The organism is Arthrobacter sp. K4-10C, assembly GCF_059090085.1.
In genome coordinates this window covers 228125-285795 of the sequence record NZ_JBNHFI010000005.1, presented here as the reverse complement: position 1 = coordinate 285795, position 57671 = coordinate 228125, and the positions used below count along the sequence as shown (strand labels likewise).

Sequence of the window (57671 nt, the reverse complement as noted above, 5' to 3'; positions counted from 1 at the left end):
TTGTGTCTACACCTGATGTAAGCAGCGAGGCCGGTTCCTCCGCGAACAGCGTCACCGGCAGCAGCCGCGTGAAGCGGGGCATGGCTGAGATGCTCAAGGGCGGCGTCATCATGGACGTCGTCAACGTCGAACAGGCCCGCATCGCCGAAGATGCCGGTGCCGTTGCTGTGATGGCGCTGGAACGCGTTCCGGCTGACATCCGCGCCCAGGGCGGCGTGTCCCGCATGTCCGATCCCGACATGATCGAGAAGATCATCGACGCCGTGTCCGTCCCGGTCATGGCCAAGGCCCGGATCGGCCACTTCGTCGAAGCCCAGGTCCTGCAGTCCCTGGGCGTGGACTACATCGACGAGTCCGAGGTCCTCACCCCGGCCGACTACACCAACCACATCGACAAGTGGAACTTCACCGTTCCCTTCGTCTGCGGCGCCACCAACCTCGGTGAGGCGCTGCGCCGGATCAACGAGGGCGCGGCGATGATCCGCTCCAAGGGCGAGGCCGGCACCGGCGATGTCTCCAACGCCACCACGCACATGCGCCAGATCCGCGCCGAGCTGCTCAAGCTCGCCGCCCTGCCCGAGGACGAGCTCTACGTCGCGGCCAAGGAACTGCAGGCACCGTACGAACTGGTCAAGGAAGTCGCCTCCACCGGCAAGCTTCCCGTGGTGCTGTTCACCGCCGGCGGCATCGCCACCCCTGCCGACGCTGCCATGATGATGCAGCTGGGCGCGGACGGCGTGTTCGTCGGTTCCGGCATCTTCAAGTCCGGCAACCCGGCCCAGCGCGCGGCCGCCGTCGTGAAGGCCACCACCTTCTTCGACGACCCGGACGTCATCGCCAAGGCCTCCCGCGGCCTGGGCGAGGCCATGGTGGGCATCAACGTCGACGAAATTCCCCAGCCCCACCGCCTTGCCGAGCGCGGCTGGTAACAGCTTCACAAGCAGTCGACGGCGGCGGGTCACCTTCAATGGTGACCCGCCGCCGTCGTTGATAAGAGCCGTCGTTCTTAGAGGGTTTGGAGCGAAGTTACTCGAGGCCGCGGCGCTTTAGCAGGGGTTCGAGCCTGGCGTCCCGGCCGCGCAAGGTGCGGAAGGAGTCGAGGGGGTCGCGGCTGTTGCCGCGCGAGAGGAGTTCTTGGCGGAACCGTTCACCGTTGGCGCGGGTGAGGCCGCCGTTCTCGGTGAACCAGTCCACCGTTTCGGCATCCAGGACCTCACTCCAGATGTAGGAGTAGTAGCCGGCAGCGTAGCCGGCCCCGGCAAAGATGTGCTGGAAGTAGCCCGTCCGGTACCGCGGCGGGATCAGGGGGTGGGCGATTCCGGCAGCGGCGAGGGCCTTCGCCTCGAACTCCAGAGCGTCCTCCGGGACGTCGCCGGGCTCCAGCACATGCCAGGCCAGGTCCAGCAGGGCCGCGCCAAGGTACTCCGTGGTGGCGAAGCCTTCGCCCCACAGCCGGGACTCATTGAGCCGCTCCACGACATCCTGGGGGAGCTGTTCTCCGGTGGCGTGGTGCCGGGCATAGTTGGACAGAACCTCCGGCCACATGATCCACATCTCGTTCACCTGGCTGGGATACTCCACAAAGTCACGGGGCACCGACGTGCCGGAAAACCTTGGATAGGTGACGCTGGAAAGGAGCCCGTGCAGGGCATGGCCGAACTCGTGGAACGCCGTGCGGAGCTCGTCAAGGGTGAGCAGCGTGGGTTCTCCGGCCGGTGGCTTGGATATGTTCAGGTTGTTGATGACCACGGGGCGGGTACCCAGCAGGGCCGCCTGATCCACAAGGGAGTTCATCCAGGCTCCGCCGCGCTTGGTCTCCCGGCTGTAGTAGTCGCCCAGGAACAGGCCCAACCCGCAGCCGTCCTCGTTGCGGACCTCCCAGACCCGGACGTCGGGATGGTAGCCGGCAAGGTCCGGCCGTTCATGGAAAGTGATGCCGTACAACGCGGTGGCGGCATGGAACACGCCGTCAGCCAGCACGGTTTCCAACTCAAAGTACGGCCGGAGTGCCTGCTCGTCGACGTCGTATTTTTCCTTCCGGACCTGGGCGGAATAGTACGCCCAGTCCCAGGGCTCCAGTGGATGGCCGGCGACGTCGGCAAGCGCCTTTGCCTCGGCGTCCGCGTTCCTGACGGCAGCCGGGGCCAGCCGGCCGAGCATGGACTGGATGGACCCGAAGTCCGGCGCGGTCTGCCGGTCCACCACCAGTTCTGCGTAGTTGGCGAAGCCCAGGAGGGACGCTTTTTCGGCCCGCAGTCCGGCCATTCGGCGCGCCAGGTCAAGCACGTCCAGCTCCCCGCCGCTGCTGCCCCGCGCCACCGAGGCCTCGAAAAGGCGGCGCCGGACCTCCCGGTCCTCCAGCGCGGCAAGGGCAGGCTGGTTGCCCGGCTGGATCAGGGTGAGCAGGAATCCGCCGTCATGGCCCGCCGCACGGGCCGCCTCCGCAGCGCTGGCCACGTCGTCCGCCGGCAGGCCTGCAAGTTCCCCGGCGCTGTGCAGGAGCAGGGCCGCCGACTTCATGCCCTCCTTGACCCGTTGGCCGAATTCTGTGCCGAGCCGGGCCAGCTCGGCGTTGATGGCCCTGAGCTTTTCCTGCCCCGGTCCATCCAGTTGGATGCCGGACTGGCGGAACTCCTTCAGGTATTCCTCCAGCAGGCGGGCTGACTCGGCATCACGGCCGGAGGCGTCAACGGACGCAAACCTCTCGAACAGGGCGCGGTTCAGGAAGACCTCATCCTGGTGGGCGGAAAACCGTGGCGAAAATTCGGTTTCAAGCTGACGGATACGTTCTGACGCATCAGCTGACACGAGGGTGAAGAACGGCGCCGCGGCGCGCTCCAGCAGCCGGCCCGACCGTTCCATCGCCACGACGGTGTTCTCGAAGTCGGCTGGCTCAGGGTTATCCACGATCGCCCGGATTTCGGCCAGGTGTTCCGCCAGCCCCGCCTCGATGGCCTCGGCGTAGTGCGAATCATCGATGGATTTGAAGGGTGGAAGTCCGTAGGGAAGGGGACTTGGATCGAGGAGGGGGTTCGTCATGGGGTAAACCTTTCATAGCAGGGCGCGCATCTCAATGTGGCGAAATTCAAGAAACCGGTGCCGACCATCCTTAGAATGACGGGTATGGGGACCGTAGCCGTCAAGGCGGCCGGGCGCTGGCGTGCCCGTGCCTTGGCAATGTCGTTGGCCGGAGCATTGAGCTTGACAGGTGCGCTGGCAGGCTGCGGCCTGCTCGCGGAGCAGGACGGAACTCCGCCGCAGCCCGCCGAGTCCGCCCAATCAGGGCCTGCGCAGGCAACGGGGGCAGGTCCCGGATCTCCTGGCCCCACTCCAACCCCCACGCCAACTCCGACGCCAGGCAAGGGTCCCGCCTGCCCGGTGCTTCGCTGCACATCCGTCCTGGTCACCGGCGACATGCTGGTTCATACCCAGCTGTGGCAGCAGGCACAGGAGGACGCCGCTGCAGCCGGCAATCCGGGCCTGGACTTTGTGCCCCTGCTGGAGGGCCAGCGCCGCTACATCAGCAAGAGCGACCTGGCCATCTGCCACCAGGAAACCCCGGTGGCGGGACCGGAGGGGCCATTCTCGGCTTATCCGTCCTTCAACGTCCCGCCGCAGATCATCTCCGCGTCCAAGGCGGTGGGCTACCAGGCCTGCACGACGGCGAGTAACCACACCATTGACCGCGGCACCGACGGGCTGCTGCGCACGCTCGATGCCCTGGACGCCGCCGGGCTCAAGCACACCGGCTCCTACCGCACCGAAAACGAGTCCCAAGGGATTCTGATCCTGCAGACTCCGGCCGCGAAGGTGGCCGTCATCCAGGCGACCTACGGACTCAACGGATTGATTGCGGAGCACCCGTGGCAGGTGGACATGTTGGACGCACCGGCCATGATCGCCAAGGCGGAAAAGGCCAGGGCGCTGGGTGCCGACATCGTCCTGGGCGCCATGCACGCAGGTGACGAATACTCCAGCGCGCCCAACGCCCAGCAGCAGGAGGTAGCCCACGCCCTCGCTGACAGCGGGCAGTTCAACCTGGTCTACGGGCACCACACGCACTCGGTCCTGCCCATCGAGAACTATAAAGGGACGTGGATCGTCTACGGGCTGGGCAACGGGGTCACGGAAATCTCGCCCTGGTATGTCGTCAACAACGAAGGGTTGCTGGTCCGGGCACAGTTCGGCCAGGACACATCCGGGAAGTGGACAGTCACCGACCTTGCCTGGGCACCCTCGGTCATCGTCCGCGATCCCTACCGCTGGTGCTCGGTGGCCTCGGACGCGCCCCAGGGTCCCTGCGCAGGAGCCGACGCCGACGCCGCCACCCGGCAGCGGACACAATCGGTGGTGGAGTCGATGGGCGCGGCGGCGGCCGGGGCCCACGAACTCCTCATCACCCGGGAGCCGTAAAGGGACTCAGCGGGGGCGGCGGGCGGCGTGTTCCCTTGCCAGTGCCGCGAACCGGTCGTCCGGCTGGCCTGGCTCGAACGTTCCATACCGGCGTTCGGCGGCCGTGCGGATCAGAAAGTCCGCGATTGCGGGGTTTTTCGGCAGCAGCGAACCGTGCAGGTAACTGGCCACGATGTTCCGGTAGCGGGCACCTTCATGGCCGTCATTGCTGTTGTTGCCGGTCCCCTTGGCGGTGGAGCCCAACGGACGCACACCGTCCCCCAGCGTGGTCTGGCCGCTGTGGTTTTCGTAGCCGAGGACTTCGCCGAACTCCGGCGTGGAAACCTTGACGTTTCCAATCAGGCGCTCGTCCGTGCCGTGGGTCTCAACGTTGAGGAGGCCAATGCCGGGGATGACGGCACCGGTACGGGTCTTGAAGAACCGCCCGAAGAGCTGGTAGAGACCGCAGATCACCAGCATGGGCGCGCCGTCCTCCGCAAGCTCCTTCAGCGCCCCCGCCCGGGCCTGGAGGTCGTCCTGGATGACCAGCTGTCCGCTGTCCTGGCCGCCGCCGCCCACAATGATGTCCACGTTTTCGGGAAAGGGATCGCCCACGTTGTACTCGAGCAGCTCAGGGGTGTAGCCGTGCCAGCTGATGCGCCGCTGCAGGACCAGGGCATTGCCCCAGTCACCGTAGATGTTCATGTCCCGGGGGTACAGCTGGACAACCCGGAGGACGCCCTTGCCCGGACCTTCAGCAGGGGTGGCGGCGGGTGTTTCCATGCTCACGAGACAACCTCCACGGTGGTGATCTTGGACAGTTCGCGGCGGATGGCAAGCATGGCGGTGTAGGTGCAGAAGATTCGCTTGGGTTTGCCTGAGGCTTCCCGGATGAAAGCGGCCAGGGCCGGTGCGATCTCGGGTTCCACCGACCCGAAGGGAACCTCGTCATACTGCAGCCGCAGCGCCATGTCGTAGGCACGGGATCCGGTGAGCTGGTCAACGCCCTCCGCGCGGAGGGAATCAAAGTCCACGTCCCAGAGCCAGGACATGTCCCGGCCGTCGGCATAGTTGTCGTTAATAGCGATCATCGTGGCGTATCCGCCCGCCGGGAACGACTTCAGGCCGAGCCGGAAACCGCTGGGGTTCTTGACCAGCACCAGGTCCAGCGGCTGGCCGTCAACGGTCAGGCTTTCACCGCGGCCGAAGGCCGGCGCCACCTGGGACAGCGCTTCCAGCAGGGTCTCGTGGTCGGCGGTGGCCGCACCCCCGCCGCAGATGCTCCGGGCAAGGGTCAGGGCCGCGGCAGCGTTGAAAATATTGTACACGCCCCGAAGCTTCATCGACGTCGCGACGGTGAGGCCGTCGTATTCGAACTCCGCGCTGTCCGCACCCACCTTGCGAAGTACGACGTCGGCTGCCGGCTTCTCCGGAAGGTCCGCCGGGGCAGGGCTTCCGGGAGCGGCACGCATGTCGTCGTCGTTGGGGAAGGTTGCCAGCAGCGACTCATCCAAACCGAAGTACTTGACCTCCTGTCCGGTGAGGGTCCCGGCGATCCTGGCCACCCGCGGGTCCTCGCGGTTGAGGACCACCGTGCCGGTGGTCTTGGCGGCGATGTGCTGGAGTAACTGGGCCGTCTTATCAATTTCCCCGAACCGGTCCAGCTGGTCACGAAGGACATTAAGGAGGAGGCAGTACCGGGGCGGGACGCTGTTGACGAAGTGGACGGCGTGGGCTTCGTCCAGTTCCAGCACCGCAATATCGGCATCCAGCCTGCCGCGCCAGTCCACCTCACCCAGCAGCGCGGCGGCAACGCCGCGCGTGAAGTTGCTGCCGGTCCGGTTTGTGAAAACCTTGAGCCCCTGGCTCTCCAGCAGCTCCACCACCATTTTGGTGGTGGTGGTCTTGCCGTTCGTGCCGCTGACTACAGCAACTCCGTGGGGGAGGGTGCTCAGCGTCCGTTGCATGAAGCCGGGGTCGATCTTTTCGACCACCAGGCCCGGAAGGGCTGAGCCACCGCCCCGGAGCCGGGAGGCCCGGCGGACCAGCTTGCCGAGCGGAACACTGAAGGAAACCATGTTTCGAATATATCCCAGCAACGGCATGCAACCGCCGCGGGACGGCTGATGCCCGGACGGGCGGCCGGGCCGGCCCCGTATGCTGGATGGATGACAAATTCCCTTTCAGCCGCTTCCGCGCGGGTCGGTTCAGGCCTGCGGATTGGCGTGCTGGCCCTTCAGGGCGACTTCCGCGAGCACCTTCGCGCCGCCGGGGACACCGGCGCCGAAGCCGTGGGTGTCCGCCGCCCCAAGGAACTGGACGGCCTGGACGGGCTCATCATTCCAGGCGGCGAATCAACAGCAATCGACAAGCTGGCGCGGGCCTTCGACCTGGCGGAGCCGCTGCGGCAGCGCATCGCCGAAGGACTGCCGGTCTACGGTTCCTGCGCCGGCATGATCCTGCTTGCCACGGAAATCGCCGATCCCGCCACCGACCTCTCCGGCTCCCCGCAGCAGACCTTCGGCGGCCTTGACATGACCGTCCGCCGCAACGCGTTCGGCCGGCAGCGCGACTCGTTCGAAACCGACCTCGACTTCAAAGGTTTGGACTTCAGCGCCACTGATTCCGGCGTCCCGCCTGTGCACGCCGTGTTCATCCGCGGGCCCTGGGTGGAGCGGGTAGGCCCGGACGTTGAGGTGCTGGCCCAGGTGGAACCCGCCGAGCCGGAGCACGCGTCCCATGCGGTCCCGCTGCCCGGGACGGCTAGAATTGTTGCAGTGCGTTCGGGCCGGTTGCTGGCCACCTCCTTCCACCCGGAAGTGACTGGGGAAAAACGCGTACACGAACTCTTTATCCGGATGATCAGAGGAGAAGCGTAAAGCATGTCAGGCCACTCCAAATGGGCGACGACCAAGCACAAGAAGGCGATCATTGACAGCCGCCGCGCAAAGTCGTTCGCCAAGCTGATCAAGAACATCGAAGTTGCCGCCCGTATGGGCGGGCCGGACCTCGCCGGCAACCCGGGCCTGGAGCTGGCGGTCACCAAGGCGAAGAAGACCTCCGTCCCCAACGACAACATCGACCGTGCCATCAAGCGCGGTGCCGGCCTGACCGGTGAAGTGGTGGACTACACCGAGATCATGTATGAAGCCCGCGGCCCGCAGGGTTCCGCGCTGCTGATCGAGTGCCTGACCGACAACAAGAACCGCGCGGCCTCCGAGGTGCGCCTTGCAATTTCGCGCAACGGCGGCACCATTGCCGATCCCGGGTCCGTCAGCTACCTGTTCACCCGCAAGGGCGTGGTGACCCTGGCCAAGAACGGCCTTTCCGAGGACGACGTCCTCATGGCAGTGCTCGAGGCCGGAGCCGAGGAAGTCAAGGACAACGGCGACAGCTTCGAAATCCACTCCGAGCCGGCCGATCTGCCTGCCATCCGGGAGGCGCTGAAGGAAGCCGGCATAGAGTACGACACCGACGAAGTTGAGTTCGTACCCTCCATGCAGGTCGACCTGGACCTGGACGGCGCGCGTAAGTTCCTCAAGCTGTCCGACGCGCTGGAAGAGCTCGACGACGTCCAGAACGTCTACACCAACGCCGACCTCAGCGACGAAGTCCAGGCCGCCCTGGAATCCGAGTGACGTCCGGCCTTGCCAGCTGAACCGGGCCCGCCTGCCCACCCCCTGCACCCGTGACACTGCGCGTGCTGGGGGTAGACCCTGGCCTCACCCGCTGCGGGATCGGCGTGGTTGATGTCGAACGGAACCGGAGGGCCACCATGGTGGCCGTCGGCGTGGTCGGAACCTCCCCCGAGGAAACGCTGGACCAGCGGCTCCTGGTTATCGCCACAGCCATAGATGACTGGCTGGACCGCTACGAGCCACAGGTGCTCGCCGTCGAACGCGTCTTCTCCCAGCTCAACGTCAGCACCGTAATGGGCGTGGCCCAGGCGTCGGGCGTGGTGATCGCCGCAGCCGCCCGGAGGGGGATTCCGGTGGCCCTGCACACGCCGTCGGAAGTTAAGGCGGCGGTGACAGGGAGCGGTTCGTCCAACAAGGACGCGGTGACCAAACTGGTCACCAAGATCCTCCGCCTTGACGCACCGCCCCGCCCCGCCGACGCCGCCGACGCCCTGGCCCTGGCCATCACCCACGCATGGCGTGCGGGCAGTGGTGCAGCGGTCGCCACCTCCGGTCCCGGAAGTTCCGCTCTGACGCCGGCGCAGCGGGCATGGGCTGAGGCTGAGGCCAAGGCGCGGCGTGCCCGCTGAATGTCCTGGCACCTTGCTAGGGTATTCGTAAATATGTTCGGATAGCCGGCCCCGGGTGAAGGGACCGGCCAACACCAGGAGCCCCGGCCTTGATCAGTTTCCTCCGCGGAACCGTAGCGCACGTAGGCCTGTCCACGGCCGTTATCGACCTCAACGGCGCCGGAATGAGCGTCTACGCCACCCCGCAGACGCTCAGCGGACTCCGTATTGGCGAGGAAGGGAAGCTGTTCACGTCCCTGATCGTCCGCGAGGACTCCCTGACCCTCTTCGGTTTCGCTACCGACGATGAACGCGAAGTGTTCGAGGTGCTGCTCAGCGTCAGCGGCGTAGGGCCGCGGCTTGCCCTTGCTGTCCTGGCCGTCCATGACCCCGAGGCCATCCGGATTGCCGCGCACACCGGCGACAGCAAGACCTTCACCAAGGTTCCCGGCATCGGACCCAAGGTGGCAGGCAGGATTGTGCTGGAACTCGCCGGAAAACTCGTTCCGCACGGCACGGCCGGCTCCGCAGCCGCCCCCACTGCCGCCGAAGCAGCATGGAAGCCGCAGGTGGTGGCGGCCATGACCAGCCTCGGCTGGTCCGAAAAGGATGCCTCGGCCAGCATCGACAAGGCGCTGGCAGACGAACCGGAAGTGTCCTTCCGCGGCAACGTGCCAGAAATCCTGCGGACCACGTTGCGCTGGCTCGGCCAGGACGGGGCCCGGGCGGGGAACCGCGTAGGCAGCCGTGGCTGAACCGTCACTGGTAGCCGCGGGGGAGGAGCCGGAAGAGCGGGCCATCGAGGCCGCCCTCCGACCCAAAAACCTTGACGACTTCGTAGGCCAGCATCGCGTGCGCAAACAGCTGTCACTGGTGCTGAAAGCGTCCCGGATGCGTGGCCGCAGCGCAGACCACGTGCTCTTCTCCGGCCCGCCGGGCCTGGGCAAAACCACCCTTGCCATGATCGTCGCGTCAGAAATGAATGCGCCCCTGCGCATCAGCAGCGGACCGGCCATCCAGCACGCGGGCGACCTCGCGGCCATCCTGTCCTCGCTGTCCGAAGGCGAGGTGCTGTTCCTCGACGAAATCCACCGCATGTCCCGTCCGGCCGAAGAGATGCTCTACATGGCCATGGAGGACTTCCGGGTGGACATTGTGGTGGGCAAGGGCGCCGGGGCCACCGCCATCCCGCTGGAACTGCCGCCGTTCACGCTGGTGGGCGCCACCACCCGAGCCGGGCTGCTTCCCGGGCCACTGCGCGACAGGTTCGGCTTTACCGGGCACCTGGAGTTCTACTCTGTCCAGGAGCTGGAGCTGGTACTCCGCCGTTCTGCCGGGCTGCTGGACCTCAAGGTGAATTCGGCCGGGTTCACCGAGATCGCCGGCCGTTCACGCGGCACGCCCCGCATAGCCAACCGCCTGCTGCGGCGGGTCCGGGACTGGGCACTGGTCCACGAAATTGAGCAGATTGATGCCCGGGCCGCCTCCGCCGCCCTGGACATGTACGAGGTGGACAAAAAAGGCCTGGACCGCCTGGACCGTTCAGTCCTTGATGCACTCATCACCAAGTTCGGCGGCGGACCGGTGGGACTTTCCACCTTGGCCATCGCCGTCGGCGAAGAAACGGAGACCGTGGAAACGGTGGCTGAGCCCTTCCTGGTGAGGGAAGGGCTTTTGGGACGCACTCCCAGGGGGCGGATCGCCATGGCGCCGGCGTGGACACACCTTGGCTATGCCATTCCGTCGGGTGTCTTCGCACAGGAGCAGCTGGAACTCTTCGATCCGGATTCCGACGCTGCCTCAGCCGCCGAAGACCGGGGCCCCGAAAGCCAATAACAGGCTTCGTCCAGCTTTTCCCTTTAGACTGGTATGACGCCCGGCACCATGCTGCCGGAAAATCGGCTCGGCACTTTAAGGAACGGAATTCCCCTTGGATCTAATGTCAATTCTCCTGTTCGTCATGCTCGGAGTGTTCATCTTTATGATGTTCCGGCGCAACAAGAAGACGCAGCAGCAGCAGGCGGAGCTCCAGTCGAAGTTCGGCCCCGGCGTCGACGTCATGACCAGCTTCGGTCTCTTCGGCCGCATCGTCGACGTTGACGACGCGGAAAACAAGGTCACCCTTGAACTGTCCCCGGGCAACCTCGCAACCGTCCACCGCCAGGCTGTCACCAAGATTATCGAGCCCGTTGCTGCAGAGCCCGTTGCTGCAGAGCCCGTTGTTGCAGAGCCCGAGACTGCTGCTCCGGCCGTACCGGACGATGCCTCGTCCCTGACTGGCCGCGAGGGCGGCAGCAGCACAGCCCCGCTCGAAACACCCGACGAAACTGTTAAGCGCCTCAACGATGAGGGCAAGAAGGACATCTAGTCCCGCTGACCGTACAACCCTCTACCGCAGCGGACTGCCGCCGGTGCTGGCCACAGCAGGCACCGGCGGTTCTTCCATGATCAAGAGAAAGATCGACAATGGCACGAACTGGCCCTAAGAAACCAGGCCTCAGGGTCCTGGTCTGGCTCGGCGTAATCATCGCCGCGCTGACCGCTGTCCTGGCTGGCGGCGCCCTCAGCGGGCAGGCAAGCTGGGCGCCCAAACTCGCTCTGGACCTTGAGGGCGGAACCCAGATGATCCTGGCGCCGAAGGTCGAGGGCGGTTCGGACATCAATGAGGAACAGCTGAACCAGGCAGTGGCGATCATCCGCCAGCGCGTGGACGGCTCCGGCGTCGCCGAAGCCGAAATCAGCACCCAGTCCGGGCGCAACGTGGTGGTCAGCCTGCCGGGAACCCCCTCCAGCCAGACCCGCGATCTGATCCAGGCGTCCGCCGACATGAACTTCCGCCCGGTGTTGCTGAGCGGCGCCGGCGCACCCGTCCCCGAGGAGTCCCGGGCTCCCGAGGACCAGCTGCCCAAGCCCACTGCGGAGCCCGCCAACAGTAGTGACATCAACTGGATCACCCCGGAAATTTACCGTCAGTTCGAGGCCCTGGACTGTGACAACCCGTCCCAGGACGAACAGGAACGCTCCGACCCCGCGAAACCGCTGGTCACCTGCGAGCCCGCCACGGACACAACCCCGGCCATCAAGTACATCCTCGGTCCGGTAGAGGTCAAAGGCAGCAACATCGTCACATCGTCCTTCCAGCTGCAGCAGGGCGCGCAGGGCGCGGTCACCAACGACTGGGCCGTGAACATCCAGTTCGACGACGAGGGCACCGCCAAGTTCAAAGAGGTCACGGAGCGCCTGAACCAGTTCTATGTTGCGGCCGGCGGCGACTCTGGCACCGACCCGAAAGCCCAGTTCGCCATCGTCCTTGACGACCAGGTGATTTCGGCACCCCGGTCCCTGGCGGTCATCACCGACGGGCGCCCGCAGATCACCGGCGGGTTCACGGAGCAGACGGCCAAGACGCTGTCCGACCAGCTGCGCTTCGGTGCACTGCCCATCAGCTTCGAGATCCAGAGCGAGCAGCAGATCTCCGCCACGCTTGGCGGCGAGCAGCTGCGCATGGGCCTGCTCGCAGGCCTGATCGGTCTCCTGCTGGTGGTGGTCTACTCGCTCTTCCAGTACCGGGCCCTGGGCTTTGTCACCATCGCCTCGCTGGCGGTGGCCGGCGTTTTAACCTACCTGGCCATCGCCATCCTCGGCTGGACCGAAAACTACCGGCTCTCCCTGGCCGGTGTCGCCGGCATCATCGTCGCCATCGGTCAGACGGCAGACTCGTTCATCGTCTACTTCGAGCGCATTCGCGACGAACTCCGTGAGGGCCGTGGCCTGGTGTCCGCTGTCGAGAACGGCTGGAAGCGCGCCAAGCGCACGGTCCTTGCCTCCAAGGCCGTCAACCTGCTCGCAGCGCTGGTCCTCTACTTCGTGGCCGTCGGCAACGTCCGCGGCTTCGCCTTCACCCTGGGCCTGACCGCCATCGCGGACCTCATCGTGGTGTTCATGTTCACGCACCCCACGCTGCAGCTGCTTGCCCGCACCAAATTCTTCGGCGAGGGCCACCGGCTGTCCGGGCTCGATCCCAAGCGGCTGGGCGCCGTTCCGCTGTACCGCGGCGCCGGACGCCTGCGCACTCCGGAGGACAAACAGGCCGTGGTCCGGGCAAAGAACACTCGTGCCGCTGCTGAAGCCGAGCGCAGGATGACCATCGCGGAACGCCGCCTGGCGGAGAAGCAGGAGCAGCTGGCCGGCTCCTCCAAGACGGCAGCGAAGGAGAACAAGTAATGTCAGGCTTCGCCAATTTCGGTAACGAGCTCTACACCGGGAAGCGTTCCTACGACTTTGTGGGTTCCAAGAAAATCTGGTTCATCATCGCCGCGGTGGCCGTGGCCCTGTCCATCGTCATCCCGGCGGTCAAGGGCGGTTTCAACCTTGGCATCGAGTTCCGCGGCGGCTCCGAGTTCACCGTATCCAACGTGCAGACCACGGATGCGGCCCTGGGTGAGAAAGCCGTCACCGACGTGGTTGCAGGCAGTGTTCCGCGCGTCGCCAACGTGGCCGGGACCACCATGCGAATCCAGACGGACAGGCTCACCGATGACGAGACCCTCCGCATCAAGGAGGGCCTGACCACGGCATACGGCGTCACCGACAACGAGGTGACCTCCACGTTCGTGGGACCCACCTGGGGCGCCGACGTCACCAAGCAGGCGCTGATCGGCCTGGTGATCTTTGTGTTGCTGGCAGCTGTCCTGATGGCGCTGTACTTCCGTACATGGAAGATGTCGCTCTCGGCGATCGCGGGCATGGTGGTGACCATGTTCATCACCGCGGGCGTCTACGCGCTCAGTGATTTCGAGGTCACCCCGTCAGCGATCATCGGCTTCCTGACCGTCCTGAGCTACTCGCTCTACGACACGGTGGTGGTCTTCGACAAGATCCGCGAAAACACGGCGGACCTGGATGCCTCCACCCGGCGCACCTTTGCCGAGGAAGTAAACCTGGCCGTCAACCAGACCCTGGTCCGTTCCATCAACACCATGATGGTGGCCATTCTTCCTGTGGGCGCCATCCTGTTCATCGGTGCCGGGCTGCTGGGTGCGGGTACCCTCCGCGATCTGTCGCTGGCCCTGTTCGTCGGCATCCTCATCGGCACGGCCGCCACCATCTTCGTGGCGGCGCCCATGTACGCGTGGCTGCGGCAGAACGAGCCGGACCTGGTCAGGCAGGCCAAGCGCGTGGAGCACCGCCGCGCCGGCGAAGCCGGACGGACTGCATCAGCCGAACCTGCCCAGGCCTGAACCGGCCTACTGTTCCGCCGGGCACGGCCTTGAATGACGGCCCCGGGCCGGACTGCGCAACTTTCGCGCTGTCCGGCCCGGCACATTTAAGGGCCGGTTATAAAACTGCCTGCGGTGAGGAATAGACTGGGGAATTAAAACGGTGGTGAGGGGTGCTTCATTGGAAGAACGTTCGGCGTCGGCGCCAACGGCACAGGGAGACAAGAATCCTGCCGGTGTACAAACCGGGCTCGCGGCATCAGCGCGCCCTGGTTCATTGGTGCCCGTCGACAACGCTGGATCACGCGCCACCTTTCCCGGGCGCCGGGAGCGCACCCGCTCCAGGCTTGCCCGCCTGACCGGACGCGGGACCGCCACGTACTCACCCATCCTTGAACCACTCCTGAGGACGGTACGGGCCAACAACCCCAAAGAGGATTTCGACCTCATCCAGCGCGCCTTTGACGTGGCGGAGCAGAGCCACCGGGGGCAGAAGCGCAAGAGCGGCGATCCCTACATCACCCATCCTGTTGCAGTGGCAACCATCCTGGCCGAGCTCGGCCTGAGCGGGACCACCCTGGCGGCTGCCCTCCTGCACGATACGGTGGAGGACACCCCTTACACCCTCGACGACCTGAAGCGGGACTTTGGCCCCGAAGTGGCGATGCTGGTTGACGGCGTCACAAAGCTGGACAAGGTCAGTTTCGGTGAGGCGGCGCAGTCCGAAACGGTCCGCAAAATGGTCGTGGCCATGGCCAAGGACATCCGCGTGCTGATGATCAAACTGGCTGACCGGCTCCACAATGCACGCACCTGGCGTTTCGTTTCCGCGGAATCCTCGGCCCGCAAAGCACGCGAAACCCTCGAGATCTTCGCCCCGCTGGCGCACCGCCTGGGCATGAACACGATCAAATGGGAGCTGGAGGATCTTTCCTTCGCGGCGCTCTACCCGAAGGTGTACGAGGAAATCGTGCGGATGGTGGGTGACAGGACGCCCGAGCGCGAGAAGAGCCTCAGCGTCATCCGCGACCAGATCACCGAGGACCTGCGCACCGCGCGGATCAAGGCCACCATCACGGGCCGACCCAAGCACTACTACTCGATCTACCAGAAGATGATCGTCCGGGACAAGGACTTTGACGACATCAACGACCTCATGGGCGTCCGCGTCCTGGTGGACTCCGTCAGGGACTGTTACGCAGCCCTTGGCACCTTGCATTCGCGCTGGAACCCCCTGCCGGGCCGGTTCAAGGACTACATCGCGATGCCAAAATTCAACATGTACCAGTCGCTGCACACCACAGTGATCGGCCCGGGCGGCAAGCCAGTGGAAATCCAGATCAGGACCCACGAGATGCACCGCCGTGCAGAATACGGTGTGGCCGCACACTGGAAGTACAAAGACCAGCCCAACCGCACCGCCGTCGGCCCCGGAAGCCCCCGGGACGGCGACCTGGGGTGGCTCCGGTCCCTGGTGGACTGGCAGCAGGAGACCTCGGATCCGGGTGAATTCCTGGACTCGCTCCGCTTCGAAATCAACGCCCGTGAAGTGTTCGTCTTCACCCCCAAGGGCGAGGTCATGGCACTGCCCGCCGGATCCACGCCTGTCGACTTCGCCTATGCCGTACACACCGAGGTGGGGCACCGGACCATCGGTGCCCGCGTCAACGGCAAGCTGGTCCCGCTCAACAGCGAACTGAACCATGGCGACTGGGTGGAGATTTTCACCTCCAAGGCCGAAGGTGCCGGGCCCAGCCAGGACTGGCAGCACTTCGTCAAGAGCGCCAGGGCCCGGAACAAGATCCGCCAGTGGTTCAGCAAGGAGCGGCGCGAGGAAGCGATCGACCGCGGCAAGGAACTGCTGACCCGGGCCATGCGGAAGCAGAATCTTCCGCTGCAGCGCCTGATGACCCACGAAGCCCTGGCGGCGGTGGCCGAAGAGTTCAAGTACGTGGACATCTCGGGCCTCTACGCCGGAGTTGGAGATGGCCACACCTCCGCCCAGGCGGTGATGGAGAAGCTCGTCGAAAGCCTCGGAGGCAACGAGAGTGCCGACGACGACATCACCGAAGTCAGCATTCCCACCCAGGTCACCAAGGCGCGTTTCTCGGATTCGGGTGTGGTGGTCCGCGGTGTGGGCGACGTCTGGGTCAAGCTGGCCCGCTGCTGCACCCCGGTGCCGCCTGATCCCATCCTGGGTTTCGTCACCCGTGGCTCAGGGGTGTCCGTGCACCGGACCGACTGCACCAACATCTCCGACCTGAAGGACCAGCCGGACAGGATTGTCGACGTGGACTGGGCGCCCACCCAGTCCAGCGTGTTCCTTGTGGAGATCCAGGTGGAGGCGCTGGACCGCAAGTCGCTGCTGTCCGACGTGACCCGGGTGCTCTCGGACAACCACGTCAACATCCTGGCCGCCAGCGTCCATACCTCCACTGACCGGGTGGCAATTTCAAGGTTCGCCTTCGAGATGGGCGACCCCAAGTACCTGAGCCACGTGCTGAGTGCCGTCCGCCGGATCGACGGGGTCTTCGATGTCTATCGCACCACCGGAAACAAGCGCAGGAGCTAGGGAAGCGAGCTTTTCCAGCGCAGCCCTTTTGTGCGGCACCCGCGGCGTGGCCTCAATCGCGAGGACCAGCAGCCGCAGCCGTACGTCCTGCTGGGGACGGGCCAGCAGGTTTGCGAGCGTGGGTATGGCACGCTCGGCGTCCACGTGCAGTGCGACATCCAGGGCGGTGCGGAGCGGGCTTGAAACCATGAGCCCGCCCAGGCTGACGACGTCGAACGGTCCCAGCTTGACTTCGTGCAGCGTGCAGCCGCGCGTATTGCGGAGACTTGAGACGCGCCTCTTTGCATCCACCAGCAGCGCCAGCCTGTCCGGCTCGGCCGCGCACCCGTAAATCCACGCTGCTGTCATGCGGCCTGCCACGACGCGCTGCCTGACCGCGGACGGGACCGCGCCGGCAGCCGCACGAGCACGCAGCTGGGGCGAGGCGGGGACTTCCGGCAAGGTGTAGCCATGCTGGTGGAGGCGGGTCAACAGCCCGTCCGCGGCGAGGGACTGCAGTTCCGGCCCGGCAAAGGGCATCCCCGGCGCATACAGTTCAGGAAATCGGGGTGCCTGGCCGGCCATTGGGTGGTCGAGCCCTGAGGCAGCAGAAGGAGCCGGTGGTGTCGCCATTCATCCATCCTGCCCCCTCCCCTTAACGGCCGCAGGCCCGGTTCCGGTTATGTGGATAACCGGAACCGGGCCTGCCAGGGCTGTTGGCGAAGGGCCTGAACGTCAGGAAAGCTCGCTGGCCGAGCGCTGGATCTGGTCAAGCCAGGCCTGGCGGGCCTCGAGGGCTTCCTGGGCTGCCTTGATCTTGCGCTGGTCACCGCTCTTTTCAGCCGCCGCAAGGTCCTCCTGCAGGCCGGCGATAGCCGACTCGAGCTGGGACAGCGCACTGTTGGTGCGTGCCTTCCGCTCGGGGTTGGACCGCTGCCACTGCTCTTCTTCTGCCTGGCGGACAGCGTCCTCAACCTTGCGAAGGCCCGCCTCGATGCGGCCCATATCCGTGCGCGGAACCTTGCCAGCTTCTTCCCAGCGGTCGCGGATGGACTGCAGTGCCTTCTTGGCGGCACCAAGGTCCTTCACCGGAAGGATGGCATTGGCTTCCGCCAGGAGGGCTTCCTTGACCGTGAGGTTGGCCGCGTACTCCTGGTCGATCTCCTCGTTTGCCGCCTGCCGGGAGGTGAAGAACACGTCCTGGGCAGCGCGGAAGCGCGCCCACAGGGCGTCGTCGTCCTTGCGGCTGGCGCGCGGGGACGCCTTCCACTGGTCCATGAGCCGGCGGTATTCACCGGCGGCGAATCCCCAGTCAGTGGACGAGGACAGCGCTTCCGCTTCGGCGATCAGCTTTTCCTTCGCTGCCTTGGCCGCCGAATTGTTGCTGTCCAGCTGCGAGAAGTAGGCGCGGCGGTGGCGGTCGAAGACCGTGCGGGCGGCGCGGAACCTCTTCCAGAGCGCGTCTTCATTGCTGCGGCCCAGCCGGACGCCGCTCTTTTGCGCCGCCTTCCAGCTCTCGAACAGTTCATTCATCCTGGCGCTGGAGGTCTTCCACTGCGTCTGGGCAGGATCCTGGCCGGAAATCTGTTCCGCTTCGGCCACGATGGCCTCACGGGCAGCAAGCTCGGAGGCGCGGATCGCGTCGTGTTCGGCCTTCTCAGCCTTCTCAAGCTCGGCGATCTGCGTCGAGAGGGTGTCCAGCCGTGCCTCGGCAGCACGCAGGTCGCCCACCATGTTTCGTTCGGCGAGCTGCTCGCGAAGGTGCGTCACCGTCTTCTGCATGTCGGTGCTGGGAGCCTTCGAGCTGACGCGCTGTTCGAGGAGCACAATCTGGGCCACCACGTCGTCGTATTTCCGTGCGAAGTAGGCCAGTGCCTCGTCATCGCTCACGCCGGGGTACTGGCCCACGGGGTGCTCGCCGCCGTCAATGGTCAGGAACACATGTCCGTCGCCTTCCACCCGGCCCCACTTGGAAGCCTCGGCGAGGGAGGTGGCGGGCGGAGCCTGGACCGGCACCGCTGCCGGAGCTGCTGCCGCCGGTTTGGGGCGGGACGCGAAAGCCGCGGGGGAGGGCGCCGAGGGGCGGGGCCCCGGTGCAGGTGCAGGTGCTGGTGCAGGTGCAGCGACTGCGGTCGCGGTGTCACCGGACGGTGCGTCCACCGCTGGGACGTCGCTGGCGTCCGCCTCCACAGCGTCCGCGGTGGAATCCTCGCTGGTTTCCGCAGTGTCCGCTGCGGGAGCTTCCGTTTCCGGAGTGCCGGCTGTTTCAGTTCCCGCGCCTTCCGTGGCGGGGGACGCCGCGTCGGTCAGGTCTGCTGCTGTTTCGTCGGATTTCTGACTGTCTGTCACCGCTAAAAGTCTTTCGCTTGGAGGGAAATACTCACGTACTGCAACGCGGCCGCGCTGGCCGGGCTTCCTACTTCAGAGAAAACGAGTCTATCGTGACTGGTTGCACAGGTGCGCCGTCCGTGTCGCTGCTTCCCGGTGTTACCCCGGCGGCGGCAATATTCGTCACTACATCCAGGCCGGACGTCACTTTGCCAACCACGGTGTAGCCGCCGGCGGAGTCCGCAGGAATGGTGGTGTCCTTGTACACGATGAAGAACTGGGTTCCGTTGCCGTAGGCGTTGTTGCCCGTCCGGGCCACCGCGATGGTTCCCGCCGGATAAGTGTTGTCGGCAGGGGTGTTTTCCAAGGGGCCCCAGGTGTAGTTGGGATCGCCCTGGCCGTCGCCGGCGGGGGACCCGCATTGCAGGACGCCGAAGGCATCCGCGGTGGTCAGGCGGTGGCAGGTCTTTCCGCTGTAGAAGCCCTCATCGCTGAGCGACTTGAAGACGGCGGCCGCCTGGGGCGCGCTGGTACCGTCCAGCTCCACACCCAGCGGGCTGCCGTTCAGCACCAGCTCGCCGGTAAAGGTCTTGCCGGCGGCGGTATCCGGGGCTGGAATGTTGGGGCCATTGGTTGCCGGGGCTGACGGGCTGGCGGAAGGGTCGGCCGAAGCTGACGGGCTGGTCAGGCCGGCCTCGGCCGCCGCAAACTCGTCCTCGGTGGGGTTGCCGGCAAATGCGGTGAGTTGGAGTACGACGGCGAGGACAACGGCGGCGGTTCCGGCACCGGCGGCCACCACGTTGTCGCGCTTGCGCCGCTTTTCCTGGTCCCGCCGCAGCTCGCGCTTGGCCTCCATCTGCTGGATACGGCGTTTGGCTTCGCGGGCACTGCGTGAACTGGCCGCCAATGGTCCTCCTCATAGTCGGGCTGGTGTATTACGGCGTAGGGCCGGAAGTGCAATTTGCTGGCGGCCGGGCCCTGCCGCCCTGCGCATTAGAGATGCACACCGATGACGCATAAACTGACTGCCGCACATAGTTTATGCATGACTGGCCGGACTGCCGCCGATCGGCGCCGCAACGGGCGGAAAGCGGCCGGCATCTTGCGCATCAAGAGGAGAACTTTCCATGGCACGCACCGCCTCCCTGTCCGGATTCCCCGAGTGGCTTCCCGAGGAGCGGCTGGTGGAGCTCCATGTCCTGGACACGCTGCGGCGGGTTTTCGAACTGCACGGCTTTGCCTCGATCGAGACCCGTGCCGTTGAGACCGTGGGGCAGCTGCTGCGGAAGGGCGAGATCGACAAGGAAGTGTACGGGCTCAGCCGCCTCCAGGAAGAGGAGGGCGACGGCAAGGGCAAAACCGACCCGCACGCCCTGGCGCTGCATTTCGACCTGACCGTCCCGTTCGCCCGCTATGTCGTGGAAAACGCCGGCTACCTTGCGTTCCCGTTCCGCCGCTACCAGATCCAGAAGGTGTGGCGGGGCGAGCGCCCGCAGGAAGGCCGTGCCCGCGAGTTCACACAGGCTGACATCGATGTGGTGGGCGACGGCGAACTGCCCTTCCGCTACGACGTCGAGATCGCGCTGGTCATCGCGGAAGCGCTCAGCGCACTGCCCATTCCGGACTTCCGGCTGCGGATCAACAACCGCAAGCTGGCGGAAGGCTTCTACCGCGGCATCGGCCTGGACGACACCGCGGGCGTCCTCCGCAGCATCGACAAACTCGAAAAGGTCGGTCCGGACAAGGTGGCCGAACTCCTCAAGTCCGAGCTGGGCGCCACCGATGAGCAGGCGCACAAGGCTTTGCAGCTGGCTGCGATTCGGACGGAGGACACCTCCTTTGTGGCGCAGGTTCGTGCCCTCGGCGTGTCCAACGACCTGCTGGACGAAGGGCTGGACGAACTGGAACAGGTCATCGAGGCTGCTGTCCAGCGCGCTCCGGGCAAGGTGCTTGCGGACCTCAGCATCGCCCGCGGTTTGGACTATTACACCGGCACCGTGGTGGAAACCGTGCTGGTGGGCCACGAGCAGCTCGGCTCCATCTGCTCCGGCGGCCGCTACGATGCACTGGCCTCAAAGGGCAACCGCAAGTTCCCCGGCGTCGGCCTGTCCATCGGCGTGACCCGCCTGGTGTCCCGCATCCTCAGCCAGGACCTGGCCAAGGCTTCGCGCTCCGTCCCTACCGCGGTCCTGGTTGCCCTCACCTCCGACGAGAGCTGGGGCGCCGCGCAGGACGTGGCAGCCCAGTTGCGCAGCCGGGGCATTCCCACCGAGGTGGCGGCAAAGGCCGAGAAGTTCGGCAAGCAGATCAAGTTCGCGGACCGGCGGGGCATCCCCTTTGTGTGGTTCACGGACGACGAAGGCACCCACCAGGTCAAGGACATCCGTTCGGGGGAACAGGTTGTCGCGTTCCCCGAAACCTGGACACCGCCGTCGGAGGATCTCACGGTCCAGGTGGCAAGCACGGCCCCCGCGCCCGCTGCCGTCTAGCCGGATTGCCCGCAGCAGGGACCGCGATGGGGCGGCGGGACGTGTCCAGCGGGTAAACTCGGACAGGATTGTTCCTGCAACAATCCTTATATATCTGCCACTGTTTTCCCTCTGTTCTCTCTAGAAAGGTGTGCTGTGCTGCGCACACATGACCTCGGATCCCTTCGCTCCGAGCACATTGGACAAACCGTAACCCTGGCCGGCTGGGTGGGCCGCCGTCGTGATCACGGTGGTGTGGCATTCGTGGACCTCCGCGATGCTTCCGGCGTTGCTCAGGTTGTGGTCCGCGAGGAAGAGGTCTTCCACGGGCTGCGAAACGAGTACGTCCTGCAGGTCACCGGCACTGTTTCGAAGCGTCCGGAGGGCAACGAAAACCCGGCACTGGCCACCGGCGACATCGAGGTCATGGCGGACAAGGTGGTCATCCTCAACACCGCGGATCCGCTGCCGTTCCAGATTGACGAGCACGTGGAAGTGGGCGAGGAAGCTCGCCTGAAGCACCGCTACCTTGACCTCCGCCGGCCCGGCCCCAGCCGTAACCTGCGGCTGCGCTCCGAGGCAAACAGGGTGGCCCGCGAACTGCTCCACCAGGACGGCTTCGTGGAAATCGAGACTCCCACGCTGACGCGCTCGACGCCGGAAGGCGCCCGCGACTTCCTGGTTCCGGCACGCCTGGCGCCGGGTTCCTGGTACGCGCTCCCGCAGTCCCCGCAGCTTTTCAAGCAGCTCCTGCAGGTGGGCGGCTTCGAGAAGTACTACCAGATTGCCCGCTGCTACCGTGACGAGGACTTCCGCGCGGACCGCCAGCCGGAGTTCACCCAGCTGGACATCGAGGCGAGCTTCGTTGACCAGGACGACATCATCACCCTGGGCGAAAACATCGTCCAGGCTGTGTGGCGGCTCATCGACGTCGAGATCCCCACGCCCATCCAGCGGATCACCTATGCGGACGCCATGGCCCGCTACGGTTCCGACAAGCCGGACCTGCGCTTCGGCCTGGAGCTGACAGAACTCACGGAGTTCTTCAAGGACACCAACTTTGGCGTGTTCAAGGCACCCTACGTCGGTGCCGTCGTCATGCCGGGCGGGGCCTCGCAGGCACGCCGTGCCCTGGACGCCTGGCAGGAATGGGCCAAGCAGCGCGGCGCCAAGGGCCTGGCCTACGTCCTCTACAAGGAGGACGGCGAGCTGGCCGGCCCCGTTGCCAAGAACCTGACCGATACCGAGCGCGCCGGCCTGGCTGACGCCGTCGGCGCGAAGCCGGGCGACTGCATCTTCTTCGCCGCCGGCGAGAAGACGCCGTCCAGGGCCCTGCTGGGTGCAGCCCGCGTGGAGATCGGACACCGCACCGGCCTGATCAACCCCAACGACTGGGCCTTCTGCTGGGTGGTGGACGCCCCCATGTTCGAACCGGCTGCCGCCGCCGTCGCCTCCGGTGACGTGGCTGTTGGCGCCGGACAGTGGACCGCCGTGCACCACGCGTTCACCTCGCCCAAGCCGGAGTTCCTGGACACCTTTGACAAGGATCCGGAGTCGGCCCTGTCCTACGCGTACGACATCGTCTGCAACGGCAACGAAATCGGCGGCGGCTCCATCCGTATCCACCAGCGCGACGTGCAGGAACGCGTGTTCGAGCTGATGGGCCTGGACAAGGAAGACGCGCAGACCAAGTTCGGCTTCCTGCTTGAGGGCTTCAAGTACGGCGCCCCTCCGCACGGCGGCATCGCCTTCGGCTGGGACCGGGTGGTCTCCCTGCTGGCAGGCGTGGATTCCATCCGCGACGTCATCGCCTTCCCGAAATCGGGCGGCGGCCACGACCCGCTGACCGACGCTCCGGCCCCGATCACGCCGCAGCAGCGCAAGGAGGCAGGCGTGGACTTCAAGCCCGAGGCGGTCAAGCCGGTCGAGGCCAAGAAAGCCGAAGTAATCGCAAAGTAAGCACCTGTCAGCACAACTACAGGAGGCTCCCCGTCCGCACCGGGGAGCCTCTTGTAATTAAGGGAAGGGGATGCCATGGCAATCTGTGAGCCCGGCATTCAAACTGGCCCCGCTGTGCAAAATGCAGCCTGGGACATTGAGGCAGCAATGGATGCTGCCTGGCCTGCCGTGGAACGGCATCAGGCGGACGGCTGGGTGTTCCGGGCAGCTGGCGGAGTAACCCAACGGGCGAACTCCATCTGGCCATACCGGGAGCCGGGCGAGGGCAGCGGCGTGCTGCCGGTGCTGCTGAAGGAGGCACGAGCCTGGTATCGCGCGCGCCGCTTGCCGGTGACCATCCAGATCCCGATCGACGCCCGGACACTGGCCCTGAACGCCTTCCTCGACGCCGAAGGCTTCACCCGGCAGTCCGAGACCCTCATCTTGACCCGCGGGGCCCTGCCTGGCGCGGGCCGGCCTGATGATTCGGTTGAACTCTTCCAGGAGCCATCAGCCGACTGGCTGCGGGTGTGGTGGGAAGTGGACGGCCGGGGCGGAACAGATGCCCTCACCACGGCCAAACAAATCCTTGAGGGCTGCCCTTCCCTGTACGCGCTGGGAAGGGACGGCGCCGGCCGGCCCGCCGCCGTCGGACGCCTTGCCATTCCGGCCCGCGGGAAAGGGCAGCGGGGCGGGATCTACTGCATGGCCACGCTTCCGAGCGCGCGCCGCCGGGGCTACGGCTGGGCAATCCTCAACGCACTGATGCAGGCCGGTGCCGCCTCCGGGCTGGATGGCTATTGGCTGCTGGTCACCGCTGCGAACCGGTCCGCACAAGAGCTGTACGCCAAGGCCGGATTCCAGGAATCCGGCCGTTACCTGTACCGGCAGGAACGGCCGCGCCGTGCACTGACTGGCTGCTGACGACCCGCGCCGCCCGCGGGGCGCGGCACGGCGAGCTAGGAGGGTGCGGCGTCTGTGACCTGCACGCGCACCGAGCAGGCATCTGAGGCCGCTTTCTTCAGGACTGCTGCGCGGGGTTCCGGGACATCAAGGTAAGCGAGCCGGGGCAGGTGCGCGTGGTCCCGCAGTGCTGCGTGCCCGAGGACCAGGTCAGCCATTGCCCGGTCGCCGCCTGGAACCACATACTCGAAGGACTCCCGGCCGAACACCTCCGCCGCCTGCACTGCCACCGCCTCCACCAGCGCGTCTGCCTGGTTGGACCGGCGGCGGGCAAACCTTTGCTGCGACTGGCCTCCCGCGGCGGTCCTGCCCTGGACATACCGGGTACCGGTCTTGGAAGCCAGCAATTCACCTTCGCTGGCGACGCCGATGCCGTAACCCCCGCGCCGGACCAGCAGCAGGCCAAGCCTGCGCGGCTGGGCAGCGAGGGAGGCCAACCGTTCCAGGGCGTCCGCCCCTCGCCCTGGCCGCCCGTCCGCCGGCCAGGGAGCCTGCAGCAGTGCCGAGGCGCCGTCACCGGCAACCAGCCGCAACCCGTCGTCGTCATCCGTCAGGACATAACCGCCGTGGGCGGCACTGAACCGCCCGGCCCAGCCGGCAAGGCGGCTGCCTGCAACGAAGGCCGTCCGGACGGAGGGCGGACGTTCCCCGCGGGCGGTTGGTGCGGTCATGGCGGCGTCCTTCGGGAGCAGGCTTGGGTGCGGCCGGAAAGCCGGACGACTGCAAGTAGCCTATCTATGTGGATGATCTCTTCGGGCAGGGGCCGGGCAATGACGACGACGGCGACGACGCTACGCCAGCCGGCCGCGGGAGTACCGGGGGAGGGGGCAATGCATCGCCCCGCGGACCGCTTGCCGTCCGGATGCGTCCGCGTACGCTCGACGAAGTAGTTGGGCAGCAGCATCTCCTCGGCCAGGGTTCGCCCCTGCGCCAGCTGGCCGCAGGAGCCGGAGCGGACACATTGGGCCCGGCCGGGCCCACATCGCTCATCCTGTGGGGACCGCCGGGTACCGGAAAAACCACCCTGGCGCACGTCATCGCGCGCGGTCCGGGCCGGAAGTTCGTCGAACTTTCGGCCATCACGGCCGGCGTTAAGGATGTCCGGCGCGTCATGGACGACGCCCTCACCGCCCGCGACCTCTACAAGACCACCACCGTCCTGTTCCTCGACGAAATCCACCGCTTCAATAAGGCCCAGCAGGACGCGTTGCTTCCCGGCGTCGAAAACCGCTGGGTGGTCCTGGTGGCCGCCACCACGGAGAACCCGTCATTCTCGGTGGTTTCCCCGCTGCTGTCGCGCTCACTGCTGCTGACCCTCAAACCGCTCACCGACGCGGACATCGAAGACCTCCTGGTCCGGGCAGTGCAGGACCCGCGCGGCCTGGACGGCAAGGCCGAACTCGACCCGGAGGCGCTGGCCCACCTGGTCCGGCTCTCCGGCGGGGACGCCCGGCGCGCGCTCACCGCCCTGGAGGCGGCTGCCGGCGTGGCCTTCGGTGACGCCGACGACGCCGATGACGGTCCGATTAAGGTGGAGCTGAAGCACACCGAACGTGCCCTTGACGTGGCCGCCGTCCGGTACGACCGCGCCGGGGACCAGCACTACGACGTTGCCAGCGCCTTCATCAAGTCCATCAGGGGATCGGACGTCGACGCCGCGCTGCACTACCTGGCGCGGATGCTGGAGGCGGGGGAGGACCCGCGCTTCGTGGCCCGGCGGATCGTGATTTCCGCCGCGGAAGACGTGGGCATGGCTGATCCCACCGCCCTGCAGACGGCCGTGGCCGCGGCCCAGGCAGTCCAGCTGATCGGCATGCCCGAGGGCAGGATCATCCTGGCGGAGGCCGTGGTCCACCTAGCCACTGCGCCGAAATCCAACGCCGCCTACATGGGCATCAACCAGGCCATCGCCGATGTCCGTGCAGGACTGGGCAACGGCATCCCGGCGCATCTGCGGGACTCGCACTATCCCGGCTCCAAGCAGCTGGGCCATGGGCTGGGCTATAAGTACGCCCATGATGCCCCGCATTCGGTGGCAACCCAGCAGTACCCTCCGGATGACCTGGTGGGGAAGGACTACTACCGGCCTACCGCCAACGGTGCCGAGCGCGACATCGCGGTGCGGCTGGAGCGCCTGCGCAGGATTGTCAGGGGCAAGTAGCCACCGTGGTAGGATGGATGTTTGTCTGGCAAGGCACCGACGCACAATCCCCTTGAATTTCCTTCGAGTAGGTTATGCCCTGTGCCCAGTAGCAAAAGGCAGCGGTTGGCCGATGCTCTCCATCGTGGAGGCCAGTAACACTGACACACCGCAGATATTGGAAGGACACAAGTGGCTAACAACACTCGTGCTCGCCGTCAGGCCCGCCTCTCGCGGTCCCTCGGCATCGCTCTGACCCCCAAGGCCGCCAAGTACATGGAGCGCCGCCCGTACGGCCCCGGTGAGCATGGCCGCGCCCGCAAGAAGCAGGACTCCGACTACGCCGTGCGTCTGCGCGAAAAGCAGCGCCTGCGCGCCCAGTACGGCATCCGCGAAGCGCAGATGACCCGTGCCTTCGAAGAAGCCCGCCGCACCAAGGGCCTGACCGGTGAGAACCTCATCGAACTGCTCGAAATGCGCCTTGACGCCCTGGTCCTGCGTGCCGGCTTCGCCCGTACCATCGCCCAGGCCCGCCAGCTGGTTGTGCACCGCCACATCATGGTTGACGGCGTCCGCGTTGACCGTCCGTCGTTCCGCGTCGGCGAAGGCCAGCTGGTCCACGTCCACAGCCGCAGCGAAACCATGGTTCCGCTCCAGGTTGCAGCAGCCGGCGCCCACCGCGACGTCCTGCCTGCCGTTCCCGCCTACCTGGACGTCAAGCTCGAGGCACTGCAGGCCCGCCTGGTCCGCCGCCCCAAGCGCTCCGAAGTCCCGGTGACCTGCGAAGAGCAGCTCGTCGTCGAATTCTACGCACGCTAATCCCAGCAGCGTATCCAAAGAAGCCCGTGGCAAGCGCCGCGGGCTTCTTTGTATGTAAGGTACTTGGGGGACATCTGCGGAACGCGCATCAGCTGCGTGCGCAGAATGGACCAAACCACAGAATTTCGAGGAGATGAACGTCTATGTCTGGTGGCGATATCGCCGGCCTGATCGCTGCCGGGGTGTTTGCGCTCCTGGTGCTGCTGCTCGCCGTGCCCATCCTGAAGCTGGGCAAGGTGTTCGACGAGGTGCGGACGGCCATCAGGTCGATCAGCGACGGCGCGACGCCCCTGATGGACGAGGTCACCGCCACGGTCTCCACCACCAACCAGCAGCTGAAAAAGGTGGACGGCATCTCTTCCAACGTCTCCGACGCCTCCGCAAACCTCTCCGCCCTGTCTTCGCTGGTTGCGGCCACGGTGGGCTCACCGCTCATCAAAGTGGCGGCGTTCAGCTACGGCGTGCGCACCGCGCTGGCCAACCGCAAGAAGCCGGCAGCCGGCCGCCGCAGCCGCTAACTCCCGAAAGAACCGAAAATGAAACGACTTGTCTGGATGGGAATCGGCGTCGCGATCGGGATCATCGCCTTCCGCAAAGTAAACGAAGCGCAGTCCAGCCTGGGGCCGGAAGGCCTCAACCGCGCAGTGGGCCGGCTGGCTGACGGCGTCTACGAATTCGCTGACGCCGTCCGCGACGGCATGCGGGAACGGGAAACGGACCTTCGCGCCGCCCTTGGTGTCGAAGGGGAGGTTGCCCGCCACTGACCGGCAGGCAACCAGCCTGGCCAGCCAGAACCACCCGGCAGGATCCGTATCTGGGCTCCTGCCAACTGAACGAACTATCCGCGCCAGGGCGCGGACCAAGAAGGGTAAGTAAACAGCTCATGAAGTCGCAGGAGATCACAAAGCGCTGGGTGGACTTTTTTGTCAGCAAGGGCCACACGGCGGTTCCCTCCGCGTCGCTGGTCTCCAGCGACCCCTCGCTGCTGTTCACGGTCGCCGGAATGGTGCCGTTCATTCCCTACCTCACCGCCCGCGAAGAAGCTCCCTACTCCCGCGCCACCAGCGTGCAGAAGTGCATCCGCACCGGCGACATCGAGGAAGTGGGCAAGACCGCCCGGCACGGTACGTTCTTCCAGATGTGCGGCAACTTTTCCTTCGGCGACTACTTCAAGGAAGACGCCATCAAGTTCGCCTGGGAGCTGCTCACCAGCAGCGTTGACGACGGCGGGTACGGCCTCGAAGCCGAGCGCCTCTGGGTGACCGTCTACGAGGAGGACGACGAAGCGAAGGACCTGTGGCTGAAGAACACCGGTGTTCCCGCGGAGCGCATCCAGAAGATGGGCAAGTCGGACAACTACTGGCATACCGGCCAGCCGGGCCCAGCAGGCCCCTGCTCGGAGATCTACTACGACCGCGGACCCGGCTACGGCGTGGAGGGCGGCCCTGAAGCAGACGACAACCGCTACGTCGAAATCTGGAACCTCGTCTTCATGCAGTACCAGATCGACAACGTCCGTTCCAAGGTCGACTTCGACATCGTCGCTGAACTGCCGAAAAAGAACATCGACACCGGCCTGGGCATGGAACGCCTGGCGATGATCCTGCAGGGCGTCGAGAACATGTACGAGACCGACCAGGTCCGTCCCGTCATCGACAGGGCGGCCGCGCTGTCCGGCAAGGAATACACCTCCGCGGAGTCCGACGACGATCCCCACCACACCGACGATGTACGCATGCGCGTGGTGGCAGACCACATCCGGTCAGCCCTGATGCTGATCGCCGACGGTGTGGTCCCGTCGAACGAAGGACGCGGCTACGTCCTGCGCCGCCTCATCCGCCGTGCCGTGCGTGCCATGCGGCTCCTCGGCGTCGAGCAGGCGTGCCTGCCCGAACTCCTGCCGGCGTCCCGTGATGCGATGAAGGGCGTCTACCCGGTGGTGGAGACAGACTTCGACCGGATCAGCCGGATCGCCTACGCCGAGGAAAAAGCCTTCCTGCGCACCATCGCGTCCGGCACCGCCCGGCTGGAGGAAGCCGTGGTGGCCTCAAAAGCCGCCGGCAGGCCGCTGTCCGGCGAGGACGCCTTCACACTCCACGACACCTACGGCTTCCCGATCGACCTTACGCTGGAGATGGCCGAGGAAGCCGGGCTGAAGGTTGACGAGGCCGAATTCCGCAGCCTCATGCTGGAGCAGCGCAAGCGCGCCCAGGCGGATGCGAAGGCCAAGAAGGGCGGGCACGCGGACATCTCCGCGTTCCAGGAACTGCTGGGTGAAGGCGAAACGGTCTTTACCGGCTACACCGAACTCGACGGCGAATCCCGGGTCCGCGGAATCATCCAGGGCGGACAGCGGGTGGCCCACGCGTCCACCGGCGACGAGATCGAGCTGGTCCTCAGCGAGACGCCTTTCTACGCCGAGGCAGGAGGCCAGGCCGCCGACACCGGCCTGGTCACCGGTGATGGGTTCGTCGTGGAGGTCCTCGATGTCCAGCGCCCCGTCAAGGGATTGAGCGTGCACAAGGCGATTGTCCGCGAAGGCGAGATCCCGGCCGATGCGCTGGTGCGCGCCGCCGTCGACCGTGAACGCCGCCACGCTGCCGAGCAGGCGCATACGGCCACGCACATCGTGCACGCCGCCCTGCACCAGATCCTGGGGCCCGAAGCCACCCAGCGGGGTTCCTTCAACAAGGCCGGCTACCTGCGCTTCGACTTTGCCTGGGGCGAGGGCCTGAGCACCGCCACCCGGTCCGAAATCGAGGAAGTGTCCAACCTCGCCATCCGCAACAACTACGCGGTGGAGACCAAGGTCATGGCACTGGCTGAGGCCAAGGCCATGGGCGCCATGGCGCTCTTCGGCGAAAACTACGGCAGCGAAGTCCGCGTGGTGGAGATCGACGGTGCTTGGTCCCGCGAGCTGTGCGGCGGAACCCACGTGGCGAACACCTCGCTGATCGGCAGCCTCTCGCTGCTGGGCGAACAGTCCGTCGGTTCGGGAAACCGCCGCGTGGAGGCCTTTGTTGGCATGGACGCGTTCCGGCACCTCGCCGCAGAACGGGCGCTGGTAACGGAACTGACCGAGATGCTGAAGGTTCCTTCCGGGCAGCTGGCTGACCGGATCGCCGCCACCCTCGCCAAACTCAAGGCAACGGAGAAGGAACTGGACCGCCTGCGCAAGGAGCAACTGGCAGCCGCTGCTGCCCAGCTGGCCAGCAGCGCCAAGGACGCCAACGGTGTCAGCATCATCGCCCACGACGCCGGCACGGTCAGCGGTGCCGACGACCTGCGCGGGCTGGCCCTGGACCTGCGGAACCGGCTCGGCTCCACCGCAGCCACGGTAGCGGTGGCCGGCGTTGCCAACGACCGTCCTGTCGTCCTTGTCGCCACGAATGAAGCAGCGCGCGACGCCGGCGTTAAGGCAGGTGCCCTGGTGCGGCTCGCTGCCGGCATCCTCGGCGGTGGCGGCGGCGGCAAGGACGACGTCGCCCAGGGCGGCGGCACCGACGCCGGCAAGGTGGGCGCCGCGCTGGCAGCCGTCGTCGACGCCGTTGAACGGCGCTAACCCTGCCATGACCAATCCTGCAGCTGCCGGCGGCTACCCCCAGGGCGTGAAACTGGGGGTAGACGTCGGCACCGTCCGGGTCGGGGTGGCCATCTGCGACCCGGATTCGATCCTCGCCACGCCCTACAAGACGCTGGACCGGAACGCGAAAAAGAACTCCGATGTCAAGCTCATCGCCAGGCTGGCGGAGGAACTTGGCGCAGTCCAGGTCATTGTCGGGCTGCCCAGGACGATGAAAGGCGAAGAGCATGCTTCCGCCCGCATGGCTGCCAACTATGCGGAGCTGCTGGTTGCGGAGCTCGCAGCCCGGGAATTGGACGTGCCCGTCCACCTAGTGGACGAACGGCTCAGCAGCGTAGCGGCCCACCGCAACCTGCACGAAGCTGGCATGAGCAGCAGGGATCACCGTAAAGTAGTGGATCAGGTCGCGGCGGCAGGTATTCTCCAGCACGCCATCGACATGCAGAAAGCCAGGGGAGCGGATGTCGGCTCACGCGTGACAGCGCCATCCCCGTCAGTGGACCCGGGGGTTGGCGAGGTGGACGAGTGTGTCCCCGGCACTCTCGGGGACACGGTCCGATCTTCAGATAATGGAAGGCAACAGTGAGCCCTGCCAACATTGACGACGCTTCCGGCCCGCTTGACGGCGGGACGGCGAGGCCGCTGACGCGCAAGGAACTGCGGGCACGCGAAAAGAGCCTCAATACCGGCGGCCAGGGCACTGTTCCGGAGCAGGCGTACGAAACAGGGCATGATGTCCCGGTGCCTCCCGCGGAACCGCCGGCTGTTTCCGCCCCTGCGGCTGCCGCTGCGCCGGTTGCGGCCCTTCCGGACGACCAGCCGATTCCGGCTGTTCCCGTTGTTCCGCCGTCCATCCAAGCCGAACTTCCCGACGACGTGCACCACGCCGACGCCATGCACCACGAGCCAGGCGACGGTCTGCATCACGACGACGTGTACTCCGCCCATGACCAGCCAGTCCTGGCGGGCCGGCAGCACGCACCTGCTACCCAACATCTCGACCAGGTCCAGCTTGCAGGGCATGACTACCAGGACGCCGTGCACGCCGGCCATGCCTACCATGACGAGGCTTACCACGATGACGTACACCAAGCCGGCCAGCACAGCATGCACCATGACGGCATGCACCACGATGGCGGCAGTCACCATGGGCTCCTCGCCGGCTCGTCAGCGGCGCAGGTAGTGCCCAGGCCATCCAAGAAGGTCCGGCGCCGGCGCAGGCTGCTGGCACTGTTCCTGACGCTTGCCGTCTTTGTCACGGCCGTGGCCGTTGGTGCCCAGTTCCTCAAGCCGCTCCTGGGCAGCACCAAGCCCAGCGACTTTCCCGGCCCCGGATCGGGGGAGGTACAGGTGACTGTGGACAACGGCGAGGGCACGCGCTCCGTGGCCGTCGACCTCGAAAACAAAGGCGTGGTGGCCAACGCCGACACCTTCCTCCAGGCATTCACCGCTTCGGGCGGGACCCTGTCGCCGGGGGAGTACACCTTTAAGTCCGAAATGAAGAACAGCGACGCCGTTAACATCCTCCTCGGCCAGGACAAGACGAAGGTCATCTACTTTGCCCTGAGCGCCGGCCTGCGCATCGGCGAATCCCTGCAGGCAATCTCGGAAGGGTCCGGCGTGTCGGTCCAGCAGCTGCAGGAGCTCAGCAACCAGCCGGCCCAGTTCGGCCTGCCCGCCAATGCGAAGAACCTTGAGGGTTACCTGGCTCCGGGAGAGCACCGGTTCCCGCTTGGAACCCCGGCGAAGGACATCTTGCAGTCACTGGTGAAAATCACTGTGGACGAACTTATTGCGCAGGGAATCTCCGATCCTGCCAAACAGTACGAAGCCGTGATCGTGGCCAGTATCGTCCAGGCCGAAGGCGGCCAGGCGGAGTACGGCGACGTGGCGGGGGCCATCTACAACCGGCTCAAGCCCAACGACCAGACCAACGGCTACCTCCAGGTGGACTCTGCCGTGACCTACGGCCTGGGCACCAAGAGCTACAACTTCACGGACGAACAGCGCCAGGACAAGTCGAACCCATACAACACCTACGCCAACCCCGGGCTTCCTCCGGGACCCATCGGTTCGCCCGGCAAGACCGCCATTGACGCTGCCGCCAAACCCAAATCCAACGACTACCTCTACTGGGTGACCATCAACCTGGACACCAAGGAGACCAAGTTCTCCCGCACCCTTGCGGAACACAATGTCTTCGTCGAGCAGTACAACGCCTGGTGCATGGCACACGCGGGCCGCTGCGCATGAGCCTGCGGGCCGCCGTCCTGGGCCACCCGATCGGCCACTCAAAATCCCCGGCACTGCATCACGCGGCGTACAACCAGCTGGGGATCGCAATCAGCTACACGGCCATAGACGTGACGGAAGAGCTGCTTCCCTCGCTGATGCGGCAGATCCGCGACCAGCCCGGCTGGCGCGGGCTGTCGGTCACCATGCCGTTGAAGACCGCCATGCTCAACGAAGTTGATGAAGTCCGCGGAGTGGCCAGGACACTTGGCGTGGTCAACACGGTTTCGTTCGAGGACCACGAGGGCGGCCGGAAAACTGTTGGTTCCAATACCGACGTCGCCGGGATCGTCAACGCGCTGCGGCACGCAGGGACGGGAAAGGCGCCGTCGGCAGTTGTCCTTGGCGGCGGTGGAACAGCAGCGTCGGCCATCGCGGCACTGAAGGAGCTCGGGACGGACCACGTCCAGGTTTTCGTCCGGGACACGTCCAGGACCGGAGACGTTCGCTCAGCCGCCGAAAGTTTGGGAGTGGCCCTGGACATCCGCCGCTTGGGCGACGCCGTCCACCCCACGGCCGCGGCCGACGTCGTCATCTCCACCCTTCCCCCCCGGGCGGCGGACGGCCTGGCCGCTGAAATAGCGGAACTGAAAACAACTACCCCCGGCGTGCTGCTGGATGTGGCGTACGATCCCTGGCCCAGCCTGGCCGCCTCGGTGTGGCAGTCGGGCGGCGGCACCGTGGTGCCGGGGCTGGAGATGCTGCTCTACCAGGCTGTGGAACAGGTACGCCTCTTCACCCGCCGCGGTGATGACGTCAATGCGGCCGTCATAGATGTGATGTGCGCCTCAGTCGGCCTTCCCCGACGGGCTTTGTAACCGCCCTCCGTGGCAGGATGGAAGATATGTTGCGTTGGTTGACTGCCGGTGAATCCCATGGTCCGGCTCTGATGGGAATTATTGAAGGCGTTCCCGCCGGTGTGGAAATCACCAGTGGGCACATCGCAGACTCCTTGGCACGCCGCCGCCTCGGTTACGGGCGCGGTGCACGCATGAAGTTCGAACAGGACGTCGTCACCATCCTGGGCGGCGTCCGCCACGGCGTTACCCAGGGTGGCCCCGTTGCCATTCAGGTGGGCAACACCGAATGGCCCAAATGGGAGCAGATCATGTCCGCGGATCCCGTGGACCCTGGCCTGCTTGCCGACCAGGCCCGCAACGCCCCCCTGACCCGGCCCCGTCCCGGGCATGCCGATTTCACCGGCATGCAGAAGTACGGCTTCGACGAGGCGCGCCCCGTCCTGGAGCGCGCAAGCGCCCGCGAAACCGCCACCCGCGTGGCCATGGGAACGGTGGCGGCGCAGTTCCTCAGGCACCTCGGGATCGAGTTGGTCAGCCACACCGTTTCCGTCGCCAGCGTGACCGTCCCCGAGGGCCGCCCCCTGCCGGCCCCCGCCGACGTGATCGCCCTTGACGCCGATCCGCTGCGTTGCTTCGACCGCGAAACCTCGGACGCGATGGTTGCCGAGGTGGACGCCGCGCACAAGGAAGGCGAAACCCTTGGCGGAGTGGTGGAAGTCCTGGCGTACGGCCTTCCCCCGGGACTGGGCAGCTACGTGCACTGGGACCGGAGGCTCGACTCCCGGCTTGCCGCCGCCCTGATGGGCATCCAGGCCATCAAGGGAGTGGAGGTCGGTGATGGATTCCGCACTGCCGCACGCCGCGGTTCGGCGGCCCATGACGAGATTGTCCGCGATGAGGACGGCCGCATTGTCCGGGCCAGCAACCGCGCCGGCGGCATCGAAGGCGGCATGAGCATTGGCGACGTCCTACGTGTCCGGGCTGCCATGAAGCCCATCGCCACCGTGCCCCGTGCACTGAAGACCATCGACGTCAGCACCGGCGAGCCCGCGAAGGCGCACCATCAGCGCTCCGACGTCTGTGCTGTCCCCGCTGCCGGAGTCGTGGCCGAGGCCATGGTGGCGCTTGTCCTGGCCGAAGCTGTTACCGAAAAGTTCGGCGGCGACTCCGTGGCGGAGACAGCCCGCAACATCAAGGGTTACCTGGACAGCATTCCGGCGTCCCTGGACTCGATCGGCAAGTAGTGCCGCACCGCAGCAGTACAGGTCCTGTATGCGACCGGCCGATCGTCCTGATCGGTCCCATGGCCGTGGGAAAATCCGCCATCGGGCAGCAGTTGGCACAGCAGCTTGACGCCCCGTTCGTCGATACCGATGCCGTCATCGTCGCCGCTCATGGCTCGATCGACGAGATCTTCGCAGGACGCGGCGAACACGCCTTCCGCGAAATCGAAGCCCGGACCGTGGCCGGCGCCGTGGAAGCAGCGGAAGGCACCCCCACCGTGATCTCCCTGGGCGGCGGCGCCGTCCTCGATTCCGGAACCCAGCAGCTGATCAGCCGCTGCACCGTGGTCTACCTCGAGTGTGACGTCGAGACCGTTGCCAGCCGGATCGCACGGAGTTCCGGGCGCCCGCTGCTGGCCGGAGACGCCATGGGCCGCTGGACGGCCATGTTCGCCACCCGCAAGCCGGTATACGAACGGCTCGCAGATATCACTTTGGACGTACGCCACGGCTCGGTCTCCGAGCTCGGCGAACGGCTCGAAGCAGCACTGCGGAATTACGCAGCTGCCAAACAGGAAGTTGAACAGTGAACGCTTCATCAACAGTGATCAAAGTCACCGGAGAATCCGCCGCCAATAATTACGACGTCGTCGTGGGGCGGGGCTTGCTCGGTGAACTTCCGGGGCGGCTGGGTGAGCGTGTCCGGCGTGTCCTGGTCATCCACCCGCGCGCCCTGCGCCTTACCGGCGACACGGTGCGCGATGAGCTGGCCGCTGCCGGGTTCACCGCACTGACAGCCGAGATTCCCGACGCTGAAGAGGGCAAGCACATCCAGGTTGCGGCGTTCTGCTGGCAAGTCCTTGGACAGAACGATTTCACCCGCTCGGACGCCATTGTCGCCGTCGGCGGCGGGGCGGTAACGGACCTGGCCGGCTTCGTGGCAGCAACCTGGCTGCGCGGCGTCAAGGTCATCCACGTGCCCACCAGCCTGCTCGGCATGGTGGACGCCTCTGTGGGCGGAAAGACGGGCATTAACACGGCCGAAGGCAAGAACCTGGTGGGTGCCTTCCACCCGCCGGCGGCGGTCCTGGCCGACCTTGACGCCCTGGATACGCTGCCTAAGAACGAAATCATCTCCGGGATGGCCGAGGTCATCAAATGCGGTTTCATCGCCGACCCCGCAATCCTGGACCTGGTGGAAAAGGATCCGTCGGGTGTGGCAGACCCAAAGTCGGAGACCATCCGGGAACTGATCGAACGGGCCATCACCGTCAAGGCAAAAGTCGTGTCCGAGGACCTGAAAGAGTCCGGGCTGCGGGAGATCCTGAACTACGGGCACACCCTGGGCCACGCCATCGAGCTGGTGGAGCGCTACTCCTGGCGGCACGGTGCAGCCGTCTCCGTGGGAATGATGTTCGCCGCCGAGCTTGCCCGCAGTGTGGGACGCCTCAGTGACGCCGACGCCGACCGGCACCGCACCATCCTCGAGGGGCTGGGATTGCCCGTCACCTACCGGCGCGACCGCTGGCAGGGCCTCCTGGACGGCATGCGCCGGGACAAGAAATCCCGCGGCGACCTGCTGCGCTTCGTTGTGCTAGACGGTGTGGCGAAGCCTGGAATCCTGGATGTGCCGGACACGTCCCTCCTGTTCGCCGCCTACCAGGAGATTGCTTCCTGATGACAGGCGACATCACGCGAACGGCCGACTGGCCGGAAGCCGGCTTCCCCGGTATCCGCATCAACCCGGAGACCCTGCTGCCCGAAATCGTGAACGAGGATGCCTGCCGCGAGGCGTTGGCCGCGTCGACTGATCCGGCAGACCACATCTTTGTGCTGCTGGTCGAGGGCCACGCCTCGGAAGCAGCAGAACTCCTGGCTGAAGCCCGTTTCAAGGACCCGGAGTCCTTCCGGCTGCGGGCCTTCGAAGCCGAGGTGCTGCGGGTCTCCAACCGTCCGGACCGCGCCGTGGAACTCTTCCGCCAGCTCCTGAACGAGGTCCAGGGAACTCCGCGGGAGGCACTGGCCCTGCAGTTCCTGGGCAAGACCCAGTACACCGCCGGCCAAACCTCTGCAGCGGTTGAGTCGTTTGCCCGTGCACTTGACCTGCGGGTTGCAGAATCGGCTGATGCGGCCCTGATCTACTCCTCCACGGTGGCCCTTCAGCGGGCGCGGGACGTCCTGGAACTGGCCTGCTGATCGGGTCCTTCCGGGGCCCGGGGAATCTGCCGGCCGATTGCCGGTAGAATGGTTCTTGAATTTTTTCCGAACCGCGCGATTTTTGACAAACACGCGCCGGCGGGCCGCTTGGCTTGCCCGGCCGGCATAGAACGTCTGACCATCAGCCAGACAGAGAAACCAGAGGAAACCAGTGGCAACCACTAACGACATCAAGAACGGAACGGTCCTGAAGCTTGAGGGCCAGCTCTGGAATGTTATCGAATTCCAGCACGTCAAGCCGGGCAAGGGTGGCGCCTTCGTGCGGACCAAGATGCGCAACGTGATGTCCGGCAAGGTTGTGGACAAGACGTTCAACGCCGGCCTCAAGATTGAGACCGCCACCGTGGACCGCCGCGACTACCAGTACCTGTACCAGGACGGCGCGGATTTCGTGTTCATGGACACCTCCGACTACGACCAGATCACGGTCTCCGGGGCAACGGTTGGCGACGCCACCAACTTCATGCTCGAAAACCAGATGGTCAACATCGCCATCCACGATGGCACCCCGCTGTACATCGAACTGCCGCCGAGCGTCGTGCTGGAAATCACCTACACCGAGCCCGGCCTGCAGGGTGACCGCTCCTCTGCCGGCACCAAGCCGGCCACCCTGGAAACCGGCTACGAGATCCAGGTCCCGCTCTTCATCGAGAACAACACCAAGGTCAAGGTGGACACCCGCGACGGCAGCTACCTCGGCCGGGTCACCGAGTAGTGAGCGCACGCGGTAAAGCCCGCAGCAGGGCACTGGACGTTCTTTTCGAGGCCGAGCAGCGCTCTGTCTCACCCTTTGAAGTCCTTCGGGCGCGCCGGGAAAAAACAGACCAGATCGTCAACCCCTACACCGTGGAAATTGTCGAAGGCGTGCTGTCCCAACAGGCCGCCATCGATGAATTCCTGGAAACCTATTCCCAGGGCTGGAGCCTCGAACGGATGCCGTCCGTGGACCGCGCCATCCTGCGGATCGGCACCTGGGAACTGCTCTACAACGACGACGTCCCGGACGGCGTAGCGGTCAGCGAAGCAGTGGCGCTGGCCAAGACGCTCTCCACAGATGAGTCGCCCCAGTTCATCAACGGGCTCCTGGGCCGGCTGCAGCAGCTGAAGCCTTCGCTGCTCGCCTAGCAGGCAGCCGCCAGCCTGAAACTCCGGAAGGGCCGGCTCCCATTGAACTGGTCCCCGAAAGTTGGACTCGCAATTGCGATGTATCCACTTTAGTGGCCAGTGATCGGCTCTTCACAGAAGTCCCCCGTCCCGTTTGGGACGGGGGACTTCTGTCTTGCCCCTTTTGCGAGACGAGTTTCCGTGCCGGCTGCTTCCAGACGTTGAGTCTCCAGATGAGGAATTCCGCCTGTAGTGGGTGGCACTCCAAGTAAGCAGATACGGCCCGTGAGTAGGGTTGAGCTGTGAAGCCTAATGACCGCCGTCAGCCCTGGACGTTCGCGGCGGTGTCCGTCATGGTCATCGCCATGACCCTCCTTGTCACTGGCCTGTCCCAGATGCCGGCGATCCAGTTGCTGCCCGGCTACGTTGCCGCCTACGTCCTAATCGGTGTCTGCATCTTCGGCCCGGCCGGGAGGATGCCGTCAGTGACCCAGTCCGTAGCGTTCCTGCTGCCCGGCGTCCTGCTCGTAATGCTGGCGTTCCTGGATCTCGGCTTCTGGTGCGGAGGCTGGCTGCTTGGACTCCCGGCCTGGGGACTCTTGCTCAGCCGATGGACACCGGAAAATAAGCTCCCAGTAGTCCGAGTCCTGAAGTTTCTGGCACTGCTGATTCTGGGCTTGGCGATCTTCATGCTCAATGGGTTCAATGGCATTTTCCTCCTTTTCAGTTTCGGCGCGCTGCTCCTGCTTCTGCTGGTTCCGGTTCGCCTGGCCTACCCTGACTTCCGTGCGCATCTCCTGCGAACGAGTGTTGAAGTCCTCCTGTCGGTGGCTGCCGTCGTGTTGGCCTTCCTGTTGCCCAGCCCTGAAGGGTCGTGGACCTCGCCGCTCACGCACGCTGGCGGAGCCGCTGCCGCAGGACTGATAACCGTCTTCTGGGCACGGAACATCCCCCGCCGATCCGCGAGAGTTCGCACTAATGACGGGGTCATGTTGTAGCCGTCAGTATCCCGAAGAGAGATGGGCTAAGGTACCTATGCCGCAAGCATCTGAGCGCGGTACTGCATCGGGCTCAGACCCTTGAGCCTGGTGGAAATTCTTTCGACGTTGTACCAGCGGATGTACTCGTGCAGCGCTGACGCGAGTGCATCGGTGTTGAGGAACCGGACACGGTGGAAGAGCTCTTCCTTCAGGTGTCCGAAGAAGTTCTCCATCACGGCGTTGTCATAGCAGTTGGCTTTACGTGACATCGATTGGACCGCGCCGGCGGCCGCCAAAAGTGTGCGCCAGGAGTTGTGCTGATACTGGAAGCCTTGGTCGGAGTGCACGAGGGGCTTCTGCCCCTTTTCCAGCGTGGCCAAGGCGCCGCGCAACGAGGCATTAGCCAGCTCCAGGTTGGGCGATGTCCCAATCGCGTAGGAGATGATCTGCCGGTCAAAAAGGTCCATGATCGGTGAGAGATAGAGCTTCCGGTCACCGACGCTGAACTCGGTCACATCGGTGACCCACTTCTGGTTCGGGGCATCCGCGTCGAACTGGCGCTTCAGCAGGTTCGGAGCAACGATTCCCTGCTCGCCCTGGTAAGAGTTGTAGCGCTTCCTGCTTCGGACCTTGCAGATCAGCCGCAGGGAACGCATCAGCTTCAGAACCGTCTTCTTAGCGACTGTCCACCCTTGTTTGAGCAGTTCGATGTAGATCCGGCGGTGCCCGTACCGGCCCCGGTTCTTCTTGAAAATCTCTGTAATATCGGCCTTCAGGGACGCTCGTGGATCCGGGCCACTAAGTCGGGACTGGCGGTAAAAGAACGTGGACCGGGCCAACCCTGCCACATCCAGAAGAACCTCTAACCGGTGCTCAGCCTTGAGAGCGATGACAGCGCGAACCTTTAGCGCCGTTCCTCGTCCCTCAAGGCGTTTACTTTTCCCAGAAAGGCAACCTCCGCACGCAGCCTTTCGTTCTCACGCCGCAGCCGCTGCAGCTCAGGTTCTGGCTGCACCGGCGTATCTGGATTCTTCCTTGGGCGGCCTTAAGGTTTCGGGCGGAGGCCTTCCTCGCCCTCAGCCCGGTACTGCATCGCCCACACGGCTATCAGATGTGGCGAGGATAGTTCGAGTTCTTTGGCCAGTGCGACCCTCGTCTCGCCGGAAATATATCGCTGCACGGCGTTGAGCTTGAGCTCGAATGAATACACGCGGTTGCCTGGTTTTGTCGCAAGAGCAGTATCTCCACGAACGCGCCATCTGTCGTGCAACCGGAGGATCGGCTTCCGACCCACCCCGAGCCTGGTTGCTACAGCTCTGGAGCCCCATCCGATCTCAAACAGCGCCACCGCGGCCTCGCGCTGTTCCTCAGACAACGAACTTCTTCCATGCATAAAACTGCTCCCCGAAAGCAGAGCTGATTTCTCAGTCCAACTTTCGGGGAGCAGTTCACATTACCCGTGGGAGCCGGCCCTTCCGCTGCTTAGCCGTCCCGAAGGCCCGACGGGCTCAAGCCGCAACTGCAGCACGCAGGGCCAGGATCTGTTGCAGCTGCTGCCGTTCCTCGGCTTGGTGCAGCTGGACGTCACGTCCGCTGAGGATGCGTTGCCGGGTGTTTGCCAGCCGCGTCGCGGCCCTCAGGAATTCCTTCATCTGCCGTTTCCTGCCATAGCTGCCGGCCCAGTTGAGCACTGTACGGCGGCCGCCCGGTGTGGCCAGCAACTCCACCTCTGCGGGCGTGAACCAGCCCGCTGCGGAGTACTCAAGGAGCCGCTGGCGCGTCAGCCGCTTCTCCGCAATCCGCAGCAGGATGATGCCGGCTACCGCAAGGAAGAAGATCGGCACCTGGACGAAGATGTAGTCCACCAGGAAACTCTGGCCCATGCTGTTCCAGCGGTTGTGCAGGAACATGGCCGGAAGCAGCCCCACAAAGAAAGCGGCAACGGAGGCACCGGCATGCCATCGCCGGGCTGCGAAGCCCATAATGAGCCCCGTGGTGCCGGTGAAGATGGCGTGGGCGAAGGGGGACATGACACCGCGGAGGAAAAAGACCTGCGCAAAGTCGCTCGCGGGGCTTGCCGACTCCGCAATGGCCCGGCCGAAGTAGAGGATGTTCTCGGTGAATGCGAAACCGCCCGCGATGGTGAAAGCGAACACCACACCATCCACCGGCCCGTCAAAATGCCGCCTGGCCAGGAGGAGCAGCAAAAGAAGGCCAAGGGACTTCGCGAATTCCTCCACGATGGGCGCCTGCACCGTGGCCATGTACGTCTGCAGGTCCGGGATGTCGGAGAACTGGTACGTCAGGACGAAGAACGGCTGGATGAGGAGCGTGACAGCGATCGACACCGCGGCTCCCCATGTGAAGGCGAAGAAGAGCAGCCGCTTTGGCTCCGGCTCCCACTTATCGATGACATAGACGGCCAGCAGCACCACCGAGAGCGGAAGCAGCGATGCCAGGAACCCAACCAGGAAGCCGGCCGTGCCGGTATTGGAGAGCAGGAACGGCACCACCAGGAAGAGGCTGAGGAACGCCAAGGTGCTCCCGGCAACCGTCAGGCCCAGCAGGCCCGCGGTGGTGCGTGCCGCATGCAGTGCCTTTCCCTGGGCCTGTGGCGGCAGCACTGCCTCCACCGTCCCGCCCTGGTGCCCGGGTGCCGGCCGGTAATTCTCCGGCTGCACGTGGCCCATCCAGCTGGGATTGGCTTGGCGGGGGAGCGGCGCGGCCGGCCGGGAGTAAGGATCCTCCGGCTGTCCGGACGATGGCTGGCGGGGATACATCGACATAACCGAAAGCCTAGGTGGGGCATGCCGCCGGACCAAGGACACCGCACCGGCGGCGGTACAGCTGTGACCATAAACGCGTTCCCCGGCACCAGCGCGCTGAATCCCGTGTGGTAATTTTGGAACCGCACATGATCCTTTTTTAATTCCGTCCTGTGAGGCGGGGAAAGGGGAGACGAGCGTTGACTTTTGTCACCAGCGCACCGGTTCCAGCCAGGACAGTCCTGAACTCGGCGGACATTGACCGGGCCCTTACTCGTATCGCCCATGAGATCCTCGAGGCTAACAAGGGATCCCAGGACCTCGTCCTGCTCGGCATCCCGCGCCGCGGCTACCCGCTCGCGGTCCGGCTCGCCGAAAAAATCGCTGCCACGGACAGCACCGTTGACGCAGCCGCCATCGTTGGCCAGCTCGACGTCACCATGTTCCGCGACGACCTCTCGCACCAGGGAACGCGGCCGCCCTATCCCACCAAGCTCCCGCGCACCGGCATCGACAACAAGGTTGTGGTGCTCATCGACGACGTCCTCTACTCCGGCCGCACCATCCGCGCCGCGCTGGACGCCCTCATCGACCTGGGGCGTCCCCGCATAGTCCGGCTGGCTGTGCTGATCGACCGCGGCCACCGTGAACTCCCTATCCGCGCCGACCACGTGGGCAAGAACCTTCCCACCTCCTCCTCGGAAAAAGTCCGGGTCCGGCTGGAAGAAACGGATACGGCCCCCGGCGGCACCCCCACCAATGAAGTAGTGATCGAAGGCGGCTCGTGAAGCACCTCCTCTCCACCCAGGACCTCAGCCGTTCAAACGCCATCAGCATCCTGGACACCGCCGAGGAAATGGCGGCCGTGGGTGACCGTGAAGTCAAGAAGCTGCCCGCACTGCGGGGCCGCACGGTGGTGAACCTCTTCTTTGAGGACTCCACCCGAACACGCATCTCCTTCGAAGCCGCAGCAAAGCGCCTCTCCGCAGATGTCATCAACTTCGCAGCCAAGGGATCATCTGTGTCCAAGGGCGAGTCCCTGAAGGACACCGCCCAGACGCTGTCCGCGATGGGTGCCGACGCCGTCGTCATCCGCCACTGGGCCTCCGGCGCCCCCCACAGGCTCGCCGCTACGGACTGGATCGACGCCGCCGTTATCAACGCTGGCGACGGCACCCACGAGCACCCCACCCAGGCGCTGCTGGACGCGTTCACCATGCGCCGGCACTGGGCGCGGCTGTCCGGAACCGGCTCCGAAGGCGCCGACCTGAAAGGGATGCGCGTGGCCATTGCCGGCGACGTCCTGCACTCCCGGGTGGCCCGCTCCAACGTGTGGCTCCTGCGCACGCTCGGCGCGGACGTCACGTTGGTGGCGCCGCCCACGCTGCTGCCCATCGGCGTCGAAAAATGGCCCTGCAAAGTCAGCTACAACCTGGACGACACGCTGGCGCAGGGCGCGGACGCCGTCATGATGCTCCGCGTCCAGGGGGAACGGATGAACGCCTCCTTCTTCCCCAGCACCCGCGAATACTCCCGGCGCTGGGGGTTCGACGACAACCGCCTGCGGGCGCTCGACCGGCTGGGCATGAAGGACACCATCATCATGCACCCCGGCCCCATGAACCGCGGCCTGGAGATTTCCGCAGCCGCCGCCGACTCGCCCCGGTCCACCGTCCTGGCCCAGGTCCGCAACGGTGTATCCGTGCGGATGGCCGCCCTGTACCTGCTGCTCTCCGGGGACACCCGTGAACCAGCCGCCCAACCGGTCCTGGCCTCAGCCGGAACCGCCCGTTCCACCAAGGAGAGCAACTGATGGCAGGCAACACCGGAACCTATCTGATCCGCGGCGCCTCGATCCTGGGCGGCGAACCGGCGGACCTGCTCATCCGGGACGGCGCCATCGCCGAAAAGGGAACCGGTCTTTCGGCTGAGGGTGCAACGGTCATCGACGCCTCCGGCCTGGTTGCCCTCCCCGGCATGGTGGACGTACACACTCACCTCCGCGAGCCCGGCCGCGAGGACGCCGAGACCGTGGAGACGGGGACCCGCGCCGCGGCGCTGGGCGGCTACACCGCCGTGCACGCCATGGCCAACAGCACCCCCGTGGCTGATACCGCCGGCGTGGTGGAGCAGGTCTATTCGCTGGGCAGGTCCGCCGGATGGGTGGATGTGCGGCCCGTCGGTGCCGTTACCGTCGGCCTCGCAGGGGAACAGCTCGCGGAGCTCGGCGCCATGGCCGACTCCCGTGCCAGGGTCCGGATGTTCTCCGACGACGGCATCTGCGTCCACGACCCCGTGCTGATGCGCCGCGCACTGGAATACGTCAAGGCGTTCGATGGCGTGGTGGCCCAGCACGCGCAGGAGCCCCGCCTCACCGCCGGCGCCCAGATGAATGAAGGCGAGGTCTCGGCGGTCCTGGGACTCACCGGATGGCCCGCCGTCGCCGAGGAAAGCATCATCGCCCGCGACGTCCTGCTGGCCCAGCACGTCGGCTCCCGCCTGCACGTCTGCCATGTGTCCACGGCAGGATCGGTGGAAATCATCCGCTGGGCCAAGGAACGCGGAATCAACGTCACCGCCGAGGTCACGCCGCACCACCTGCTGCTCACCGACGACCTGGTCCGCAGCTATGATCCGGTCTTCAAGGTCAACCCGCCGCTGCGCACGGACGCCGACGTCCAGGCATTGCGCGCAGGGCTGGCAGACGGCACCATCGACGTTGTGGGTACCGACCACGCGCCGCATCCCAGTGAACACAAGGAATGCGAATGGGCGCAGGCGGCCATGGGCATGACCGGGCTGGAAACCGCCCTGTCCGTGGTGCAGCACACCATGATCGAGACCGGCCTGATGACCTGGGCAGACTTCGCCCGCGTCACCTCCACCACGGCGGCACGGATCGGCCGCCTTGAAGGCCAGGGCCGGCCGCTGGAAGCAGGGGAGCCCGCCAACGTCATCCTGGTGGATCCGGCGGCACGCTGGACCGTGGACCCGTACCGGATGGCCACCATGGGACGGAACTCGCCATTCAAGGGCCGCGAGCTGCCGGGCAAAGTTGTGGCCACGTTCTTCAAGGGGCACCCCACCGTCCTGGACGGCGAACTCAACACCCCGTTCCCGTATGCAGCCGCTCCGGCAGGCGCCGCCTGATGGACAAAATCCTCCCCGGACTGGCGATGCTGGCGATTATCGCCGTCGTCTTTGTCCTCCTCGCCATTGGCTGGCGAAGCCGCCTGAAGCGCCAGTCCGACGTCGAACAGTTGCCTCCGGTGCCCGCGGCACCCGGCGATCCGCTTGCCGCGGCCGAGGGCCAGTACGTTGCCACTACCACCGGCGGGGACTGGCTGGACCGGATCGCCGTGCACGGCCTGGGCATCCGCACCAACGCAACCCTCGAGGTATACCCCCACGGAGTACTCTTTGAACGCTCCGGCGCCCCGGCGCTCTACATCCCCGCCGCCGCCCTTGGCGGCGTCCGGCAGGACAGTGGGATGGCCGGGAAGTTCGTGGAGAAGGAGGGACTGCTGGTGCTGACCTGGATGCACGGCTCCCATGAGCTGGACACCGGCTTCCGCACCCGCCGTGCCGCGGACAAGGACACGCTCTACGCAGCACTCCAGGAATTGATCTCCTCAACCCCGGCAGCAGGTGCCAACAGTGGAAAGTAAGACAGTGACGGACACTCGCGCAGCAAACACAACAGCAGCGACAGACACAGCAGTGAAAGCGAATACAGTGACAGCAACTATCTCCGCTCCGGCAGCCCTCGTCCTCGAAGACGGCCGCATTTTCCGCGGGACCAGCTACGGCGCCACCGGAACAGCGCTGGGCGAAGCCGTTTTTGCCACCGGCATGACCGGGTACCAGGAAACCATCACGGACCCTTCCTACGCCCGCCAGCTGGTGGTCCAGACCGCTCCGCACATCGGCAACACCGGCGTGAACGGCGAGGACGCCGAGTCCCGCCGCATCTGGGTGGCCGGCTACATCGTCCGGGACGCCGCACGCCGGCCGTCCAACTGGCGGTCCGAGCGCTCCCTGGACGAGGAACTGGTGGAGCAGGGGATCGTAGGGATTCAGGGCGTGGACACACGCGCCATCACCCGCCACCTGCGCGAGCACAAGACCATGCGCGCCGGCATCTTCTCCGGCGAGGCCGCCCAGGCAACGGACAAGGAGCTTCTTGACGCCGTCCTCGCCAGCGCCCCCATGGAAGGTGCGCGGCTGGCCGAAGAAGTCAGCGTTGACGAGGCCTACGTGGTGGACCCCAAGGACCACGGATGGGACGGCGAGCCCCGCTTCAGCATCGCCGCGATCGACCTGGGGATCAAGGCCATGACACCCGTCCGGTTCGCCGAACGCGGCGTCCGCGTCCACGTCCTGCCAGCCACCGCCACCCTGGAGGACGTCAAGGCCGTGAACCCGGACGGCTTCTTCATGTCCAACGGCCCCGGTGACCCCGCCACCGCCGAAACGCAGGTCAAGCTGCTCCGCTCCGTCCTGGACGAGAAGCTGCCCTACTTCGGCATCTGCTTCGGGAACCAGATCCTGGGCCGCGCCCTCGGCTTCGGCACGTACAAGCTCCGCTACGGCCACCGCGGCATCAACCAGCCGGTCATGGACCGCCGCACGGGCAAGGTGGAGATCACCTCCCAGAACCACGGCTTTGCCGTGGACGCCCCGCTCGACGGCGCCACCCAGGCACCCGAGGAACGCTACGGTCGCGTCGAGGTCAGCCACGTCAGCCTCAACGACGACGTCGTCGAGGGCCTCGCCTGCCTGGACATCCCTGCCTTCTCCGTGCAGTACCACCCCGAAGCAGCAGCCGGCCCCCACGACGCCGCCTACCTCTTCGACCGCTTTATCGAACTGATGGAGGGAAACCGGGACGGGCGGACCGCCAACCTGTCGAAGGAACCCGTGGACTCACAGCATCCTGCCAGCGCAGAACACAAAAACGACAACAAGACTGAGGACAAGAAGTAATGCCGAAACGTACAGATCTCAAGAGCGTCCTCGTCATTGGTTCCGGCCCGATCGTCATCGGCCAGGCCGCCGAGTTCGACTACTCCGGCACCCAGGCGCTGCGCGTGCTCAAAGAGGAAGGCCTGCGGGTCATCCTGGTCAACTCCAACCCGGCAACCATCATGACCGACCCCGAGTTCGCCGACGCCACCTACATCGAACCCATCACCCCCGAGGTGGTGGAGAAGATCATCGCCAAGGAACGCCCGGACGCCGTGCTGCCCACCCTGGGCGGGCAGACCGCGCTGAACACCGCCATCGCGCTGGACAAGAACGGCGTGCTCGAGAAGTACAACGTGGAACTCATCGGGGCCAACATTGCCGCCATCGAGCTCGGCGAGGACCGCGAGAAGTTCAAGGGCGTCGTGGAGCGCTGCGGTGCCGAGTCGGCCCGCAGCCACATCATCCACACCATGGACGAAGCCTTCACGGCTGCCGAAGAGCTGGGCTACCCCATGGTGGTCCGCCCCTCCTTCACCATGGGCGGCCTCGGCTCCGGCCTGGCTTACGACGAGGAGGACCTGCGCCGCATCGTCGGCCAAGGCCTGCAGTACAGCCCCACCAGCGAGGTCCTGCTCGAAGAGAGCATCCTCGGCTGGAAGGAATACGAGCTCGAGATGATGCGGGACAAGAACGACAACGTCGTCGTTGTCTGCTCCATCGAGAACTTCGACCCCGTCGGTGTCCACACCGGCGACTCGATCACCGTTGCCCCCGCGCTGACCCTGACGGACCGCGAGTACCAGAAGCTGCGCGACGTCGCCATCGCCGTCATCCGTGAAGTGGGCGTGGACACCGGCGGCTGCAACATCCAGTTCGCCATCGACCCCGCCACGGGCCGGGTGGTGGTCATCGAGATGAATCCCCGGGTTTCCCGCTCGTCCGCCCTGGCATCCAAGGCCACCGGCTTCGCCATCGCCAAGATCGCCACCAAGCTCTCGCTCGGCTACACCCTGGATGAGATCCCCAACGACATCACCCAGAAGACCCCCGCCTCCTTCGAACCCACCCTGGACTACGTCGTGGTCAAGGTGCCCCGGTTTGCTTTCGAGAAGTTCCCGGCGGCGGACGATACGCTGACCACCACCATGAAGTCGGTGGGTGAAGCAATGGCCATGGGCCGCAACTTCACCGAAGCCCTGCAGAAGGCCCTGCGCTCCCTGGAACAGAAGGGCTCGCAGTTGGACTTCAGCAGCGTCCCCGAATGGGAAGTGGCGGAGCTCATCGAAAAGGCCAAGCGCCCCACCACCGAGCGCCTCCACCAGGTACAGCGCGCCCTGCTGGGCGGCGCCACCGTGGAGCAGCTCTTCGAAGCAACGAAGATCGACCCGTGGTTCCTCGACCAGCTCCAGCTGCTGAACGAAATTTCCCGCGAGATCCGCCAGGCCGGCGCCCTCACCAAGGAGATGCTCCAGCGCGCCAAGCGCCACGGTTTCTCGGACGCACAGATCGGCGCGCTCACCCACAACTCCGAGGCCGTGGTCCGCGGGGTCCGCCAGGCCCTCGGTATCCGACCGGTCTATAAGACCGTGGACACCTGTGCCGCCGAGTTCGCCGCTTACACGCCGTACCACTACTCGGCCTATGACGAGGAGGACGAGGTTGCGCTGCACTCCAAGCCATCTATCCTCATCCTGGGCTCCGGCCCCAACCGCATCGGCCAGGGCATCGAATTCGACTACTCCTGCGTCCATGCCTCCATGGCATTGCGCAGGGCCGGCTATGAAACCGTCATGGTCAACTGCAACCCGGAAACCGTCTCCACCGACTACGACATCTCCACCCGCCTGTACTTCGAGCCGCTGACCCTCGAGGACGTCCTGGAGGTCATCGCGGCCGAGGAACGCACCGGCGGCGTGATGGGCGTGTTCGTCCAACTCGGCGGCCAGACACCGTTGAAGCTTGCCCAGCAGCTCGCCGACGCCGGCGTTCCGATCCTCGGCACCTCACCGGAGGCCATCGACCTGGCTGAGCACCGGGGAGCGTTCGCGCGGGTCCTGGACAAGGCCGGACTGGTCTCTCCGAAGAACGGCACCGCCGTATCCTTCGAGGACGCGAAGAAGATCGCCGACGAGATCGGCTACCCCGTGCTGGTCCGCCCGTCCTACGTCCTGGGCGGCCGCGGCATGGAAATCGTCTACGACGAGGCCAACCTCTCCCGCTACATCGCCAACGCAACCGAGATCACCCAGGACCACCCGGTCCTGATCGACCGCTTCCTCGAGGACGCCGTCGAGATCGACGTCGACGCACTCTTCGACGGCACCGACATGTACCTCGGCGGCATCATGGAGCACATCGAGGAAGCCGGCATCCACTCCGGGGACTCCGCCTGCGTCCTGCCTCCCATCACTCTGGGCAGCAACGTCATCGAGCGGGTGCGCACCGCTACCCGGGCCATCGCCGAAGGTGTGGGCGTGCGCGGCCTGATCAACATCCAGTTCGCGCTGGCCTCGGACGTCCTGTACGTCCTCGAAGCCAACCCGCGTGCTTCCCGGACGGTTCCGTTCGTGTCCAAGGCAACGGGCGTCCAAATGGCCAAGGCCGCTGCCCTGATCGGCACCGGCGTGACCATCAACCAGCTCCGCAGCGCCTATAAGATGCTGCCCGAAACCGGTGACGGATCCACGCTGCCCCTGGACGCGCCGGTGGCCGTCAAGGAAGCCGTCCTGCCCTTCAGCCGGTTCCGCACGCTCGAAGGCAAGGTTGTGGACTCCCTCCTCGGCCCGGAAATGCGTTCCACCGGCGAGGTCATGGGCATCGACAAGCACTTCGACACTGCGTTCGCCAAGAGCCAGGCCGGCGCCAACAACGCCCTGCCCACCGAGGGCAAGGTCTTCGTTTCGGTGGCCAACCGGGACAAGCGCTCGGTCATCATGGGCGTCAAGCGGCTCTCGGACCTCGGTTTCGAGATCGTGTCCACGGGTGGCACCGCCGATGTCCTGCGCCGCAACGGGATCCAGGCCACCCCGGTCCGCAAGGTCGCAGAAGGCAGCAGCGCCGAAGGCGAAGGCACCATCGCCGACCTGGTGGTGGCCGGCGAGATCGACATGGTCTTCAACACCCCGTCCGGCGGCGAAGCCCGCAGCGACGGCTACGAGCTCCGCGCCGCCGCAACATCCATCGGTATTCCCTGCATCACCACGGTGGCCGAGTTCAACGCCGCGGTCCAGGCCATCGAGGCCATGCGGACCTATGAATGGTCTGTCACCAGCCTGCAGGAGCACGCAGCAGCATTGGGTGAATCCCAGAAGGCGGCCGCACGGAAGGCGGCCCTGCAGCATGCCTGAGCAGGTATCCGTCGCCGGCCGGGACCCCTTCGGTTCCCGGCTCGGCGCCGCCATGGCCGCCCGCGGCCCCCTGTGCGTCGGCATCGACCCCCACCCGGCGCTGCTGAAGGGCTGGGGACTGGACGACGACGCCGCCGGGCTGAGGCGCTTTTCGCTCACCGTCCTGGAGGCGGTGGCTCCGCTTGCTGCCGCGGTCAAGCCGCAGGTGGCACTTTACGAGCGGCACGGTTCGGCGGGTATGGCCGTGCTGGAGGAGCTTCTTGCAGCGGCGCGGGACGAGTCCGTGCTGACGATCGCCGACGCAAAACGCGGCGACATCGGGTCCACTATGGCCGCTTACGCCGACGCCTGGCTCCGGGACGGATCCCCGCTGGCGGCAGACGCAGTGACTCTCAGCCCGTACCTTGGTTTCGAGTCCCTCCGCCCGGCACTGGACCTCGCGGCGGAGACCGGACGCGGGGTCTTCGTCCTCGCCCTGACTTCCAACCCGGAGGGCCCTTCGGTCCAGCACGTCGGGGGCGCGGAGTCGGTGGCGCGCAGGATCGCGGAGGCGACGGCCGCGGAGAACAGCCGCTACCCCGGTGCGCTTGGCTCCGTGGGCCTTGTTGTCGGGGCAACCGTGGGCAGCGCCCTCGCTGACTTGGGCATCGACCTGCAGGCGGTGCGGGGCCCCATCCTTGCCCCCGGCCTGGGCGCCCAAGGTGCCACACCGGCCGGTCTCCGTGCCACATTCGGGGCGGCGTACCCGCAGGTGCTGGGGACTTCCAGCCGGGACATCCTGTCAGCGGGACCCGGGCTGGGAGGACTCCGTGACGCCGCCCTCCGGACACTGGACGGGCTGCGCGCCGAATAACGTTCCGTTTGCGGTGATGCATTGATTCGGGCCGCACCTAAGGGTAGTTTCAGGGACAGGTTCAAGGGCGCCCGCCCTTGGACGAATCCGCCGAATCCGGGGGTGTCCGAGATGGTGCTGCGACCTTTGACCGCATCGGAACGGGCTGACGCCCTGAACAAGGCCGCGGCCGCCAGGGCCACCCGGGCGGCCGCCAAGGAGAGCCTGAAGAACGGAAAACGGTCTGCAGCGGACATCATCAACTCCGCGATGGAGGACGACGCGCTGGCCCGGATGCGGGTGTCCGAGCTCCTCGAGGCGCTGCCAGGGATCGGCAAGGTCCGGGCGGCGGCCATCATGGAGCAGCTGGGCATCGCCACATCCCGCCGGGTCCGCGGACTGGGCGTCCACCAGCGCCGGGCGCTGGTAGATTTTATAGACGAGCATTAGGGCGGGTACACACCCTCCCCTCCCCGAACTCCGGCAAAGGAATACGTGAGCAAGAAACCTGGACTGACAGTCCTCGCTGGTCCGACGGCTGTTGGCAAAGGCACCGTGTCCACCTACATCCGCGACAACTACCCCGAGGTCTGGCTTTCCGTGTCGGCCACCACCAGGGCACCACGGCCTGGCGAAGTGGACGGCGTCCACTACTTCTTCAAGTCAAAGGACGAGTTCGAGCAGCTGATTGCAGACGGTGAACTGCTCGAATGGGCAGTGGTGCACGGCCAGAACACCTACGGGACGCTGAAGAGCACCGTGAACAAGGCCATCGCGGAAGGCCGTTCGGTGCTCCTGGAAATCGACCTGCAGGGTGCACGCCAGGTCAAGGCAGCCGTACCGGACGCCCAGTTCGTCTTCCTGGCCCCGCCCACCTGGGACGAAATGGTCCGCCGGCTGGTGGGCCGCGGCACGGAAACGCCCGAGGAACAGCAGCGGCGCCTGGAAACCGCTAAACTGGAACTTGCTGCTGAACCGGAGTTCGACTACACCGTCATCAATGACGACGTCCGCCGGGCAGCGGACGAGCTTGTTTCACTCATGGGGCTGACCCCGCATCCACACCTGCCGGAACCGTCAGCCCGCTAGAAATTTGGAGAATTCGTGTCCACGAACCTTGAAGGCATCATCAACCCGCCGATCGACTCGCTGCTTGAGGCTGCCGATTCCAAGTACGGCCTGGTGATCTTCGGTGCCAAGCGTGCTCGTCAGATCAACGCTTACTACGCCCAGCTGCATGAGGGCCTCTTCGAGTACGTCGGCCCGCTGGTTGACACCAAGCTGAACGAAAAGTCGCTCTCGATCGCCCTGCGCGAGATCAACGAAGGCAAGCTGGTTTCCACGCCGATCGAAGCCGCAGAGTAACCTGCCGCTGAACTGACTTGCTGTTGACGGAGGTCACGTGCGCATAGTCCTCGGAGTCGGGGGAGGGATTGCCGCCTACAAAGTGGCATCGCTCCTCCGGCTTTTTACTGAAGCCGGCCACAACGTGACCGTCATTCCCACCGAAGCGTCCACCCGCTTCGTGGGAACAGCCACGTGGGAGGCGCTGTCCGGGAACCCGGTCAGCAACAGCGTTTTCGACGACGTGCACCAGGTCAACCACGTCCGCCTGGGCCACGAGGCCGATCTTGTCGTGGTTGCGCCGGCCACCGCTGACCTTCTGGCCAAGGCCGCAACCGGACAGGCCGGCGACCTCCTCACCAACACGCTCCTGATGGCCCGCGGTCCGGTCCTGTTCGCTCCGGCCATGCACACCGAGATGTGGCAGCACGCGGCAACCCGCGCCAACGTTGAGACCCTCCGCGGACGCGGCGCAGCCGTGCTGGAACCCGCTACCGGGAGGCTTACCGGTGCCGATTCCGGCCCCGGACGCCTGCCGGAACCGCAGGTGATCTTCGACGCCGCCACGGCCCTGGTTCAGGGGCAAACCGATTTCCAGCTGCCACTGGCCGGCCGCACCGTAACCATCAGCGCAGGCGGTACCCGCGAACCCCTGGACCCGGTACGCTTCCTCGGCAACCGTTCCTCGGGTAAGCAGGGCGTCGCGCTGGCCGTCGCCGCCCGCAATGCCGGAGCTGCTGTCCGGCTGCTCGCAGCGCATATGGAAGTTCCGCCGCCCGCCGGCGTCGAGGTGGTGCCTGTTGAAACGGCGCTGCAGCTGCGGAAGGCAGCGCTGGCGGCTGCCGCGGATTCGGATGTGTTCATCATGTCGGCCGCCGTTGCCGATTTCCGCCCGGCCGTGGTCTCCGATACCAAGATCAAGAAGCGCGATGACAGCGCAGACCCCGTCATCACGCTGGTGCGCAACCCGGACATTCTGCACGAACTGGTGGAACTGCGGAACGCGGCTGGTCCTGAAGGGCAACACCGGCTGATCGTCGGATTTGCTGCGGAGACCGGCGACAGCCAGGGAGACGTCCTGGCCTACGCGGAGGCCAAGCTGCAGCGCAAGGGCTGCGACCTCTTGGTGGTCAACCACGTCGGCTCGGACAAGGTGTTCGGCCAGGACACCAACTCCGTGGTTATCCTGTCCCGTTCCGGCTCCGAACCGCAGGAGGCGTCGGGAACCAAGACAGAGGTTTCCGACGCGATCGTCAGCCGGATCGGCTTCGAACTGAACCACGTTTCGCCCCGGGCCTGAGTGTTCCAGGCCACGTTCGCTTAGCACGGGGACATCTGCCGGCGTCTCCTGACGGGTGTCCGCATTCCAACCAGTAAGGTAATTGAGTGACTTTACCCCTGCACGTTCCCCAGACCACCGCGGCTACGCCCCCGGCGCTCCGGCTTTTCACCTCCGAGTCGGTCACCGAAGGCCACCCGGACAAGATCTGCGACCAGATCAGCGACGCCATCCTGGACGCACTCCTGGCCGCGGACCCTGAATCCCGGGTTGCAGTTGAGACCATGGCCACCACCGGCCTGGTGCATGTTGCTGGCGAGGTCACCACCGATGCCTATGTGGAGATTCCCCAGATCGTCCGGGAGACGATTCTCGGGATCGGCTACGACTCCTCCGCCAACGGATTCGACGGCGCCCGCTGCGGGGTATCGGTATCCATCGGCCAGCAGTCCAACGACATCGCCGGCGGCGTTTTCAACTCGCTGGAAGCGCGTGAGGGGCGCCAGGTGGACGATTACGACCTGCAGGGTGCCGGCGATCAGGGCCTGATGTTCGGGTATGCCAGCGACGAGACACCGTCCTACATGCCGACCCCGATCTGGCTGGCGCACCGCCTGTCCGAGCGGCTCACCGAAGTCCGCAAGTCCGGCGAACTGCCGTACCTGCGTCCGGACGGCAAAACCCAGGTGACCGTGGGCTACGACCGGGACCTTCCGGTTTCGGTGGAAACAGTTGTCATCTCCAGCCAGCACGCCGAAGGCGCAAGCCTCGACCAGCTCCGCGCAGACCTCGCCGCCGTCGTGATTGATCCGGTGCTGGCCGGCGCCAACCTGGACACGTCCCGGACCAAGAACATCCTCAACCCCGCCGGTGAGTTCGTTATCGGCGGTCCGGTGGGGGACGCCGGCCTGACCGGCCGCAAGATCATCGTGGACACGTACGGGGGGATGGCCCGTCACGGCGGCGGTGCCTTCTCCGGCAAGGACCCGTCGAAAGTGGACCGGTCAGCTGCCTACGCCATGCGTTGGGTGGCCAAGAATGTGGTGGCGGCCGGCCTGGCCAAGCGCGCTGAAATCCAGATCGCCTACGCCATCGGCCAGGCCCGGCCCGTGGGCACCTACGTGGAAACCTTCGGCACCGAGACCGTGGACCCGGCCCGCATCAGTGCCGCCATCGCCGAAATTTTCGACCTTCGCCCCCGTGCCATCATCGATGCCTTGGACCTGAAGCGCCCCATTTACGCCAAGACTGCGGCGCACGGCCACTTCGGCCGCGACGAGCCCGACTTCACCTGGGAGCGGCTGGACCGCGTGGATGAACTGAAGGCATTCTTCAACGCCTAGATTGCTCCGGCCGGGTTCACTGGCTCAAATGTCAGTGCCCGGTGCTTGGCTTGCCATGTCCACCCGGGAGCTGAACGGAGGTAGCCGCAGTGGTTGCTGACAAGTCCGTCCAACCCGGGCCGGACCTTCCCGGCCGGTACGGGCACGGCGTCCAGCCATCCCTGCTGCAGGGCTTCCCGTCGCGGAAGCTGCCCGCCGGTGTGCCCTTGGCCGAAGACCTTCCGGTGGCCAGGGTGCTGGTGGAGTCTTCATTGCCGCATCTGGACCGGCCCTTCGATTACGCCGTCCCGGCGGCTTTGGACGGTGCCGCCCAGCCGGGCGTCAGGGTCAAGGTCAGCTTCAACGGCCAGGATTTGAGCGGCTTCCTGCTGGAACGGGTTGCCGTGTCCGATGCCGGAACCACGCTGGTGCCGCTGGGCAAAGTGGTATCCCCGGTCCCGGTCCTGACCCCGGCCGTTCGGGACCTTGCCACCGCCGTGGCCGCCCGCTATGCAGGGACCGTCAGCGATGTCCTGCGCCTGGCCGTACCGCCAAGGGTGGCCCGGCTCGACAAGGAGTATCCATCCGCCGGAGGCGAAGCTCCGGCGGACCCGGAAAAGGAAGCCAAGGGGCAGGACGCGCGCGCCGCAAGCCCTGGCCTGCCTGCCGTGTCTGCCTGGACGGGATACCGTAACGGCCCGGCATTCCTCCGGCACCTCGCCGGCGGCGGTTCGCCACGTGCCGTCCTCAACCCGCTCCAGGGGTATGGCCCTGCCGGCTGGCCCCACCTGCTGGCCGAGGCCGCGGCCGCAGCGTACGCGGCCGGCCGGGGAGCCGTCCTGGTGGTTCCCGACAGCCGGGACCTGGACCGGCTGGAACTGGCGCTCACGGGCCTGCTGCCGGCAGACGCCGTCGCCCGGCTTACTGCAGAAGACGGGCCCACACCCCGTTACCGCAACTTCCTGCGCCTCCTGGCCGGAAACGCCCGCGTGGCAATCGGCACCAGGTCAGCCGCCTTTGCGCCTGTCCGGAACCTGGGCCTGGTGGTCTGCTGGGACGACGGCGACGACGTCCACATCGAGCAGCGCGCACCGTACGCCCACGTCCGCGAGGTTCTCCTGCTGCGTGCCGCGCAGGAAGGCGCGGCGTGCCTGCTGGCGGGGCACGCCCGCAGCACCGAGGCGCAGCGGCTGGTGGACTCCGGCTGGGCGCTTCCGGTGGGGGCGGACCGGCCGGAAGTGCGCCGGACCGTGCCCCGCGTGGTCAACACGGCTGACAGCTTCGAACAGGAACGCGACCCGCTGGCCAGGATCGCGCGCCTTCCCGGTGCCGCCTGGCGCGCAGCCAAGGAAGGCCTGCAACGCGGCCCGGTCCTGGTCCAGGTTGCGCGGGCCGGTTATGCACCGTCCCTGGCCTGCGAAACGTGCCGCGAACCGGCCCGCTGTGGAAGATGCCAGGGTCCGCTGGCGCTGGCCGGCACGTCCGTCATGCCGCAATGCCGGTGGTGTTCCACGCCCGCTCCGGACTGGCGGTGTGCGCACTGCGGCGGCGGGCACCTCCGCAAAGGTGCCACCGGAGTGCTACGCACGGCGGAAGAACTGGGGCGGGCCTTTCCCGGCCAGTCCGTGATCACCTCCTCGGGCGATCACGTCAAAGCCCACGTGGGACCGGGAAAATCACTGGTGGTCGCCACTGTGGGGGGCGAACCGGTCGCCGAGGGTGGTTACGCGGCCGCGCTGCTCCTGGACGGGGACTCTTTGCTGCGCCGGGAGAATTTGAGGGCGGGAGAGGACACCGTCCGCCGCTGGTTCAACGCCGCAGCGCTGGTGCGCCCGGCGTCCGAAGGCGGTCTGGTGGTGGTCACAGCCGCTGACACCGCGGCGGTGGGTGCCCTGCTGCGGTGGGACCCGGCCGGGTACGCACAACGGGAACTGTCTCTTCGTGCCGAGCTGCAGCTTCCACCGGCGGTGCGTATTGCCTCCGTCACGGGGCCGCGCGCCGCCGTTGAACATTACACCGGGGCCGTGGAAGCAGAACTCGGCACTGCAGGTGTCAACCTGCGCAGCGCAGGCCCGGCGCCCTTGCTGTCCACAGGTCCAGCCTCAACACGGCGGTCAGCCGAAGATGTCCGAACCCTGCTGTTTTTCCCCTACAGCCAGGCGGCCGCCGTCGTCCGGGTGCTGCGGGTGACTCGGGCAGCGGCGACGGCCAAACGCAGCATGGACCCGGTACAGCTCCGGCTGGACGGTGTGGACGTGCTCTAGGGCGGATGCCCGCTAGCGCCGCCGCCGCTTCATGACCTCGGCGGCCACATCCACCAGCTGCCGCGCCGATTCGTCCCAGGTGAATTCGTGGGCACGAGCCACCGAGCTGCGGGACTTTGCCTGCCAGGTGGCGGCGTCCTGAAGCTCGGTCACCGCATCAGCAAACTGCTCCGGCGACGCCGGGTCCACATAGCTTGCCGCGTCGCCGCCCACCTCGCGGAAAATCGGGATGTCACTGGCGATGACGGGTGTGCCCAGGGCCATTGCCTCCACCAGCGGAAGCCCGT

At 65.9% G+C, this 57671-nt stretch carries 52 protein-coding genes and 1 pseudogene (1 of these 53 cut by a window edge); 42 read left to right on the top strand and 11 right to left on the bottom strand.

Features of this window, described 5'->3' with window-relative positions; genetic code table 11:
* Window positions 1-2 precede the first annotated feature (2 nt).
* Complete coding sequence (gene pdxS / locus AC5RUU_RS09065) at window positions 3-929, top strand: pyridoxal 5'-phosphate synthase lyase subunit PdxS (RefSeq protein ID WP_493974864.1); 927 nt, start codon at window positions 3-5, stop codon at window positions 927-929.
* Between the two features lie 97 nt (window positions 930-1026).
* On the opposite strand, the gene AC5RUU_RS09060 is transcribed toward pdxS, so the two are convergent.
* Entirely contained in the window at window positions 1027-3039 is a 2013-nt protein-coding gene (locus AC5RUU_RS09060) for a M3 family metallopeptidase (protein WP_493974863.1), read from the bottom strand.
* 84 nt (window positions 3040-3123) lie between these two features.
* On the opposite strand from AC5RUU_RS09060, the gene AC5RUU_RS09055 reads away from it, so the two are divergent.
* Window positions 3124-4413, top strand: a complete 1290-nt coding sequence (locus tag AC5RUU_RS09055; RefSeq protein WP_493974862.1) for a CapA family protein — start codon at window positions 3124-3126, stop codon at window positions 4411-4413.
* Window positions 4414-4419: 6 nt separating this feature from the next.
* Here the strand turns inward: AC5RUU_RS09055 and AC5RUU_RS09050 are convergent, their stop codons facing one another.
* Window positions 4420-5175 (bottom strand): type 1 glutamine amidotransferase, encoded by a 756-nt coding sequence (locus AC5RUU_RS09050; RefSeq protein WP_493974918.1) that lies wholly within the window; start codon window positions 5173-5175, stop codon window positions 4420-4422.
* 2 nt (window positions 5176-5177) lie between these two features.
* On the bottom strand, window positions 5178-6470 hold the full coding sequence (locus AC5RUU_RS09045) for a MurT ligase domain-containing protein (RefSeq protein ID WP_493974861.1): 1293 nt from the start codon (window positions 6468-6470) through the stop codon (window positions 5178-5180).
* A 90-nt stretch (window positions 6471-6560) separates the two neighbouring features.
* Between AC5RUU_RS09045 and pdxT the strand changes: the two genes are divergently transcribed.
* The 9 genes from pdxT (at window position 6561) to AC5RUU_RS09000 (ending at window position 16429) form a co-directional block, all read left to right on the top strand.
* On the top strand, window positions 6561-7271 hold the full coding sequence (pdxT, locus tag AC5RUU_RS09040) for a pyridoxal 5'-phosphate synthase glutaminase subunit PdxT (protein WP_493974860.1): 711 nt from the start codon (window positions 6561-6563) through the stop codon (window positions 7269-7271).
* 3 nt (window positions 7272-7274) lie between these two features.
* Window positions 7275-8030 (top strand): YebC/PmpR family DNA-binding transcriptional regulator, encoded by a 756-nt coding sequence (locus AC5RUU_RS09035; RefSeq protein WP_493974859.1) that lies wholly within the window; start codon window positions 7275-7277, stop codon window positions 8028-8030.
* A 50-nt stretch (window positions 8031-8080) separates the two neighbouring features.
* Complete coding sequence (gene ruvC, locus AC5RUU_RS09030; protein ID WP_493974858.1) at window positions 8081-8659, top strand: crossover junction endodeoxyribonuclease RuvC; 579 nt, start codon at window positions 8081-8083, stop codon at window positions 8657-8659.
* 89 nt (window positions 8660-8748) lie between these two features.
* Window positions 8749-9393 (top strand): Holliday junction branch migration protein RuvA, encoded by a 645-nt coding sequence (ruvA, locus tag AC5RUU_RS09025; RefSeq protein ID WP_493974857.1) that lies wholly within the window; start codon window positions 8749-8751, stop codon window positions 9391-9393.
* Window positions 9386-10474, top strand: coding sequence for a Holliday junction branch migration DNA helicase RuvB (ruvB, locus tag AC5RUU_RS09020; RefSeq protein ID WP_493974856.1), 1089 nt, complete (start codon window positions 9386-9388; stop codon window positions 10472-10474). The genes ruvA and ruvB overlap by 8 nt, the downstream gene beginning before the upstream one ends.
* Before the next feature lie 103 nt (window positions 10475-10577).
* On the top strand, window positions 10578-11006 hold the full coding sequence (yajC, locus tag AC5RUU_RS09015; protein ID WP_493974855.1) for a preprotein translocase subunit YajC: 429 nt from the start codon (window positions 10578-10580) through the stop codon (window positions 11004-11006).
* A 98-nt stretch (window positions 11007-11104) separates the two neighbouring features.
* On the top strand, window positions 11105-12862 hold the full coding sequence (gene secD / locus AC5RUU_RS09010; RefSeq protein WP_493974854.1) for a protein translocase subunit SecD: 1758 nt from the start codon (window positions 11105-11107) through the stop codon (window positions 12860-12862).
* Window positions 12862-13878 (top strand): protein translocase subunit SecF, encoded by a 1017-nt coding sequence (gene secF / locus AC5RUU_RS09005; protein WP_493974853.1) that lies wholly within the window; start codon window positions 12862-12864, stop codon window positions 13876-13878. Before secD ends, secF begins: the two co-directional genes overlap by 1 nt.
* Before the next feature lie 160 nt (window positions 13879-14038).
* Window positions 14039-16429 carry a RelA/SpoT family protein gene (locus AC5RUU_RS09000; RefSeq protein WP_493974852.1) on the top strand — a complete coding sequence of 797 codons (2391 nt, stop codon included), beginning with the start codon at window positions 14039-14041 and terminating at the stop codon, window positions 16427-16429.
* Here AC5RUU_RS09000 and AC5RUU_RS08995 read toward each other — a convergent pair.
* The 3 genes from AC5RUU_RS08995 to AC5RUU_RS08985 all read right to left on the bottom strand — a co-directional run bounded on the left by AC5RUU_RS08995 (window position 16310) and on the right by AC5RUU_RS08985 (window position 19643).
* Entirely contained in the window at window positions 16310-17041 is a 732-nt protein-coding gene (locus tag AC5RUU_RS08995) for a type IV toxin-antitoxin system AbiEi family antitoxin (RefSeq protein ID WP_493974851.1), read from the bottom strand. The two genes, AC5RUU_RS09000 and AC5RUU_RS08995, sit on opposite strands and share 120 nt — an antisense overlap.
* Window positions 17042-17143: 102 nt before the next feature.
* Entirely contained in the window at window positions 17144-18757 is a 1614-nt protein-coding gene (locus AC5RUU_RS08990; protein WP_493974850.1) for a DUF349 domain-containing protein, read from the bottom strand.
* Between the two features lie 67 nt (window positions 18758-18824).
* Window positions 18825-19643, bottom strand: coding sequence for a peptidylprolyl isomerase (locus AC5RUU_RS08985; protein ID WP_493974849.1), 819 nt, complete (start codon window positions 19641-19643; stop codon window positions 18825-18827).
* Between the two features lie 220 nt (window positions 19644-19863).
* Here AC5RUU_RS08985 and hisS point away from each other — a divergent pair, with 220 nt between their 5' ends.
* From hisS to AC5RUU_RS08970, 3 genes are all read left to right on the top strand, one after another.
* Window positions 19864-21225: a histidine--tRNA ligase gene (gene hisS, locus AC5RUU_RS08980; protein ID WP_493974848.1), complete on the top strand. Its 1362-nt coding sequence runs from the start codon at window positions 19864-19866 to the stop codon at window positions 21223-21225.
* Window positions 21226-21360: 135 nt separating this feature from the next.
* The gene (aspS, locus tag AC5RUU_RS08975; protein WP_493974847.1) at window positions 21361-23163 is read left to right on the top strand and encodes an aspartate--tRNA ligase; all 1803 of its coding nucleotides are present in this window, start codon (window positions 21361-21363) and stop codon (window positions 23161-23163) included.
* 147 nt (window positions 23164-23310) lie between these two features.
* Window positions 23311-24066, top strand: a complete 756-nt coding sequence (locus AC5RUU_RS08970; RefSeq protein ID WP_493974917.1) for a GNAT family N-acetyltransferase — start codon at window positions 23311-23313, stop codon at window positions 24064-24066.
* Window positions 24067-24101: 35 nt separating this feature from the next.
* Here AC5RUU_RS08970 and AC5RUU_RS08965 read toward each other — a convergent pair whose 3' ends face one another.
* Window positions 24102-24776 carry an acVLRF1 family peptidyl-tRNA hydrolase gene (locus AC5RUU_RS08965; RefSeq protein WP_493974846.1) on the bottom strand — a complete coding sequence of 225 codons (675 nt, stop codon included), beginning with the start codon at window positions 24774-24776 and terminating at the stop codon, window positions 24102-24104.
* A gap of 68 nt (window positions 24777-24844) precedes the next feature.
* Here AC5RUU_RS08965 and AC5RUU_RS08960 point away from each other — a divergent pair, with 68 nt between their 5' ends.
* The 15 genes from AC5RUU_RS08960 to AC5RUU_RS08890 all read left to right on the top strand — a co-directional run bounded on the left by AC5RUU_RS08960 (window position 24845) and on the right by AC5RUU_RS08890 (window position 39281).
* Entirely contained in the window at window positions 24845-26266 is a 1422-nt protein-coding gene (locus tag AC5RUU_RS08960; RefSeq protein WP_493974845.1) for a replication-associated recombination protein A, read from the top strand.
* 171 nt (window positions 26267-26437) lie between these two features.
* A complete protein-coding gene (gene rpsD, locus AC5RUU_RS08955; RefSeq protein ID WP_066276228.1) occupies window positions 26438-27064 on the top strand; it encodes a 30S ribosomal protein S4 in 627 nt (208 codons plus the stop codon).
* A gap of 143 nt (window positions 27065-27207) precedes the next feature.
* Complete coding sequence (locus AC5RUU_RS08950; RefSeq protein ID WP_079596215.1) at window positions 27208-27582, top strand: DUF948 domain-containing protein; 375 nt, start codon at window positions 27208-27210, stop codon at window positions 27580-27582.
* 18 nt (window positions 27583-27600) lie between these two features.
* On the top strand, window positions 27601-27828 hold the full coding sequence (locus tag AC5RUU_RS08945; RefSeq protein WP_493974844.1) for a DUF6167 family protein: 228 nt from the start codon (window positions 27601-27603) through the stop codon (window positions 27826-27828).
* Between the two features lie 119 nt (window positions 27829-27947).
* Window positions 27948-30626, top strand: coding sequence for an alanine--tRNA ligase (gene alaS / locus AC5RUU_RS08940; RefSeq protein ID WP_493974843.1), 2679 nt, complete (start codon window positions 27948-27950; stop codon window positions 30624-30626).
* 7 nt (window positions 30627-30633) lie between these two features.
* Window positions 30634-31233: a Holliday junction resolvase RuvX gene (gene ruvX, locus AC5RUU_RS08935; protein WP_493974842.1), complete on the top strand. Its 600-nt coding sequence runs from the start codon at window positions 30634-30636 to the stop codon at window positions 31231-31233.
* On the top strand, window positions 31230-32900 hold the full coding sequence (gene mltG / locus AC5RUU_RS08930) for an endolytic transglycosylase MltG (RefSeq protein WP_493974841.1): 1671 nt from the start codon (window positions 31230-31232) through the stop codon (window positions 32898-32900). Before ruvX ends, mltG begins: the two co-directional genes overlap by 4 nt.
* A complete protein-coding gene (locus AC5RUU_RS08925; RefSeq protein ID WP_493974916.1) occupies window positions 32897-33757 on the top strand; it encodes a shikimate dehydrogenase in 861 nt (286 codons plus the stop codon). Before mltG ends, AC5RUU_RS08925 begins: the two co-directional genes overlap by 4 nt.
* 26 nt (window positions 33758-33783) lie before the next feature.
* Window positions 33784-34983, top strand: coding sequence for a chorismate synthase (gene aroC, locus AC5RUU_RS08920; RefSeq protein WP_493974840.1), 1200 nt, complete (start codon window positions 33784-33786; stop codon window positions 34981-34983).
* Entirely contained in the window at window positions 34983-35552 is a 570-nt protein-coding gene (locus tag AC5RUU_RS08915) for a shikimate kinase (protein ID WP_493974839.1), read from the top strand. Before aroC ends, AC5RUU_RS08915 begins: the two co-directional genes overlap by 1 nt.
* Window positions 35549-36640, top strand: a complete 1092-nt coding sequence (gene aroB / locus AC5RUU_RS08910) for a 3-dehydroquinate synthase (RefSeq protein ID WP_493974838.1) — start codon at window positions 35549-35551, stop codon at window positions 36638-36640. Before AC5RUU_RS08915 ends, aroB begins: the two co-directional genes overlap by 4 nt.
* Window positions 36640-37158 (top strand): tetratricopeptide repeat protein, encoded by a 519-nt coding sequence (locus AC5RUU_RS08905; RefSeq protein WP_493974837.1) that lies wholly within the window; start codon window positions 36640-36642, stop codon window positions 37156-37158. The genes aroB and AC5RUU_RS08905 overlap by 1 nt, the downstream gene beginning before the upstream one ends.
* 172 nt (window positions 37159-37330) lie before the next feature.
* A complete protein-coding gene (efp, locus tag AC5RUU_RS08900) occupies window positions 37331-37894 on the top strand; it encodes an elongation factor P (protein ID WP_043454411.1) in 564 nt (187 codons plus the stop codon).
* Window positions 37894-38304 carry a transcription antitermination factor NusB gene (nusB, locus tag AC5RUU_RS08895; protein WP_493974836.1) on the top strand — a complete coding sequence of 137 codons (411 nt, stop codon included), beginning with the start codon at window positions 37894-37896 and terminating at the stop codon, window positions 38302-38304. The genes efp and nusB overlap by 1 nt, the downstream gene beginning before the upstream one ends.
* 281 nt (window positions 38305-38585) lie before the next feature.
* Entirely contained in the window at window positions 38586-39281 is a 696-nt protein-coding gene (locus AC5RUU_RS08890) for a hypothetical protein (protein ID WP_493974835.1), read from the top strand.
* A 35-nt stretch (window positions 39282-39316) separates the two neighbouring features.
* Here AC5RUU_RS08890 and AC5RUU_RS08885 read toward each other — a convergent pair.
* From AC5RUU_RS08885 to AC5RUU_RS08875, 3 genes and pseudogenes are all read right to left on the bottom strand, one after another.
* Window positions 39317-40177, bottom strand: a pseudogene (locus tag AC5RUU_RS08885) (IS3 family transposase); the annotation flags it as partial.
* 131 nt (window positions 40178-40308) lie between these two features.
* Window positions 40309-40638: a helix-turn-helix domain-containing protein gene (locus AC5RUU_RS08880; protein WP_493974834.1), complete on the bottom strand. Its 330-nt coding sequence runs from the start codon at window positions 40636-40638 to the stop codon at window positions 40309-40311.
* Window positions 40639-40771: 133 nt separating this feature from the next.
* Complete coding sequence (locus tag AC5RUU_RS08875) at window positions 40772-42049, bottom strand: PrsW family intramembrane metalloprotease (RefSeq protein WP_493974833.1); 1278 nt, start codon at window positions 42047-42049, stop codon at window positions 40772-40774.
* A 179-nt stretch (window positions 42050-42228) separates the two neighbouring features.
* Between AC5RUU_RS08875 and pyrR the strand changes: the two genes are divergently transcribed.
* The 13 genes from pyrR to AC5RUU_RS08810 all read left to right on the top strand — a co-directional run bounded on the left by pyrR (window position 42229) and on the right by AC5RUU_RS08810 (window position 57384).
* Complete coding sequence (gene pyrR, locus AC5RUU_RS08870) at window positions 42229-42816, top strand: bifunctional pyr operon transcriptional regulator/uracil phosphoribosyltransferase PyrR (protein ID WP_493974832.1); 588 nt, start codon at window positions 42229-42231, stop codon at window positions 42814-42816.
* Window positions 42813-43841 carry an aspartate carbamoyltransferase catalytic subunit gene (locus tag AC5RUU_RS08865; RefSeq protein WP_493974831.1) on the top strand — a complete coding sequence of 343 codons (1029 nt, stop codon included), beginning with the start codon at window positions 42813-42815 and terminating at the stop codon, window positions 43839-43841. The genes pyrR and AC5RUU_RS08865 overlap by 4 nt, the downstream gene beginning before the upstream one ends.
* Complete coding sequence (locus tag AC5RUU_RS08860) at window positions 43841-45178, top strand: dihydroorotase (RefSeq protein ID WP_493974830.1); 1338 nt, start codon at window positions 43841-43843, stop codon at window positions 45176-45178. The genes AC5RUU_RS08865 and AC5RUU_RS08860 overlap by 1 nt, the downstream gene beginning before the upstream one ends.
* Window positions 45178-45696 carry a PH-like domain-containing protein gene (locus AC5RUU_RS08855; protein WP_493974829.1) on the top strand — a complete coding sequence of 173 codons (519 nt, stop codon included), beginning with the start codon at window positions 45178-45180 and terminating at the stop codon, window positions 45694-45696. Before AC5RUU_RS08860 ends, AC5RUU_RS08855 begins: the two co-directional genes overlap by 1 nt.
* Window positions 45677-47014: a glutamine-hydrolyzing carbamoyl-phosphate synthase small subunit gene (carA, locus tag AC5RUU_RS08850; RefSeq protein ID WP_493974828.1), complete on the top strand. Its 1338-nt coding sequence runs from the start codon at window positions 45677-45679 to the stop codon at window positions 47012-47014. Before AC5RUU_RS08855 ends, carA begins: the two co-directional genes overlap by 20 nt.
* Entirely contained in the window at window positions 47014-50343 is a 3330-nt protein-coding gene (gene carB / locus AC5RUU_RS08845) for a carbamoyl-phosphate synthase large subunit (RefSeq protein ID WP_493974827.1), read from the top strand. The genes carA and carB overlap by 1 nt, the downstream gene beginning before the upstream one ends.
* Window positions 50336-51196 carry an orotidine-5'-phosphate decarboxylase gene (pyrF, locus tag AC5RUU_RS08840; RefSeq protein ID WP_493974826.1) on the top strand — a complete coding sequence of 287 codons (861 nt, stop codon included), beginning with the start codon at window positions 50336-50338 and terminating at the stop codon, window positions 51194-51196. Before carB ends, pyrF begins: the two co-directional genes overlap by 8 nt.
* Window positions 51197-51307: 111 nt before the next feature.
* Window positions 51308-51625, top strand: a complete 318-nt coding sequence (gene mihF / locus AC5RUU_RS08835; protein WP_200859145.1) for an integration host factor, actinobacterial type — start codon at window positions 51308-51310, stop codon at window positions 51623-51625.
* Between the two features lie 45 nt (window positions 51626-51670).
* Window positions 51671-52264, top strand: coding sequence for a guanylate kinase (gmk, locus tag AC5RUU_RS08830; protein ID WP_493974825.1), 594 nt, complete (start codon window positions 51671-51673; stop codon window positions 52262-52264).
* A 15-nt stretch (window positions 52265-52279) separates the two neighbouring features.
* Window positions 52280-52540, top strand: coding sequence for a DNA-directed RNA polymerase subunit omega (gene rpoZ / locus AC5RUU_RS08825; RefSeq protein WP_003800778.1), 261 nt, complete (start codon window positions 52280-52282; stop codon window positions 52538-52540).
* Window positions 52541-52577: 37 nt separating this feature from the next.
* Window positions 52578-53819 (top strand): bifunctional phosphopantothenoylcysteine decarboxylase/phosphopantothenate--cysteine ligase CoaBC, encoded by a 1242-nt coding sequence (gene coaBC, locus AC5RUU_RS08820; RefSeq protein WP_493974824.1) that lies wholly within the window; start codon window positions 52578-52580, stop codon window positions 53817-53819.
* Between the two features lie 86 nt (window positions 53820-53905).
* A complete protein-coding gene (gene metK / locus AC5RUU_RS08815; RefSeq protein WP_493974823.1) occupies window positions 53906-55141 on the top strand; it encodes a methionine adenosyltransferase in 1236 nt (411 codons plus the stop codon).
* A gap of 89 nt (window positions 55142-55230) precedes the next feature.
* On the top strand, window positions 55231-57384 hold the full coding sequence (locus tag AC5RUU_RS08810) for a primosomal protein N' (RefSeq protein ID WP_493974822.1): 2154 nt from the start codon (window positions 55231-55233) through the stop codon (window positions 57382-57384).
* Window positions 57385-57396: 12 nt separating this feature from the next.
* Here AC5RUU_RS08810 and AC5RUU_RS08805 read toward each other — a convergent pair whose 3' ends face one another.
* Window positions 57397-57671: the final stretch of a glycosyltransferase family 4 protein gene (locus AC5RUU_RS08805; RefSeq protein ID WP_493974821.1), read on the bottom strand. The gene runs 802 nt beyond the window's last position; the window shows 275 of its 1077 coding nt (coding positions 803-1077); its start codon lies beyond the right edge, outside the window; it ends in the stop codon at window positions 57397-57399.

Coding starts and splice junctions, on each gene's coding strand:
- AC5RUU_RS09060 (WP_493974863.1), bottom strand. CDS start 3,039: ATGACGAACCCCCTCCTCGATCCAAGTCCCCTTCCCTACGGACTTCCA.
- AC5RUU_RS09055 (WP_493974862.1), top strand. CDS start 3,124: ATGGGGACCGTAGCCGTCAAGGCGGCCGGGCGCTGGCGTGCCCGTGCC.
- AC5RUU_RS09050 (WP_493974918.1), bottom strand. CDS start 5,175: ATGGAAACACCCGCCGCCACCCCTGCTGAAGGTCCGGGCAAGGGCGTC.
- AC5RUU_RS09045 (WP_493974861.1), bottom strand. CDS start 6,470: ATGGTTTCCTTCAGTGTTCCGCTCGGCAAGCTGGTCCGCCGGGCCTCC.
- pdxT (WP_493974860.1), top strand. CDS start 6,561: ATGACAAATTCCCTTTCAGCCGCTTCCGCGCGGGTCGGTTCAGGCCTG.
- AC5RUU_RS09035 (WP_493974859.1), top strand. CDS start 7,275: ATGTCAGGCCACTCCAAATGGGCGACGACCAAGCACAAGAAGGCGATC.
- yajC (WP_493974855.1), top strand. CDS start 10,578: ATGTCAATTCTCCTGTTCGTCATGCTCGGAGTGTTCATCTTTATGATG.
- secD (WP_493974854.1), top strand. CDS start 11,105: ATGGCACGAACTGGCCCTAAGAAACCAGGCCTCAGGGTCCTGGTCTGG.
- secF (WP_493974853.1), top strand. CDS start 12,862: ATGTCAGGCTTCGCCAATTTCGGTAACGAGCTCTACACCGGGAAGCGT.
- AC5RUU_RS08995 (WP_493974851.1), bottom strand. CDS start 17,041: ATGGCGACACCACCGGCTCCTTCTGCTGCCTCAGGGCTCGACCACCCA.
- hisS (WP_493974848.1), top strand. CDS start 19,864: ATGGCACGCACCGCCTCCCTGTCCGGATTCCCCGAGTGGCTTCCCGAG.
- AC5RUU_RS08970 (WP_493974917.1), top strand. CDS start 23,311: ATGGATGCTGCCTGGCCTGCCGTGGAACGGCATCAGGCGGACGGCTGG.
- AC5RUU_RS08965 (WP_493974846.1), bottom strand. CDS start 24,776: ATGACCGCACCAACCGCCCGCGGGGAACGTCCGCCCTCCGTCCGGACG.
- AC5RUU_RS08950 (WP_079596215.1), top strand. CDS start 27,208: ATGTCTGGTGGCGATATCGCCGGCCTGATCGCTGCCGGGGTGTTTGCG.
- AC5RUU_RS08945 (WP_493974844.1), top strand. CDS start 27,601: ATGAAACGACTTGTCTGGATGGGAATCGGCGTCGCGATCGGGATCATC.
- alaS (WP_493974843.1), top strand. CDS start 27,948: ATGAAGTCGCAGGAGATCACAAAGCGCTGGGTGGACTTTTTTGTCAGC.
- ruvX (WP_493974842.1), top strand. CDS start 30,634: ATGACCAATCCTGCAGCTGCCGGCGGCTACCCCCAGGGCGTGAAACTG.
- AC5RUU_RS08925 (WP_493974916.1), top strand. CDS start 32,897: ATGAGCCTGCGGGCCGCCGTCCTGGGCCACCCGATCGGCCACTCAAAA.
- aroC (WP_493974840.1), top strand. CDS start 33,784: ATGTTGCGTTGGTTGACTGCCGGTGAATCCCATGGTCCGGCTCTGATG.
- AC5RUU_RS08905 (WP_493974837.1), top strand. CDS start 36,640: ATGACAGGCGACATCACGCGAACGGCCGACTGGCCGGAAGCCGGCTTC.
- AC5RUU_RS08875 (WP_493974833.1), bottom strand. CDS start 42,049: ATGTCGATGTATCCCCGCCAGCCATCGTCCGGACAGCCGGAGGATCCT.
- AC5RUU_RS08860 (WP_493974830.1), top strand. CDS start 43,841: ATGGCAGGCAACACCGGAACCTATCTGATCCGCGGCGCCTCGATCCTG.
- AC5RUU_RS08855 (WP_493974829.1), top strand. CDS start 45,178: ATGGACAAAATCCTCCCCGGACTGGCGATGCTGGCGATTATCGCCGTC.
- carB (WP_493974827.1), top strand. CDS start 47,014: ATGCCGAAACGTACAGATCTCAAGAGCGTCCTCGTCATTGGTTCCGGC.
- pyrF (WP_493974826.1), top strand. CDS start 50,336: ATGCCTGAGCAGGTATCCGTCGCCGGCCGGGACCCCTTCGGTTCCCGG.
- mihF (WP_200859145.1), top strand. CDS start 51,308: ATGGTGCTGCGACCTTTGACCGCATCGGAACGGGCTGACGCCCTGAAC.